We start from the raw sequence: 57671 nt of genomic DNA, 5'->3' as shown, positions 1-57671 counted from the left end.
GCAATGAATAACGGCTATAGCCATAGGACAGCTTGGAGACGAACAGATGATCGCCGATCAGCAGGGTCGGGATCATGGAACCGGACGGGATGCTGAACGGTTCATAGGCAAAGGTGCGGATCAACACGGCGATACCCAGCGCGTAGACCACGGTGCGAAAGGTCTCGCCCCAATCGCTGCCCGCCGCCTTGGCGGCTCCCGCCGCTTCACTGGCATTCCCGTCCGGAAGATCGTTCATCATATACGCCATCTGTTGGTTTGCGGGCTGATCAATACAGGCCTCAGGATTTCTGTCAAGCCATGGTCCCGGAGATGGCGGAAATCACCACCACCGCCTGGGCCAGGGGATACTCGTCACTGAGCGACAGATCAATGCGCGGCACCATGCCCGCCGGGACCATCTCTGCCAGATGCGCCGCCGCGCCACCGGTCAGGGTCAGCGTCGGCTGCCCCGACGGCAGATTGCCGGTCGCCAGATCGCGCCAGAAGACTCCCTGCCGGAACCCGGTCCCCAGGGCTTTGGCACAGGCTTCCTTGGCGGCGAAGGCCTTGGCGAAGGCCGCAGCGGGATGTACCCGGCGAAAGCATTTCTGTTTTTCCATTTCGGTGAAAACCCGATCAACAAAGCGATCTCCGAAGCGCGCCAAAGACTTCTCGATACGGGTGATATCCGTCAAATCCGTGCCGACCCCCAGAATCATCCGCGACCCCGCCCGGCATCCATGCGCCGCCGCATTTCCAGCAATGACGCCTCGAAGCCGACGAAAATTGCCTCGCCGACCAGAAAATGCCCGATGTTGAGTTCGACAATCGTCGGAATGGCCGCCACCGGTTCCACCGTGTCATAGGTCAGACCGTGCCCGGCATGACATTCCAGGCCCAGGTCCTCGGCGATGGCAGCAGCTTCGACAATGCGCTGCAATTGTGCCGCCCGCTGTTCCGAGTCCTCGGCATCGCAATAGGCCCCGGTATGCAACTCGACCACCGGGGCGGCCAATTTCCGCGCCGCTTCGATCTGTGCCCGCTCCGGCTCGATGAACAGCGACACCCGCACACCGGCCTCGGCCAGACGGGCGACGATGGGCTGCAAATGGGCGAATCCCCCCTCCGCGTCCAGGCCGCCCTCGGTGGTCCGCTCCTCGCGCTTTTCGGGCACGATGCAGGCGGCATGCGGCTTGTGGCGCAGGGCAATGGTCAGCATTTCCTCGGTCGCCGCCATTTCCAGATTCAGCGGCAGGTCGATGTCGCAGACCAGGCGCGTGATATCGACGTCGGAAATATGGCGGCGATCCTCACGCAGGTGCGCCGTGATGCCGTCGGCGCCGGCCCGCGCCGCCAGTTCCGCCGCCCGCACCGGGTCCGGATGGCGTCCGCCGCGGGCGTTGCGAATGGTCGCCACGTGGTCGATATTCACGCCAAGGCGCAAGGGTCGGCTCATGGTCCTTCTCCATCGGCCTCGGGCTAGCCCCGGGCCCGATCCACGGAATTGATCACGGGCGAGGCACGCAGGGCCGCGATGATGTTGATCAGGTGTTTGACGTCCTGGACTTCTATATCCACCAACATATCAAAAAAATCCAAAGATCTTTTGGTGATTTTGAGATTGGAGATGTTGCCATGGTTCTTGGCGATCAGGGTGGAGACGGCCCCCAGGCTGCCCACTTCGTTGGCCAGGGTGATGCGAATCCGCCCCACATGATCTTCCTTGGTCTCGTCCCGATCCCAGGACACATCCAGCCAGCGTTCCGGCTCGTCGGAGTAGGAGGCCAGATTTTCGCAGTCGATGGTGTGGATGGTCACACCCTTACCGGTGGTGATGATGCCGACGATGCGGTCACCGGGCAGGGGATGACAACAGCCCGCGTAATGCACCGCCATGCCGGGGATCATGCCCTTGATCGGCACGCCCTGGTCTTTGTCCTTGTCCTTGTCGCGGCTCAGGCGCTGGCGGACCCGGGCCAGGGGCAGTGCCCGACGCAGACGATGCTTGAAGTCGTCGCGGGTGCCCGGATAGACCGCGTGCAGGACGTCGCGGGCCGGCACGATCCCGGCCCCCACCTCGGCGCACAGATCCTCGACGCTTTGCACCTTGAACCGCTTGAGAGTCTGCTCCAGGCCCTTCTCCGACATCTCATAGCCTTCGTCGCGGAAAGAATTTTTCAGCATCGAATGGCCGAGGCTGGCATATTGCTGCCGCTGCTGCACCCGGGTCAGACGGCGAATGCGCGCCCGGGCCTTGCCGGAGACCACGAACTGTTCCCATTCGGGAGACGGCGTCTGGGCGCGGGAGGTGACGATTTCCACCTGATCGCCATTTTTCAATGCCGTGCGCAGCGGCACCATGCGTCCGTTGACCTTCGCCCCGACGCAGGTATCGCCGATTTCCGAGTGCACCGCGTAGGCGAAATCCACCGGGGTGGCGGAACTGGGCAGATTGATGATGTCGCCCTTGGGGGTGAAGCAGAACACCTGATCCTCGAACATCTCCAGCTTGGTATGTTCGAGAAACTCCTCCGGCCCGGCGGCATGTTCCAGAATATCCAGCAACTCGCGAAGCCAGCGATAGCGGCGCCCCTCGGTGCTGCCCAGCCCCTGTTTGTAGTCCCAATGGGCGGCGACGCCGTTTTCCGCCACGTCATGCATGTCGAGGGTGCGCACCTGCACCTCGATGCGATGCTTCAACGGTCCGATGACCGAGGTGTGCAGGGATTTGTAGCCGTTGGGTTTCGGCGTGCTGATGTAGTCCTTGAAGCGCCCCGGCACCACCGGATATTTGCGGTGAATGGTGCCCAGGGCCCGATAGCATTCCTCCACATCGGCAACCAGCACCCGAAAAGCCATGATGTCAGACAACTGCTCGAAGCCCACATCCTTGCGCTGCATCTTGCGCCAGATGGAATAGGGCGATTTCTCGCGCCCCGAAACGGTCACCTTCAGCCCGCCGTCGGCACAGACCTTTTCCAGCTCCGCCAGCACCCGCGGCACCAGATCCTCGTCATGCTCGCGCAGGAAATGCAATCGGGCCAGAATGGATTCCCGGGCCTCCGGATTGAGTTCGGCGAAGGACAGGTCCTCCAGCTCGTTCTTCAATTCCTGCATGCCCAGCCGTTCCGCCAACGGGGCGTAAATCTCCATGGTTTCCAGGGCGATGCGACGGCGCTTTTCGGGTTTGCCCACAAAGCCCAGGGTGCGCATGTTGTGCAGTCGGTCGGCCAGTTTGACCAGCAGCACCCGGATGTCGTCGGACATGGCCAGCACCAGTTTGCGGAAATTCTCCGCCTGGGTATTGGCCTGATCGGTGCCCTGGGGCAATTCGATGCGGGTCAACTTGGTCACCCCATCGACCAGCCGTCCGATATCCTCGCCGAAATGCGCGATGACGTCATCCAGCGAGGCCTCGGTATCCTCGATGGTGTCATGCAGCAAGGCGGTGATGATCGAGGCCGTGTCCAGCCGGTAGCCGGTCAGGATGCCCGCCACCTCAAGGGGATGGGAAAAATAGGGGTCGCCCGAGGCCCGTTTCTGCGCCCCGTGGGCTTTCATGGCAAAGACGTAGGCGCGGTTGAGGGCGTCCTCGTCGGCATTTTGGTCGTAGGCTTTGACCCGTTCCACCAGTTCGAACTGACGGATCATGGTGTTGTCCCGAATTCAGGGCAAGCCCCCCCGACAGGGGTCGAACGATCAGAGGTCCGTGTCACCCTCATCCGACTCCTCGGCCATGGCATCGTCCTGAATGGACAGAACATCCTCGGCAATTTCTTCGCTGGCGGTCGGCGTAATCTCGTCCACAAGATCCTGGGAGACGGCCAACAGGTCCATCTCTTCCTCGTTCGGCTCGTCGTTTTCCACATGCCGTTGCAGGCCCTGAACCAGGCTGCTTTCCAGAGCCCCCAGGTCGAGCGTCTCGTCGGCGATCTCGCGCAGCGCCACCACCGGGTTCTTGTCGTTGTCCCGGTCAATGGTCAGCGGTGCCCCGGCGGAAATGTTGCGCGCCCGCTGGGCGGCCATCATGACCAGCTCGAAACGGTTGGGGACCTGGAGAATGCAGTCTTCGACGGTAACGCGTGCCATGGCTTGATCGGGCTCCTTGAACGTCGGGATTGGGCGGCTGAATCGGGCTGGGCACTATATACGTCCCCAGCCCCGCAAGGCAAGAGCGGGAAAAGTGGAAAGAACCTATCCGTTTTCTTCCACTTTCAACAGATGGGAGCGCATGCCGATTTCGTCAAGCTGCGCCTGCTCCCGGCGGTTTTCTTCTTGGCGCAGGCGGGCGTCCCGCAGACGCTGGCTTTCCTCGTAGCTTTTGAGGTCCAGATAGGCATCACCGAGATGGGCCTGCGCCTCCTCCACCAGCGCTTCCGCCTCGGCCGTGGCCTTGATCAGTTCCTCGCGACGCAGAATCACGCCCTCGGCAAAGGGGCCGTAGGTCAGGGCATATTCGGGCATTCGGGCGGCGAGCTTCTGCTCCCTGAGCACCGACTCTTCCAGTTGTCGGCGTTCCTCTTCCAGCCGATACAGCATCTCCAGACGCTCCCCGAGCACCCGCCGCCGTTCATCGACCGTGAACTGGGCCAGACGAATCAGCGTATGGAGATCCTTTTCGGCCATGCCTTATTTGGCCTCGGGCTTCGGATTCGACGGGGCAATGACCGGCTGGTCGCCATAAGCCTCACCGAGGATCAAGGCCAGCATCTTATAGCCGTCCTCCAACGAAACTTTCTGCCGCATGTCCTGGGCCAGGAAAGCTTCCAGGGCCTCATAATAAACAATGGCTTCATCCACCGCCGCGTCGGTACCCCGGCGATAGGCCCCCAAACGGATCAGTTCGGCCATGTCCTCATAAGTGGCGAGCAGCTTGCGGGCGCGCGCCACCAGACGATTCTGTGGCTCGGTGTTGCAGTCGGGCAGAGTTCGCGACACGCTGCGCAACACATTGATCGCTGGATAACGGCCCCGCTCGGCAATGGCCCGATCCAACACCACATGACCATCGAGAATGCCGCGCACCGCATCGGAGATCGGTTCGTTGTGATCGTCCCCCTCGACCAGGACAGTGAACAGGCCGCTGATCGAGCCCTGCCCCTCGCCCCCTGGCCCGGCCCGTTCCAGCAGTTGCGGCAATTCGGCGAACACGGTCGGGGTGTAGCCCTTGCTGGCCGGAGGCTCCCCGGCGGACAGGGAGATTTCCCGCTGCGCCATGGCGAACCGGGTGACGCTGTCCATCAGACAGAGCACGTCATGCCCCTGATCGCGAAAGTATTCGGCCACGGCCATGGTCATATAGGCAGCCTGACGGCGCACCAGGGCCGGTTCGTCGGAGGTGGCGACCACCAACACGCTGCGCTTCAGCCCCTCCTCGCCCAGGTCGTCCTCGATGAATTCGCGGGCCTCGCGTCCCCGTTCGCCAATCAGACCAATCACACTAATATCGGCTTCCGTATGTTTGGCCATCATCGAGAGCAGACTCGACTTACCCACACCGGAGCCGGAAAAGATGCCCATGCGCTGACCCCGACAGCAGGTCAAGAACGTGTTCATCGCCCGCACGCCCAGATCAATCTTGTCGCCCACCCGCTGGCGGCTGTGGGCCGGGGGCGGCCGGTTGCGCACCGGATAGGCGCGCTGTCCCGACGACATGGGCCCCTTGCCATCCACCGCCTCACCGAAGGCATTGACCACCCGTCCGAGCCATTGGCCGTCGGGATAGATGACCGGCTCGGTCACCCCCAATTCGGCGCGACAGCCCAGGGCCACGCCGTCCAGGTGCCCGAAGGGCAATAGCAATGCCTTGCCGTGGCGGAATCCGACCACTTCACAGATAATGCGCCGTTCGTTGCGCCCCACCACCCGGCAATGGTCGCCGATGGACAAGGCCCCCTTCATGCCGCCCAGTTCCACCAGCATGCCCTGGACCCCCGACACACGCCCATAGACCTGATGATCCGGCAGGCGTTCGATCTCGCGAATCAGGCTTTTCACATGCAGCGTCATGGCAGGCCTCCAGGTATCCCGGTTATTTTCCAGGAAAAATCCAATCCTGGAAAGTAATGGATGACGATTCCCCAACATATGGTTACCATGAGCCAGATTCATGCAGGAATAGTCGATGCGCGCACTCCTCGTTGAAGATGACCCCAATATGGCCAAGAGCATCGAATTGATGCTCCGGTCCGCTGGTATGGTCGTGGATTCCACCGATTTGGGCGAGGATGGCCTGGAGATCGGCAAGCTCTACGACTACGACATCATCGTGCTCGATCTGATGCTGCCCGACATCGACGGCTACGAGGTCCTGCAACGGCTGCGCGACGCCCGGGTGGAAACCCCGGTGCTCATCCTGTCCGGCCTGACCGAGCCGGATAACAAGGTCAAGGGTCTGGGCTTCGGGGCCGACGACTACCTGACCAAGCCGTTTGACAAAGCCGAACTGATCGCCCGCATTCAGGCCATCGTGCGCCGCTCCAAGGGGCACGCCCAACCGATCATCAAGACCGGCCGTCTTTCGGTCAACCTGGAGGCCCGTACCGTCGAGGTGGAAGGCACCCCGGTTCATCTGACCGGCAAGGAATACGGCATTCTGGAACTGCTCTCCCTGCGCAAGGGCACCACCCTGACCAAGGAAATGTTCCTCAATCACCTGTACGGCGGTATGGACGAGCCGGAACTGAAAATCATCGACGTGTTCGTTTGCAAGCTGCGCAAAAAGCTGACCACCGCCACCGGCGGCGACAACTACATCGAAACCGTCTGGGGCCGCGGCTACATGCTGCGCGACCCACAGGATGACCGGGCGAAAGCCGAAACCCCCGCTGCGATAGAGTGATCCTACGGCAAACGACTACGCCGCCTGCCCGCAGGCATGGCCGGACGCCCAGGCCCATTGGAAATTGAAGCCTCCCAAATGGCCGGTCACATCCACCGTCTCGCCGATGAAATAGAGACCGGGGACCTTCAGCGCCTGCATGGTTTTTGAAGACAAACCTCGGGTATCGACGCCGCCGACCATGACCTCGGCGGTGCGCAGGCCTTCCGACCCACGGGGCGTGACGGACCAGCCGTTGATGCGCTCGGCCAGACCACGCAGAGCCTTGTCGGGCGTGTCCGCCAAGCGTCCCGCGCAGCCCGCCTGCTCGGCCCAGCGCTGGGCCAATCTGTTGGGTAATAGCTGCGTTAACACGGTTCGCAGGTCTTTTTTGGGCTGATCCTGCCTGGCGGCCTTGAGGTATTGAAACACATCCGTTCCGGGCAGCAAATTGATGCAGATCGTATCGCCGGGCTGCCAATAGGACGAGATTTGCAGGATCACCGGACCACTCAGCCCCCGATGGGTGAACAGCAGCGCTTCCCTGAAACGCACCTTGCCCAGCGTCACCTCGGCATCCAGGGATATCCCGGACAGCCCCTGTAACTGATCCATGATCGCGCCATCAAAGGTCAGCGGCACCAATCCCGGACGAGGTTCGATCACGTTGAGGCCGAATTTCTGGGCGATGGCATAGCCAAAGCCGGTCGCGCCCATTTTCGGAATGGAAGGCCCACCGGTTGCGACAACAACGGCAGATGCCCGAATATCGCCTTGGTTGGTGACCACTTGAAACCCCGATGCCTCTTTGGACAGATGGCGGACAGTCGTGCCGGTCTGGATGCGGCACCCCTCGGCTTCGGCGAGCAGCATGTCGATGATTTGCTGCGCCGAGCCATCGCAAAACAACTGTCCATGCTCCCGTTCATGGTAGGCAATGCCATGCTTCTCGACCAAGCCGATGAAATCCTGCGGGCTGTAGCGTTTGAGGGCCGATACACAAAAGCGCGGATTATCGGACAGGTAATTCGCCGCTGAGACGTTCAAATTGGTGAAATTGCACCGCCCGCCGCCGGAGATGCGGATCTTTTGCCCCACTGCCCGGGCATGGTCGATCACCCATACCCGGCGGCCACGTCCCAGGGCCTGCCCGGCGCACATGAGGCCCGCTGCACCGGCACCTATGATCAGGACATCGCATTCTTGCATGGGCGGAGATATAGACGATCCCCCCGCCCGCGCCAAGCGGTGTCGGGGAGCACCTTCAGGCAGTGGCGGCAACGACGCAGTTTCTGCCTTTTGCCTTGGCTTCGTAGACCGCCTGATCGGCGCGCTTGAACGCCTGTTCCAGCGCGCCATCCCCAGGTTCTGGGAACCCTACGCCCACCGAGATTGTGACGCGCTCTTGCGAACATGGGGGGCGATCTAAAACCGACTGACGAACGCGTTCGGCCAGGGACAGCGCGTCATCGGGGGTTATATCGGTCGATATAATGACGAACTCCTCGCCGCCGAAGCGAAAAACTCGATCCGTGTCCCGCAGGCATCCGGCGATACACTTGGCAACCGCCGTCAGAACCTTGTCCCCCTCATCGTGACCATGGCTGTCGTTGATCCTTTTAAAGTGATCAAGATCGAGAACCATAACCGCCACTCGGTCCGTCTTCCGTTGGCCCATCTGGTACTTGCAGAGAGTCATGTCTAGGGCGCGCCGATTGTCGATCTGGGTCAGAGGATCGACGAGAGCATCGTGACACAGGCTGCCAATGCGCTCGGCCAGGGAAGAAGCATCCCGCACCACCGCCGTTGAATATATCTGACCCTCAAAGGATTTCTTGCTGACCGTGATGGTGACTGGAATTTCGAACCCCTCCCGGTGCAGAGCAATCATGTTGAGAGGGTTATCTTGCGTGGAAGACATTTTGGGGGCGCGCTTGAACGAGCCCACCAAACGCTCATGCCTGTCGCGAAATCGCGCCGGGATGAGGTCGGGAAGAGACAGTGTTTTCAATTCCGCCGCCGACCGGCCAAACAACTCTTCGGCCCCTTTGTTGGCATGTAAGACTTCATTGTTCGGCCCGAAGAACAGCAAAGCGTCCCCGGACAGATCAAGAATCGCCAACAACCGATGTTCCAAATTGAGGCGCTGTTTGGCTTCGCCTTCCAATGCGGCCTGCGCATTTTCGTGATGCATGGCTCCAAAGGTCCACAGCATCATCATGATGATCAGAAAGCTGGAAACACCCATGGCAATGGCAAAGGGGGCGGCGATGATCCCGGCCAAAATGAGTTTATGAACCAGCCACCCCAGGGTGAGGGGCAGTAAAATCAAGCCGATGCCCCGCCAACACGAGGATTGACCGCACAGATGATCGAGAGAGGCAAACCGCAAGGTACTTCGCCCCTCGGTCAACAAGGCGAACCCGGAAAGAAAAAGCATAAATCCCAACGCCGTATGGAGGGCAACAGTAGAGAATGGTCCAATCTCAAACAAGGAGTCAGGGCTGTAGGTATAAGCCATCAAAGCTGTGAGTGGGGCAAACAGGGCAAAATAGAACAGGCTATCGAAGAACAAGGGAAAACGCTCAGGACCCATTCTGAAAGCCCCCAACAAAACCCCACAAAAGAGGAAGGTTGTCGCCGTCGCTTCGGACATCCGGCCGGGTGCCGCTGGACTCCAGGGATCACGCGCCAGTGCCTGATCAATGCCGAAATCGACGTCCCATATGGACTGGACCAGGGTGGTGCCACCCAACAAGATGACACTCGACGCCACCACCCAGCGCCCAACTTCGGCCCCCTGCCAAGCCATCCAGACCAGGGCGCCTCCCAGCAGGATCATGCCTAATGCGGTATTTGCCTTCATGGACGGAAAGTCGGATGACAAGGAGATGACCCAGGGCCATCCTCCCCACCAACTCAGCAGGACGATCATCCCCATGCCCGACATAAAAGCACCGGCGAGAGTCGCCCATCCTTTCTCGTCCTGGATGCCCCTGCGCAAAGTCCCGTCTCCATATGTTGAGAACAGATATCGCAAACATGATACTTCGACAGTACGCTTTAAAGGAGCAGGCCTGAAAAAATGCCTGTTTGTTCAGCTTGCTCCGTACTAACGGTGGGAAGCTGGGGGCGCGTCGGTCAGCTTGTAGATGCCCCGGTGTCCCGGCATCGGCTTGAACCTGTCGGTCAGACCGAGCACCGTTTCCGCGCCGCCCAAAAACAACGATCCGTCTTCGGAGATCATCTTGGCCATATCGTCCAAGATCTTGCTTTTGGTCGGTTGGTCGAAATAGATCAACACGTTGCGGCAAAAGATCACGTCGAAGGTGCCCAGCGGACGCATATCATCAAGCAGATTGAACTCCCGGAATTTGACCATGCTGCGCAGACTGGGGTCGATAACCCAGGATTCATCCTGTTTCTTGAAGTATTTGACCAGATTCTGGATGGGCAGGCCCCGCTGCACCTCGAACTGGGAGTATTTCCCCGCCTTGGCCTTCTCCAACATGGAGACGGAAATATCGGAGGCCAGAATTTCTACCCGCCAGCCAGCCATTTTCGCCGCCGCTTCCTTGAGAATCATCGCCAGGGAATAGGGTTCCTGTCCACTGGAGGCGGCGGCGCACCAAATACGCAGGGACTTGCGGGCGGCACGGTCTTCCATCAACTGTGGCAGGGTGACGTCCCGGAACATGTCGAATGGCTTGATGTCGCGGAAAAAGAACGATTCATTGGTGGTCATGGCATCGACGACTTCGCTGACCAGAGCCCTATCCTGTTGCCGCAACAACGACACCAGTTCTTCGAGATCCTTCAGTCCCCGCTTGCGGGCCACCGGCAGAAGTCTGCTCTCCACCAGATACACCTTGTCAGGTCCGAGCACCTGACCGGATTTCTTCTTCAACAGGTCGGCTATGAACTGGAAATTTTCCGGCTTCATCGTCCCCCCCTGGTGGTCAGACGAATCACCTGATTGGCCAGTTCATCCAACGGCAGGACCGCGCTACAGATCCCGGCCTTGGCCACTGCGCCCGGCATCCCCCAGACGACACAGCTCGCCTCATCCTGGGCCAACAGGGTGCCGCCGCTGGAAACCAGATCCATACAGCCCTTCAGGCCATCCGTGCCCATGCCGGTCAAAATAACGCCGAGGGCATGACGACCGTAGACCCGGGCGATACTGCGCATCATCGGGTCCACCGAGGGACGGCAGTAATTCTCCTCCGGGCCGTCATTGAGACGCACGACGACTTGCGAGTCTTGCTGCTCCACCAGCATGTGGTATCCGCCCGGGGCCACCAGCACCTGACCGGGTGACACGGGCAGGCCATCGGTGGCTTCCCGGCATTCCCAGCCGCTCATCCGTTGGATATGTTGCGCCAGAATCGGCGTAAAGGTGGCGGGCATATGCTGGGTTACCAGCACCGGCAGGCGGCATCCGCCCCGTAGTCCGCGCAAAAAGGCAAACAGGGCCTGCGGGCCACCGGTGGAACTGCCAATGGCCAGGACCTCCGCCTTGGCCTGTCCCGGCTGCCGCAGCAAAATGGGCGTGGCCGACAAAGGACTCAGAGTCTGTACCTTCGGCGAAGCCTCGGGCAGCGCCGTTCGGATGCCGGGACGATCCCGATAAACCGAGGCCGGTCGCGGGACAGTACGCTCACGCGCATCGTCATTCCCCAGTTCCCGCTTCAGCCGGAAAGCCAGTCCCAGGCTTTTGACCTTGCCCAGAAATTCCCTGCGAAACGGACCATTCTCGCCAATATCCCGAATGCTCGTCGGCTTTGGCAGGATATCTGCCGCACCGGCCTCCAGGGCCTTCAGGGAGACTTCGGCATGAAGCTGCGTCAGGCTGGAGGCGACCAGGACCGGCAACCCCGGACGGATGGCCAGCAGCTTCGGCAGGGCTTCCAGCCCGCCCATCACCGGCATCTCGATATCCAGAACCACCACATCAACAGAGTCATGCCCCAGATGTTTCACCGCCATCAGCCCGTTGGCCACCGAGGACACGATCTTGATTTCCGGATCTTCGTCGAGCAGGCGAAAATACAGCCCCCGCACCACGGCGGAATCATCAACGAGCATGACCCGAATCGGGCCTGCCTCTTGGCCGCCAGGAGGGCTGAACTGTTCCGTCTTTAAGGACACATGCACCTGATTCAACCGATCAATATCGGCAATTACATCAATCCAACCTGCGCGAACTTCGCTTGAATAATCTCACTGTCGAAGGGCTTCATGATATATTCGTTGGCCCCGGCTTCGATCGCTTCCTGAATGTGTTCAATGTCGTTTTCGGTGGTGCAGAAAACCACAATCGGTTTCTCGCCTCCGGGAATTTTACGCATTTCACGCAAAAACTCGATGCCGCTCATCACCGGCATGTTCCAATCCAGCAGCACCGCATCGGGCATCGCCTTGCCACAGGCATCCAGCGCTTCCTTGCCGTCCGCCGCCTCGACGGGCTCGAACCCCAGTTCCTCGACGATCTTGCGGGCCACCATGCGGATCACCCGCGAATCATCCACGATCAAACAAGATTTCATCATTCTCCACCCAAGCTACCGCTTTACGGCTTTTTGTTCCCAGTTGGTTATCTCAATTTTATCCCCGGACGCCAAGAGCCTAACAAAGCCGTCCCACCCTGTACAGCCGGATAGTAGGAGATTCAGGGAGAAGCCTTTTTCCCGCCACCGTCCCGCGCTCCAAGGGTCTCGTTCAATGTTCGCACCAGCGCCTCACGGTCGAATTTCGCCACGCAGTCGGTAAATCCCGCCTGTCGTCCCTGTTCCAAATTACGGTCGCTGGCATGGGACGACAGGGCGATGACCGGCACCTCGGCCCACCGTGCATCGGCGCGCAGGGCCTCGGTGAATTCAAAACCGTTCATGCCGGGCATATCGATATCGCTGAGAATGGCGTCGAATTCGCCATCCTCGCCCAACAACTCCAAAGCCCCCTGGGCATCCTCCAGGCAGACCACCCGGTAGCCGGCCACCAACAGCATCGGCGTCAGCAGATTGCGGAAAAACGGGCTGTCATCCACCAATAAAACCCGCCGCCCCTCGCCCTTCGGTCGATTCCCGTGAACCGCCTGCTCCTTCGGACCGTACCAGTCGCTGAACGCCTTGTTGAGGAAATAGCCCGCATCAATCACATCGGTGGCCCGACCGGCGAGCACCGCCGTGCCGAGCAAATCCGGGGTCGCCGAGGGCAATTCCACATCCAGCACATCCTCGACGATATCGACGATTTCATCGACCACCAGGCCCATGGAGCGGTCCCGATCGGTAAACACCAGAATCGGCTGCAAGCCATCCGTCACCAACTGCTGAGACTCCGAGAACGGAATCAACGGCATCAATTGGCCGCGGTATTGGACCATGGGCTGACCGTGCGACCGTTCCACCGTGGTCATGTCGATTTCCTCCAGCCGCGCCACGATCGCCAGGGGCACCGCCTTGAACTCCGCCGAACCAGCCTTGAATACCAAAAGGCTGGTGACGCGGGCCTCGGCCTCCGCAGCGGCGCTTTCTTCGGCCCGCATCTCATCGGGAACCGCCAGTTCCACATGGCCGGAAGCCGCCGCGATCCCGTTGGGATCGAGGATCATGATCACATTGCCATCGCCGAGAATGGTATTGCCCGAATAGAAGGGAATATCGCGCAGGATCGGGGCCAGCGGCTTGACGACAATTTCCTCGGTATCGAACACCTTGTCGACGATGATCCCGAAGGTATAGGCCCCCACCTGGGTCACGACCACAAAGGAGTCTTTGAGCTGATCCCCCGTCCCATCGCCCAGGTGCAGCATGTGGTTGAGCGACACCAACGGCAGCAGCCGATTGCGCAGACGCAACACCGGCGCATCATTGAGCATTTCGATCACATGCTCCGACCGGGAGGAGATCCGCACCAGTTCCAGCACGCTGATTTGCGGAATGGCGAACCGCTCGCCGCCACTGGCGACGATCAGCGCCGAGACAATGGCCAGGGTCAACGGAATCTTGACCGTGAACAGGGAGCCCCGACCGCTGGCCGATTTCAGTTCGATGGTGCCGCCGATTTTCTCGATATTGGTCCGCACCACGTCCATGCCCACGCCGCGACCGGAGACCGATGTCACCTTTTCCGCAGTGGAGAACCCGGCGCGGAATATGAATTGATGAATCTGATGTTCGGTCATGGAGGCGATGTCGCTTTCGCTGGACAGATCGTTTTCGAGAATCTTCTGCTTCACCCGTTCGGTATTGATGCCCTTTCCGTCATCGCGGATTTCGATGATGATATGTCCGCCTTCATGGTAGGCATTGAGGGAAATCACCCCGGTTTCCGGCTTCCCGGCAGCCAGACGCTCGGCCGCAGATTCCAAGCCGTGATCGCCGGAGTTGCGCACCATGTGGGTGAGCGGGTCCTTGATCAATTCCAGCACCTGACGGTCCAGTTCGGTCCCCGCCCCCTGCATCCGCAGGTCGATCTTCTTGTCCAGTTCCAGGGACAGGTCACGAATAATCCGTGGCAGCTTGGCCCAGGCGTTGCCGATGGGCTGCATGCGGGTCCGCATCACCCCTTCCTGAAGATCGGTGGTGATATGGCTCAACCGTTGCAGCGGCGCCAGGAACTCCGAATCATCCCGCCCGCGCACCATTTGCAGCAACTGATTGCGGGTCAGCACCAGTTCGCTGACCAGGGTCATGAGATTTTCCAGCAGATTCACATTGACCCGGATGGTCTGTGCCGCCAGCGACATATCCTTGGCCGGATCGGCCTTGGACTGGGTGTTGGGCTTGGATGACACCGGGTCGGAGCGCGCCGGAACCGAGGCCTTGGCGACCACCGGCTGCGGCGCGGCTTGCGGCTCCCTGTCCGTTTCGTCCGCAACTTCGACCACCGGCTCCGCTGCCGTCGGTGCCGGTGTTTCCACGGCGACCGGTTTGGCTTCGGGCTCAGACGCGGGGGGCGGCGCGGACTTGGCCGCCTGGGCCTGTTTGGCCGCCTTGATCTCCGCCGCCTGCCCCTCGGCCATGGCATTGAGCCGGGCAATCAAATCCGCGTCATTGCCTTCGGGTTCCTTTTCGGTCCGTTCGAGCACGTCCAACAGGCCGCGAATGCTGTCGAGGCATTCCAGGATCAGAGTCACGGCCTCGGGGGAGACGCGCAGGGTGCCGTCACGGAACTTGCCGAGCACATTTTCCCCGGCGTGGGCGACCTTTTCCAGGCGCGGCAGACCGAGAAACCCACAGGTGCCCTTGATGGTATGGACCAGACGAAAGATATTGCCGAGAATTTCCGTGTCGTTCGGGTCCTGCTCGAACTTCACCAGTTCGACATCCACGACCGCCAGATTCTCGCTTGTCTCAGTCAGAAATTCACTGAGCAGATCGTCCATGACCAACCCTCGCCTGTGCAGATCGTTGCCGTCCGCTTTATCGTCGTCGCCGGAGAATAACACCGCAACAGGCCCGAAGTCTCGCCCAAATCGTTGGGCTTCCGAAACTAGGGTGCCTGGGGCAATCATTTCCCCCTCGACATCCTAATATAGGCAAGGGATGATCAGGCTGTGCAAAGCATTGTCACATCAGGAGAAAGAGAATTGGTACCCCCTCTTACATTCTGTGACCGTCGGCTCCAAGGCCTGTCAAGGCTGATCGGCCTGTTGGCATTGCTTGTAGGCACGGGAGGATGCGGGGACGAGACACCCCACTCGGGTTTCCAAGGATATGGCGAGGGTGACTTCATCTACCTATCCGCCTATGAAGCGGGAAACATCGAAACCCTATCCGTGGTCAGGGGGGATCAAGTGGCGGCGGGGCAGTTGGTTTTCACCATGGAAAGTGTTGTTCAAGCCAACCTCCTGCGTCAAGCTGAAGGGCAGTTGGACATTGCCCGCCACCGACTGGCCGACTTATTGGTCGGCAAACGGGATCAGGAAATCGCGGTCCTGATCGCCGGACGCCAAAGAGCCGATGCGGCTCTGAAACTCGCCAAGGAGACTTGGCAGCGCAAAACAAAACTGTTCAAAGACGGCATCATCAGCCAAGCGGACCTGGATCAGGCGAAGACCGACGTCAATGTGAATCAGGCGAGCCTGGATGAATTGAATGCTCAGATTTCCACCGCGCGCTTGGCCGCGCGTGCCGAGGAAGTCGCCGCCGCCAAGGCCACCGTCAAGACCGCAACAGCGGCGCTGGAAACAGCCCAATGGAAATTTCAGAAACACCGCGTGACAGCCCCCAAGGCAGGACGCATTGAAGACGTTCTGTTTGAAGAAGGCGAATTCGTTCAACCGGGACAGCCTGTTCTGTCACTGCTTCCCGATGCCGCCCTCAAAGTCCGCTTTTTCATTCCTGAACGTCGTCTCGGTGAAGTGCAGATCGGACAGGCCGTGACATTTACTTGTGATGGCTGCCCACCCGGCCAATCCGGAACGATCCGGTTTATTTCGGAAGTCGCTGAGTTCACGCCGCCGGTGATTTTCAGCCAACCCTCGCAGCAAAAGCTCGTGTTCATGGCCGAAGCCTGGCCGACAGGACAAGTGTCCCTGCATCCCGGTCAACCCGTTGAAGTCCAGCTATCGAGCCCCGTTCCATGACGACGCCTTCGATTATCCGCACCGACCAGGCGGTGATCGACGTGGCCGGGCTCAACAAGAGTTTCGATGGCAAGACGGTTGTGCGCGACCTGAATATGCGAGTCAAAAAGGGCCAGATCTACGGTTTTCTCGGCCCCAATGGCAGCGGCAAGACCACCACCATCCGCCTGCTCTGCGGCTTACTCACTCCAGATTCCGGCAGCGGCACCTGCCTGGGTTTCGACATTCTCCATCAAAGTGACGAAATCAAACGTCAGGTTGGCTATATGGCGCAACGGTTCAGCCTCTATGACGACCTCTCGGTCCGCGAAAACCTGGATTTCGTGGCCCGCATTTATCAAATCAAGGATCGTCGTCGTACAGTTATGCAAACCATTGAGGGCCTCGGTTTGGCGGACCGAAGGAACCAATTGGCCGGTCAGTTGTCCGGCGGTTGGAAACAGCGGCTGGCTCTGGCGGCCTGCACCCTACATGCGCCGAAACTGTTGTTGCTGGATGAGCCGACCGCCGGGGTCGATCCCAAAGCCCGCCGGGAGTTCTGGGATAAAATCCACCAGTTGGCCGCCGAAGGTCTAACCGTTCTGGTCAGCACCCATTACATGGATGAAGCCGAACGCTGCACGGCCATTGCCTATCTTGCCTATGGATCGCTGATCGCCCAGGGCAGCGCGCCGGAAGTTGTGGCGCAATCGGGCCTGAGCATCTGGACCGTCGATGGCGATATGGAGTCCGTCCAACGCAGTGCCTTGGCCCGCGAACTCGCCACCCTGAAGGGGGTCGAAATGGTGGCTCCGTTCGGCACTACGCTCCATGTCAGTTCCACCGATCGACAGGCCCTGACAGCGGCCATCGCCCCCTATCGCGATGACGGAACTCTCCTGTGGAAGGAAAAGCAACCGACCCTCGAAGATGTCTTTATTCGTCTGATGAAAGATCACCCCGAGGCCCCTGTCCAATGAAGTGGCGTGGCTTCTCCTTTTCCCGGTTTATGGCCCTGCTGGTCAAAGAATTCATCCAAATGCGCCGCGACCGCCTGACCTTTGCCATGATGATCAGCATTCCCTTGATGCAACTGGTATTGTTCGGTTTCGCCATTAATACGGACCCCAAGAGTCTGCCCACCGCAGTTGTCAGCGGCGACAACGGCCCCTTTGTCCGCACCCTTATCACCGCTCTGGAAACTTCTGGATATTTCAAGATCACACAACCGTTCGTGTCGTCGGACGAGGCCGAACATCTGGTGCGGAACGGCAAGGTGCAGTTTGTGTTGCGCATTCCGGCACATTTTTCCCGCGATGTCCTGCGTGGCAGTCGCCCCAAAATTCTCATTGAAGCCGACGCCACCGATCCCGCCGCCACCAGCAATGCGGTCGGCGCCCTGAATCAGTTGGCCCTCACGGCCCTCAACCCGGACCTGAAAGGACCTCTGACCTACCTGACCGGCCAGCCGCCGCCATTCGGGTTGGTCATTCACAAACGCTATAATCCGGAAGGTATCAATCAGTACAATATCGTCCCGGGCCTGATGGGCGTGGTGTTGACCATGACCATGATCATCTTCACCGCCTTGGCGGTGACCCGGGAAACCGAACGCGGCACCATGGAAACCCTGCTAGCCATGCCGGTTCAACCGTTCGAAGTCATGCTGGGAAAAGTCATTCCCTATATTTTCGTCGGCTATGTCCAGGTCGCCCTCATTCTGGGGGCGGCGCATTTTCTATTCAAGGTTCCCATTGTGGGCAGCATTGGCCTGCTGACATTTGTGTTGATCTTGTTCATCGGGGCCAATCTTTGCGTCGGGTTCACCTTTTCGACCATTGCCCGCAATCAGTTGCAGGCCATGCAGATGTCGTTCTTTTTCTTTCTGCCCTCGCTGCTGCTATCGGGTTTCATGTTTCCGTTTCGGGGAATGCCCCTGTGGGCGCAATATATTGGCGAGCTTCTCCCCCTGACTCATTTTCTGCGTATTGTTCGGGGGATCTTGCTGAAAGGAAACGGCCTTCAGGAAATCACAAACGATACTCTGGCGATCACCGGGTTCCTGCTTTTCGTGACCATTCTGGCTCTCAAGCGATACCGGGTGACCATGGACTGACTCCGGAATGGCTCCGTTGAATTCCCTTGACTTCTAGAGTTCTGGCGCGCCTAGTGCTTTCAGCGACACTCCCATTTAGGTCGATTTCTGATCGATCGCTGGCTGGGCGGTTCATTCTGTGACCCGTGCCGACCACATCTCTTTCCGACATATCAGGGCGTTTCGTTAGACCGGCTTCCGCCATGTGGCGCGCCGTGTTGGTAACGCTTGCATCCTGCTGGCACGCTCATCGTTCCGTCTTCGGGGCGACGGGTGATGATAACTTGTTGTGAAAGACAATAATTTTATGACCGATTTTGCGGGCCTGAATCTGGCCCAACCCATCCTTCGCGCCGTTTTGGAAGAAGGCTATACCACCCCCACCCCCATTCAGGCCAAATCCGTGCCGCCGCTGCTATTAGGCAGCGACCTGCTGGGCGTCGCCCAGACCGGCACCGGCAAAACCGCCGCTTTCGCCTTGCCCCTGCTCAACCGTTTGGCCGCTCACGATGAACGCCCCGTACGCAACCATCCTCGGGCCTTGATCCTGGCGCCGACGCGGGAGTTGGCCGGACAGATCGCCGACTCCCTGCGCACCTATGGCCGCCATATCAATCTACGGACCACCGTGGTCTTCGGCGGCGTTTCCATCCGCCCGCAAATTCAGGCCATGGCCCAGGGCGTGCATATCCTGGTCGCCACCCCGGGACGGCTCATGGACCTGATGAACCAGGGCCATGTAAAGCTCGACCAGATCGAGGTGTTCATTCTCGACGAGGCCGACCGGATGCTCGATATGGGCTTCATTCGCGATGTCAAAAAGATCGCCGCCACCCTGCCCCATCGTCGTCAGACCGTGTTGTTTTCGGCCACCATGCCCGCCTCGGTTCAGGTTCTGGCCGACGGACTGCTGAAAAACCCGGTCAAGGTCGAGGTGGCCCCTGCCGCCACCACCGCCGAAAAAGTCGAGCAGCGTGTGCTGTTCGTCGCCAAGGACAAGAAGCGGGCCCTGCTCGAAGATCTGCTCAATGACGAAAGCATCAAGCGGGTGCTGATCTTCACCCGCACCAAGCACGGGGCCGACCGGGTCGCCAAGCACCTGCACATGGCGGGCGTGCGGTCCGACGCCATCCATGGCAACAAGGCACAGAATGCCCGCACGCGCGCCCTCAACGGCTTCCGTTCGGGACAGATCCGGGCCTTGGTGGCGACTGATATCGCGGCCCGAGGCATCGACGTGGACGGGGTCACCCATGTGATCAACTTCGAATTGCCCAACGACCCGGAAAGCTACGTCCACCGCATCGGCCGCACGGCCCGCGCCGGAGCCACTGGAATCGCCATCTCCTTTTGCGATCACGAGGAACATGCCTATCTGCGCGATATCGAGAAAGTCATCCGCCAGACCGTGCCGGTGTTCGCCGACCACCCCTATCATGCGGCGGATGTCGGACGACATGCCGTTTCGGCCAAGCGCGGCCCGCAGCCGCAAAAGCGCACCCCCGGCCCGGGCCGCCGCAACGCCCCCAGAGCCCCGCGCCGCAGCAGCGGCAAGGCCGCCTAACGAAACAAAACCCCCGGTGCCTTTGGCTTCCGGGGGTTTTTCTTACTTGCTGGTCGCTACGAATACACCATCCCAGTCGGCGGGCGGGGGGGCTTCCTCGAATTGCTCGATGCGCTCCTCCACCACATCGTAGAACCCGATGCAGTTGAAATTCTTTGCCTTTTCACGGCACACGGACAGCAGCTCCCGGGCCTCGGCCCAGCGCTGGCCGCGATAGGCCGCCAGCAGGGCATCGTGGGAGTCTTTCAGCGTCTGGAATTCCGGAGAGGTCAGAACCTCCTCGTGACCGACGCAGGTGAAAATGCGTACCGCCGCCTGCTTGCCCTTCACCTTGATCAGGTCCATTTCCAGCAGCGGCAGGTCGTTCACCTTGGCCGCCGTGTTCTCGCCGATGACGATGTCCACATGATAGGTCTTGGACTGGCCTTCCAAGCGTGACCCGAGGTTCACGTTATCGCCCAGGCAGGAATAGTCGAAGCGCAGGTCGGACCCCATGTTGCCGACCACGATGTCGCCGGAGTTGATGCCGATACCCATTTTCAGGTCGTCGTGGGTCTTGCCCTCCGCTTCGAACTCCTTGCGCAATTTATCGTTGATCTGATCCATTGAGGCGTTCATCACCATGCCCGCCTTGATGCAGTTCTTGGCATGGTCCGGATCGTCCAGCGGCGCGTTCCAGAACGCCATGATGCAATCGCCCATGTACTTGTCCACCGTGCCTTTGTATTCGAGCACCACATTGGTCAATGGGGTCAGCAGCTTATTAATCAGCACGGTGAGGCCCTGCGCATCGAATTTTTCCGAAAGGGTGGTGAAGCCCCGAATATCGGAGAACATCACCGTCAGATCGCGCAGTTCGCCGCCGAGCTGCAACTGTTCCGGATCTTCGGCCAGCTTGGCCACCATGTCCGGGGACAGGTAATGGGAGAATGCCTCGCGCACCTGCCGCCGCTGCCCTTCTTCGCGCGCATAGCCGAGATAGGTCAGGGTGGTGTAGAGAATCAGGGTCGACATCATGCCGTACGTGGCGTCGAACAAGATGAGTCGATCGGTGAACAGGTACCAGGAAATACCAGCGGACCCACTGAGCAACACCACGAACATGAACAAGGTCCATTTGGCACCCAGATAGGGAACCAGGACGATCATGAGCAGGCCGCCGAACAGCAGAAATGTCATTTCGACCACCGAGATGTAGTTGGGCCGCTTCAAGAACTGCTTGAGAAGCGCCGCCTCGATCACCTGGGCGTGGACCTCGACTCCCGGCACCTGCCGCTCGGTGGGAATTTCACGAATATCCTTCAGGCCCACCGCCGAGGTGCCGACGATGCACAGCTTGCCCTGGATCTTCGCCGGATCAGCGACCCCGGCCAGCACGTCGCGGGCCGATACGTACTTGTCCGGGTCGCTCTTCGAGTAATAGGGCCAGACCATGCCCCTCTCGTCCGTGGGCAGGAGGATGCTCTTGGTCACCGCCACCTCGTAGATGCCGCCCTCGTTGGTCTTAAGCAGCACCGTCGGGCGCCCGGTGGCCACCCGCATCATTTCCAGGCTCAGAGAATTCATCATACTGTCGCCAAAGCGGTAAATGGTCGGCACGCGCCGCACCACATTGTCCCGCTCGTCGGTTAACGAGAAAACCCCATGTCCGGTCGCCGCATCGGAGAGCACAGGAATGTTACGGATCAGCGACTCGTATTCGGGCAGAAAATCGATCTTATCCTGCGGCCCCAGGATGGCCACCGACTTCTTGATCGGCTTCCGGTTGGCGTCCTCTTCTTTCTCTTTGTCGTAGCCCGCATAGCCGACGATCACTTTTGTCTGCTTCATTACTCCGGCCATGAGCTCGTCGTTGCTCGGCTGTTCGGCAATCTTTTTCTTGGTTTCCTCGTCCAGAGTCACCAGGGTCTTGGCCACCGATTCCGGGTTCATGCGATCCGGTTCGGCGAACACGATATCGAAGGCGGTCAGCACGGCACCCATATTGGCCAAATTGGCGATCAACTGGCCGATGGTGACGCGGTCCCAGGGCCATTGCCCGACTTCGCTCAAGCTGGCTTCGTCCAAGTCTATGATGGTGACCAGTTTTTCCTCGGGCTTGGGAATGGCCCGTGGCTTGATCTTCTGGTACACGTCGAACATCTTCATGCGAAAGATTTCGACCGGGTAAGGGTCCCACACCCGCAAGGCCACGAAACCGGCGAGAATGACGAGTCCGATAAGGCGGTCCCAGCCGATTCGGAACCGTCGCTTGCCGGGCTTCTTTTTATTCCCTGGATTCTCGGAATCAGGCGCCTTTGAAGAGCCCTTGTCCGTCGCCATGTCCATGCTACTGCCCCTTCAGACTTAACGCACCCACGGGGGCGAGTTTAGCATATAAAAACGCCACCGGGAGAACTTGATCATGTCTTGGAGCTTGAAATAGTCTATAACTCGCTCAGAACGCAAAGGACACACGCCGACCATGACCAACCCGTTCGAAGCCTCGACCAAGGCCGAAGGCCCCAGGGCCTGGATTCGGCATATCCTGAGCCCGCTCAAGAAGACCTTTTCCGAGGTCCTTCTGATGTCGTTCTTCATCAATATGCTGGCCCTGGCTGTGCCGGTCTATGTGATGCAGATCTACGACCGGGTGGTGTTTCATCATGGCTTGACGACCTTGCAAGGGTTGAGCATCGGCATGGCTCTGGTGCTGCTGTTCGATTACCTGATGCGCAATTCACGCGCCCGAATCATGCAAACGGTGGCGCTGCGGGTCGATGTGCAGGTCGGCCGACACCTGTTCGACAAAATCACCGCCCTGCCGCTGCAACATTTGGAAACCCAGCCCGGATCGTTCTGGCAATCCCTGTTCCGGGATGTGGACGTGGTCCGCAACACCTTGTCCGGGGCCTCGGCGGTACTGCTCACCGACTTGCCGTTCGTGGTCCTGTTCCTCGGGCTGATCTGCGTCATCGCCTGGCCCATCGCCTGGGTGTTGCTGGTCATTCTGCCGATTTTCCTGCTCATGGCCTGGCGCTCCGGAGCGGTACTCAACGCGGTCAACACCGAAGAGCGCAAGACCAGCCTGAACCGCGATGGACTGATCGCCGAGATCATCGCCGGACGAACGACAGTTAAGGCCCTGGCGCTGGAGCGGGCCATGAAGCCGGTCTGGGAAGGGGCCCACGCGGACAATATCGAGCGGGCCATTGAGCGCGGCCACAAGACCGATTCCTACACCTCCCTGGCCACCACCTTGACCATGGCCACTACGGTGCTGATGACCACCGTCGGTGCCATTGCCATCATCGACCAGGAATTGACCATGGGGTCGCTGATTGCCACCAACATGCTGTCCAGCCGCATCATCGGTCCGTTGAACCAACTGGTGAACACGTGGCGCGGCTACGCCACCTTCAAGCAATCGGTGGAACGCCTGGGCAAGGTGTTCGCCAGCGAGAGCGACCGTCAGGTCAGCGAAGTCTCTCTGGGCCGTCCGCAAGGCAAAGTCACGTTCGAAACCGTCAGCTTCCGTTACGGCAACGATGGCCCCATGGTGCTCGACAAGGTCAACCTGACCATCACCCCCAACGGCATGCATGCCCTGGTCGGGCGCAACGGCTCGGGCAAGACCACCCTGATCAAAATGGCCCAGGGCCTGTACAAGCCGGTTGAAGGCCGGGTGCTGCTTGACGATGCGGATATTTCTCAGTTCAGCCGCACCGAAATCGCCTCCTGGGTCGGTTACGTGCCGCAGGAACTGGTGCTGTTTGCCGGTACGGTGCGCGATAACATCACCTTCCGTCACCCCGATGCCTCCGACGAACAGATCGTTGCCGCCGCCCAGGCCGCCGGGGTCCATGATGTCATCGTCGACCTGCCCGACGGCTATGCCAGCCAGATCGGCGAGGCCGGACGACGCCTGTCCGGCGGCATGCGCCAGCGATTGGCCATCGCCCGGGCGCTGATCGGCGATCCGGCGGTGCTGCTGTTCGACGAACCCTCGGGCAGTCTCGACCGGCAGGCGGAAGAGGAACTGAAAACCACCCTGAAGGGACTGGCCAAGGACCATACCATCATCCTCATTACCCACAGCCCGGTGCTGCTGTCGGCCTGCGATAATCTGGTCGCCCTCGACAAGGGCCGGGTTGCCATTGCCGGTCCGGCCAAGGAAATCCTGCCGCGTCTGTTTGGCGGCGCAGCCCGTCCGTCGGCGGCACCCGCCGCACCCACCGGTCCCGCTCCGGCGACCCTGCAAACGGCCCCGGCCCGCAAGCCGACCCTGCCGCCCGCTCCAGGCATGGAAAGACCGCCTGCGCAGCGCCCCGTCGCGACCAGACCCGCTTCCCCCGCCCCGCCCAGCACGCCAACCCCGGACAAGGGGAAGCCGTCATGAGCCGCCTGGATCAACTGGCCGAGTCCCGCCCCATTCCCACCTGGCGTTCGTTCGCCTGGATCGTGATGTTTTTTCTCGGAGGCGGTCTGGTGTGGTCCAACTTTGCCGCCCTGGACGAGGTGGCGGTGGCGACTGGCGACGTGGTGCCGCTGGGCAAAGTCAAGGTCATCCAGCATCTGGAAGGCGGCATCGTGCAGGCGATCCATGTCAGCGAGGGGAGCCACGTCAAGACGGGCGATACCCTGGTGCAGTTGGATCTCGCCACCTCCGGTGTCAATCGGGAGGAATTGCAGGTGCGCCTCGACGGTTACCTGTTGACCCGAGCCCGTCTGGTCGCCGAAGTCAATCAACAGCCGCCGGAATTCCCCGAGGACGTGGCGCAGCGGCGCCCGATCCTGCTCGATGCGGAAAAGCGCGCCTACGCGGCCCGGCAGTTGGAACTGCAAACCTCCATGCGGGTCCTCGACGAACAGAAAACCCAGCGTGAACTGGAAGTGGTCGAGCTGGAAGCCAAGCAGCGGGCCACCGATCAGAATCTGAAACTGGCCAAGCGACGTTTCGAAATGTCGAAAACCCTGCTGGCCAAGCAGCTCACCGCCAAGATGGATCACCTGGAACTGGAAGCCGAGGTGGAAAGTCTGGAAGGCGAAATGATGGGTCTCAAGCCCGCCATTCCGCGCGCCCGGGCCGCCGTCCGCGAGGCCGCCCAGCGGGAGGAGGAAGTCAAAAACAGCTTCCTGCGTGAATCGGAGGAAGCCCTGGGCGAAGTGGAGCAAAACATCGCCCGGGTCCGCGAAGTGCTGGCCCAGGCCACCGATCAGAATATGCGGGCCGAAATCAAGAGTCCCATCGACGGCATCGTCAAGAACATGCGCTATCACACCATCGGCGGAGTGGTGAAACCGGGCGAGGCGATCATGGAAATCGTCCCCTCGGACAACAACCTGCTGATTGATGCCCGCTTGCAGCCCACCGACGTGGGCTATGTGCAGGTGGGTCAGAAGGCCGTGGTCAAGATATCCACCTACGACTTCGTGCGCTACGGCGGGCTTGATGGCGAAGTCATCCAGGTAGCCCCGGATTCCTCGACCGATCAGCAGACCGGCGATACCTATTTCCAGGTGGTGGTAAAAACGGAGAAAACCTGGCTCGGTGCCCAGGAAGGCCAATTCACCATCACCCCGGGCATGGAAGCGACGGTGGATATCCACACCGGCAAAAAAACCGTCCTGGACTTCCTGATCAAACCGGTCTTGAAGCTGCGCCACGAGGCCTTCAGGGAACGCTGAATTGATTCCCCCAAGCCCCTTTAACTGAAAATAAATTACTGTAGACTATAGCTTACTTTGGATTGGGAGCGTCGCCGGAACGGGCGGCGGCACTGGACAGCGGGACCTCTTTATGTCGATCGGAACGATCCTCGGTGTGCTTTTCGGCTTCGGTCTGTTTGTCGGAGCCATCGCCGTCAGCACCAATGACCCGTCGGTCTTCATTGATCTGGCCAGCTTTGTCATGGTGGTCGGCCTGACCTTCGCCGCCACCTTCATCTCCTTCGAGGCGCGCTACGTCATTCTGTCCCTGAAACTGATCTACCGGATCGTGTTTGCGCCGCGCATTGGCCGCAATATCCTGAAATCCGAGGTCGGCCGGGTGATCAAGTGGGGCTACGAGGTCCAGAAAAACGGCCTTGGCGCGGTGGAAAAGGAAATCCCCAAGCTCAAGCGCAGCGACAAGATGCTGGCCTATGGGGTGGAAATGGTCATCAGCGGCTACACCGGCCAGGAAGTCCGCGAGGTGATGACCAACGCCATTGAATCCACCTTCATCCGTAACACGGTTCCGGCGGATATTCTCAAAAGCATGGGCGGCACCGCCCCGGCCTGCGGCATGATCGGTACTCTGGTCGGTCTGATCATCATGCTGGGCAAGATGGGCGAGGACCCGTCGGCCCTCGGCCCGGGCCTGTCCGTCGCCTTGATCACCACCCTGTACGGGGTGCTGTTCGCGCGGCTGATCTTCATCCCGGCCGGGATCAAGGTCAAACAGCGCGAGGAAATCGTCCGCTTCCGCAATTATCTGGTGACCGAGGGGCTGGTCATGCTGGCCGACCGCAAGAGTCCGCGCGCCATTCAGGATCGCATGAACAGCTTCCTCGACCCGTCCCTGCACTTCAACATCGACAAGATGAAGCGCTGATATGTCGGCTTTCACGCCCAAGCCCGAAGAACCGGAAGACGAAGCCTGGTTGGCCACCTACGCCGATGCCATCACCCTGCTGATGGCCTTTTTCGTCATGCTGGTGTCGTTCTCCAAGATCGACATCCCGACCTTCGAAAAGGTCGCCGCCGGGATCAAGAACGAAATCGGCATGGGCAAGGCCGATGCGCAAAGTTCGACCAGCATCCTGAAAATGGACATGAGCGACATCATCTATCAGCAAAGCGCCGAAGAGGCGGTGCAGGTGGGCGAGGATGACCGGGGGATCGTGCTCGAATTCGCCAGTTCCGCCTTCTACAAACCCGGTTCCGCAGACATCCGCGACCAGGCCGTTCCGCTCCTCGGCGAAGTGGCGAAGAAATTGAAGGAGCCACGCTATCAGACTTTCATGGTCGAGATTGAGGGGCATACGGATGACGACCCCATCAGCACGGCTCAATTCCCCTCCAACTGGGAACTCTCCACCGACCGCGCCGCCGGTGTGGTCCGCCTGTTCATCAAGCTGGGTCTGGACCCGCAACGCATGAAGGTGGCGGGCTACGGCGAGACCCGTCCGAAGGTCCCCAACCGCACCGCTGACGGGGCTCCCATTCCGGCCAACATGGCCCAGAACCGCCGGGTGCTGGCCCGCATTTTCCCGGCCTCCCTGGAGGAGCGCAAGAACCTCCAGCAGCGCATGGAAACCCGCGACTTCATTGATCCCAGCGGCGAACGCCTGGATCTGAAGACCACGCCCGAATAGGGCAAGAGGTCACAGCACGATTTCCAGGAAATCGCGGCACACCACCACATGATCCGGCCAAGCGGCGTTGGCCTCCGCCGACAACTTGTCCATGAAATCGTCTTCGTGACCGGGATCGTGGTGAAAAATTCCCAGCTTTCTTGCCCCGGCCAGCTTGCACAAAGCCATGCCTTCGTTCCAGGTGGAATGGCCCCAGCCGACCTTGGTGGGAAATTCCGCTTCGGTGTAGGTGCTGTCATAGACCACCAGGTCGGCCCCCTCGATCAGGTCCAGGATATGCTGGTCATGCACCCCCGGCACATGTTCGGTATCGGTGATGTAGCACAGGGATTTGCCGGCGTGGTCGATGCGGTAGGCAGTCGCCCCGTTAGGGTGATTCAGCGGACAGGTGCGCACGGCCACCCCGGGCACCAGTTCAAAACGGTCGCCCGCCTTGAAATCCTCGAATTTGGGATTGGACTGCATGGCGGCCAGGGGCACCGGAAAGGTCGGGTCGGCCATCTGGCGATCGAACACATGCTCAATGCCGCCCTGCCCGGTCAGATGCCCGGCCAGCACATGGAATTTTCCACTCGGCACATAGGCCGGAGCGAAAAAAGGAAAGCCGTTGATATGGTCCCAATGGGTGTGGGTGAGCAGGATATGGGCCGCACCAACCCCGCGTTTCAAGAGTTCCGTGCCGAGCGGACGGATGCCGGTCCCGGCGTCCAGGATCACCAGATGATCCCCGGTCTCCACCTCCAGGCAACTGGTATTGCCCCCATAGCGCATGTGATTGGGCGACGGACAGGCGATACTGCCCCGGGTTCCCCAGAACTTGATCCGCATCTTTGGGTCCTTATCGTTTCATGACTGCGCCACAATCCGAACCGGCGCGCCCCGCGAAATCCCCAGGATCTCATCGGCCCGTTGCCGATTGACGGCGATCTCCACCAATCCATTAGAATTTACATACCAGAATGCACCGCCCGGCGGAAGAACGGAGAATGTCTCCGCCGCCATGATTTCATGCCCCCCCACCTCCAGCCGGGCCTGGGGGCTCACCCGAGTACCCCGCAGCCCGGTCAAGGCATTGCCATAGACATCCACATAGACCACTTCCGCAAGGTCGTCCGGCCAGTCGTTTTGGCGCAGGCCGACCGTCGAGGTCAGATCGCCCTCTCCCAGCCGGTTGGTGGCCAGGGTGGCGGCCACCGGCGCAAACATATCCCGGCCATGAAAGGTGCGGGAGAGCTTTTCCGGACGCCATTGGATTTCAAACCAGGCGACCGGTTGCGCGGCGCGGCGGGCCACGATCTCGAACAAGCCATTCTCCGGACCGACGTACCAGCGGCCGTCGGCCTGCATAACCAGCGCTCGCCGAGGTCCCCCGACGCCCGGATCGACCACGCAGAGAAACACCGTGTCTTTGGTAAAATGCGTACCATAGGCCGCCAGCAGATAAGCCGAAGCCTTGGGATCGCAGGCGGGCGCATCGGCGAACAGATCAATCACCGGCACCCCGGGAGCCCGCTGCGCCAGCACCGCCTTGACCTGTCCGGTATAGGGTCCGGTCAGGCCAAAGTCGGTGAACAGAATGATCATCGAAAATCCGCGCCGATCAGGCCGGGGCCGCTTCCAGCATCGCCTTTTGCAGTTTGTCGAAGGCCCGGTTTTCCAACTGGCGCACCCGCTCACGGCTGATCCCAAAGCGCTGCCCCAGTTCCTCAAGGGTCACCGGCTCATCGCTCAGGCGACGCTCGGTCAGGATCTGGCGCTCCCGCTCCGGCAGCACCCCCAGAGTCCGTTGCAACAGGGCCTGACGGGACGTGCTTTCCTGACGCTCGGCCATCAGCATTTCCGGGTTGGGAGTCTCGTCGGGCAACAGATCCTGAAACTCCGCGTCACCGTCTTCGCCGACCCGCAGATTGAGCGAACTGTCGCGCGCCGACAGGCGGCGGTTCATGTGCACCACGTCCCGCTCGGAGACCGACAGGGCCTCCGACAATTGGCTGGCGTCTTCCGGGGTCAGTTCCCCATTGTCGATGATGCCCAACTGGTTCTTGACCCGGCGCAGGCTGAAAAACAGCTTCTTCTGCGCCGCCAGGGTGCCGGTGCGCACCAGCGACCAGGAATGCAGCACATATTCGGTCACCGAGGCCCGGATCCACCACATGGCATAGGTAGCCAGACGGAAGCCGCGCTCCGGATCGAACTTGCGGACTGCCTTCATCAGGCCGACCGAGCCTTCGGACACCAGGTCCGCAATGGGCAGGCCATAGCCCTTGTATTCCATGGCAATCTTCGCCACCAGACGGAGATGACTGGTGACCAGCCGATGGGCCGCATCCACGTCGCCATGGTCGAGCCAACGCCGGGACAGCATGTACTCTTCATCGGCCGTCAGCATCGGAAACTTCCACGCCTCGCGGAGGTAGCGGTTGAAACCGCCCTCGGGCGTCACGGCGGGTAAGGTTTGACGGGTCATGATTGGGATCTCCCACTCTTGGATCTTACTGGATCACGTTTCGCAACATCAGGCCGACAGGAACACTCCTGAAGTCCTACGACCGAAATCCGGCGGCATTGTGGCGGGCATGAAGATCAAAAGTCCGTTCACGGACAAGTGATCGCGCGTCCTGCTGCGCCGGAACGGGTTGTCGCTAGGGGAGAGGGGCAAGGTGCAGGCGCATGGGTCAGTTCCTCCTTGGAAGCAAAATGACACAGAATCAAGCTCGCCTTTCGGCCGAGCGCGCTTTCCGGCCCCGACAGGGCACCGAAATTCGTTGTGATAATGACTCAATACCCGACTAATGTCAAGGGTCGGATCGCAACCGGAGCGACGCCCGCCGAGACGATCTACAGCCGGAATGGGCGCGGACGACGGCCTCAGCCGTCGTTACCGACCCGGCTCTGCGATCCCACCGGAGGAGTCCCTGCCACCGGGGCCTCGCCCCCGTCATAGGAGGAGAAATCGGGGATCGTCGGCAGGGTTTCCGCCTCGCCGTTGGTCACTTCGGCCCGCCGTTTCTGGGTATACATGGAGCGAATGGCCGCATAATAGTCGAGGGAGGTCTTACGGACCTTTTCAAGTTCCGGCATCACTTCGGCATAGGCCTGAAGATTGCCGGTCATCCAGGTGGCGTTGTTGAAGTCGTCGGGGGCCACATAGCGCCAGGGCGACATGTAGCCGTCGGCAACCCGCCCGACGCCGTCGCGGGGATAGAGCGGACCGAGGCCCGGCAGCACCAGATAGAAGGTCTCGGGAACACCCCAAACGGCCAGAGTCTGACCGAAATCTTCCTTGCGGCCTTCGTAACCCATGTCCGTCGCCTGATCAAACAGACCGGCGACCCCGATGGTCGAATTGATGATGAACCGCATCACGGCCACCCAAGCCTGATCCAAATCCCCTTGCAGCAGGTTATTGGCCAGATTGACCGGCTCGCGCAGATTAGAAACGAAATTGCCGACCGCTTCCTGCATTTCCTTCGGCGCCGTGCCCCGATAGGGCGCGGCGAACGGGGTCACCACCAGCAGCATCAGATATTCGTTAATGCCGAACATGACGCGATTGAAGGGCTCCAGGGGGTCCCAGGGCTCGCCACTGTCCAGAGCCTGAGCGACCTGTGTCGGCTCGCTGGCCCGCGCCGGAAGCATGCTCTGCCCCAGCAGGGTCAAAGTCATCACGCCCACCACCGCGACTTTCCCGATTCGTCCGAGCAACTTCATGGAAACCCCAATTGTCTTTTATATTAAAGGCACTTGATAACCGGCATGGAATTTCCCCATTCCACACCTACATAATCTTAGTATGTGAATCTCAGAATATCCGCAAGGGTCATCAGCTTGACGCGCGCATTCCCATGATGTGCGTTGCATCTATGACACGCTTGCTGTTGTATTATAAACACTCGATGTGGGCGATCCGGGAGAGCCTGTCGGAAACCACTCAATTTTTGCCCAGCAATCCTGTAGGATGGGCTGTTGCCGTATTACCAGAAGGATGAATTCTCCATGATCTGGCTTAAAGGACTGACTCGCGGATTTTTGATCGTGGTGCTGCTCGGCGGCGCGGCTTCGGTCCAGGCCGAGGAACCGAAGGAGGCCCAACAGGTGGTGGCCGACTTCCAGGCCACCTTGCTGTCGGTCATGAAACAATCCTCCAGCATGGGCGTTCAGGGACGTTATGACCTGCTCGCCCCGGCCCTGAGTCAGGCCTTTCACCTGCCCTTGATGGTGCAGGTGGCCACCGCTGAATCCTGGGACCAGGCCACCCCGGATCAGCAGAAACGGTTGATTGCCGCTTTTCATCGCATGAGCGCCGCCACCGTCGCCACTTTGTTCGATGGCTATTCCAATGAGAATTTCCGCATTACCGGGGAGCGGCCCGGCCCCGGCGGCACCCTTCTCGTGGACACGGTCCTGGAGTCGCCGAGCGGTGACGGCCATCAGATTTCCTATGTGTCGAAAAAAGTCGGCCCGGAATGGCGCCTGGTGGACGTGGTCGTCGATCACGGCATCAGCGAGCTTTCCGTACGCCGTTCCGAATATCGCCGCACCCTGGAACGGGACGGAATCGAAGGCCTGATTTCGGCGCTGGACAGCAAGGCAACGGACCTTCTCAACCGCTGAAGCCCTTCCCCACACCGTATCGGAATCCCCAGATGTTCAGAATTGCCGTCCTTGCGCTCGCCCTTTTATGGCCGAACCTCGCCGCCCGCGCCGAGATTGCCGGGCCGGAACAGATCATCGAAAAATTCCACGGGATTTTGTTGGAAGCCATGCAGAACGCCTTTGCCGAGGACGTGACCGCCCGCTACGCCCGGCTGGCCCCGGCGGTCGAGGCGGCCTTCGATTTTCCGTTCATGGTGCAAATCGCGGTCGGCGAGTCGTGGAGTTCGGCGACCGACCAACAGCGCCAGGCGCTCACCGTCGCTTTCGGACGCATGAGTACCGCCACCTATGCCAGCCACTTCAACGGCTACAGCGGCGAGACCTTCGAGACCCTTGATACCCGCGACGGCCCCAAAGGCACCCGCCTGGTCGAGACCCGCATCGTCAGCCCCGATGGCGGCCATACGGATCTCACCTACGTGATGCATCCGGCAGACGACCACTGGCGCATCGCCAATGTGATCCTGGAAAAAGGCATCTCCCAGTTGGCGGTCCACCAATCGGAATACGCGGCCATCCTGCGCCAGGGCGGCGTGGACAAACTGATCCATGCCTTGACCGCCAAGGCCGAGACTCTGCTTACCCCTCAGTAACCTCAAACAGCGCCGGAATCACCGTCATGGTGCAGGCCAGGGTCAGGGCGATGGCCAGGGTCAGCAGCAGCCCCATGCTGGCCGTTCCGGGATGGCTGGACAGGGCAATACTGCCGAAGGAGCCGATGGTGGTCAGGGCGCTGAAGGTCACCGCGCGGGGGGTGCTGCCGCCGTCGCCCGGCTCCCGGGCCCGGGTCACCAGATGAATGCCGCTGGCCACCCCCAGCCCGGCCAGCAACGGCAGCACGATCACATTGGCGAAATTGAACGGCAGATTGAACAGCACCGACCCCGCCGCCGTCAGTTCCGCCGCCAACAGCAGCGGCAACAGCACCCACAGCACGTCGCGGCCCCGCTTCAGCACCCCCAACAGCAACAGCACCACGCCAGCGAAGGTCAGTCCTCCGGCGATCTGAAAGGACTCGATGACCGCATTGCCTGCTTCGATAATGGTCACCGGCGTGCCGGTCGCCTCGGGAGCCACGGTGCGCACCCGGGCCACGAAATCCAGCAATGCCGCCCGACCACTGTCCCCCTCGGGCAGGGCGACTTGCACCCGCACCCGTCCGTCGATGGCCTGTTCCCGTTGGCGCAGAACCTTGGGCAGATCGGCCAGGGTCACCGGGGCCGCCTCCAGGGAAAGTTTGAGGCTTTGCAACCGCCCTTCCAACCCGGACAGCAACCGTTTTTCCAAGTCCGCCCCATCCGCGTCCCCTAAAGCGGCCAACGCCCGGTACAATCGAGCGGCAGACTCATCCGAGGCCGTTTTCAATTGCGCCAATAACCGTTCCCGCGCCTTTTTCAGAGCGGCGGGATCGGTCGTCGGTTGACGAGGGCCGGTCAGCGCCAGGCCGACGGTCCAGGTCAATCCGTCGATGATCGCCAGCTTCTGCGGTTGATCCTTTGGCAGATAATCCGCCAGCGTTCGCACATTGCCCAACCCCGGGGTGGCCCGCAACCGTTTCGCCAACGCCTCGGCGGCGGCCAAGTCCGGGTGCAGAATTGTCAGGGTATAGGGATGGATCTCCCCCTCCCCCATCAGTCTTTCGAGGGTGGCCACGGAATCGGTAGTCGGATCTTTCAGGTGCAACGGATCGAAATCGAACTGCACCCGCAGGGCCAACGGGGCGGCTACCACGGCAACCAACAGCGCCCCTCCCAGGACCAGGCGTGCGGCGGGTCGACCGATGCGCGCTACACTCTTCCGGGGTGAACCACGCACCGGCATCAAAGTCATCAGGGCAGGCAGCAGGGTGAGGTTGGCCCCCAGGGCGATGAACATGCCACTGCCTGCGATCAACCCCAGTTGCGCCAGACCGATATAATCGGTCGGCAGGAAAGCGAAAAAGGCCATCGCCGCCGCCACCGCACAAAGGGTCAGCGGGCCGCCGGTGGCTACCGCCGCCGCAAGCAAGGCAGCACGATGATCTTCGGTGGTTTGCCGTTCTTCCAGATAGCGCAGACTGAAATGAATGCCGAAATCCACCGACAGGCCGATAAACAGCACCGCGAAGGCCACCGATATCAAGTTCAGTTGCCCGACCACCAGGAAGGCGAACGAGGCCGTCCAGATCAACCCGGCGATCAGGGTCAGCAGCAACGCCAACACCAGCCGCGCCGACTTCAGGCACCAGCCCAACAGCCCCAGTACCAGTACCAGCGACACCACCCCGGCCCAGCCCATACCTTCCTCGACCGAACCCAGTTCCTCATGATCCAGGGCGACACTGCCGGTCAGATGGACCGTCACCCCCGACCCCAGATCCTGCGCCCGCACAAAGCGCAGAGCCGGTCCGGCGGGGGCCAGGGACCCGTAATCGAGCGCCGGTTGGGCCAGGATCAGCCGACGGCGGTCCGCCGCGCCGCGTCCGCTGCCCATCAAATCGGTCCAGGACAAGGTCGCTGTGCGATCCTCGGCCACGGCGGCGATGGCGTTGAGCACCGGGTCCAATTCAATCGGTGTATCCCCCTTTTCCGCTTCGGTCAGTGCCTGATTGAGCAGCGTCCACAGGGCGGCCAGGGAGGGGTCGCGCCACAGGGTACCGAGAAAGGGCTGCGCGGCGACCAGCCGTTGCGACAACTCCCGCAACCGGTCGGTTTCCAGATACAGCATCCCGTTGCGTTGGAAAAATGGGTCGCTGCCCGGCTCGAAAACCGAGCGGAACAGATCCGGGCGGGCACTCATCCGGGCCACCAGATCCGCCGTCCCGTCGGCTACCCGGTCGGCGCTTTGGCCTTCCACCACCACCAACAGATCGTCGCCGGAGGTGGGGAATAGGCGCTTCATGTCGATCATGCGCTGTCGGAACGGCAACTCCGGCGACAGCATATCGGTGTTATCGGTGCTGATATCGAAGGCCGCGACCACATGCCAGGCGGCACCGAGGGTCGCCAACAGACAAAGCAGCGCCACCGCCAGGGCATGGCGGCTGACGACGGCGACCCAACGCCCCCAGAGAACACCGGCCCGACTTGTCATTTTCGCTGACCGGCCAGAAAGATCGCCAGATCCCGATAGACCTTGGCCGGAGGGGTGGCATCAATACGCGGGTGGGGAAACGGCACCCATTGATAGCGGGCATACCACAAGGTCCCCGGATGGGGCGGCTGGGCATAATCGTAGGCGGCCAGCGGTCGGCGGCTCTCGCGGGCCAATCGCACATAGCCCAGGTTACCCTCCTCCGAGGCATAGAGGCTCAGAAGTTGCTGTTTCACCGCCCGTTCCGCGTCGCTCAGAAGAAGCACTTCCTCGCCGCCGCGCGGGTCGGGGAACTCCTGACTGTGGGCCTGACCGCCGACGAAATTATAGGCCGCGAATTCCAGCACCGACACCTGCTGGGTGAAGGTGGCGGCCAGACAGTTGGCGGCGTCGTGATCTTGATGCCCGCCCTCGAAGGCCGGCACCCAGAGTTGGGTGACCTGCTGTTCGTCGATCAGCCGGGCCAGCCGGACCCGGGCCTGCATCAGATTGTGGCGTAGCCCCCGGGTCGGCACGGCGCTTTCTCCGGCGATGAACAGGCCAAGCATCTTGGCGGCCCGGCGTGCCTCGTCCCGACGCCGGGTCACCCGGTCGGCATGGTGACGGCGCTCCCAGGGCCAGAGCTGCTGGCGCGCCGGAACGCCGGTGGTCAGATAGAACACCGACAGGGTGGCTCCGGTCTCACGGGCCCGCCCGATGGCCGTGGCGCACATCACCACCTCGTCGTCGGGATGCGGGGCCAGGATCAGGATATGCTCAAGCGCCATGACGTCGGCCTCCCGCTTCGTCGCGGGCCAAACGCCAGATCGGCAACAGGTCCTCGGCCAGCACGTCGTCCCAGGTCGGGAAATCATTCAGCGCATGAGCGCGGGCGGCGACTCCCATGGTCGTGCGCAAATCCACATCCAGGGCCAGTTCATGCAGCGCCTCGGCCCAGATCACCGTACTGCCCGGCAGCACTCGCCCGGTCACCCCGTCGAGCACCGCCCGCGCCGCCGCGCCGCGCTCGGCGACCAGCGTCGCCACCCCGGAAGCCTGAGCTTCCATGGGCACATTGGCATTGACCTCGATCTCCGAGGGAAAGGCGAAGATATCCGCCGCCGCCATCAGCCGCGCCACGCTGTCCGCCTCCAGCGCTCCGGGACAACTCGCCCGGCTCCCCAACAAATCAGCCACCGCCTGCCGGTCCTCGCCCTCTCCAGCACAGAGCAGATGCAGGTCGTCCCCGGCATCGACCCGGGTGCGCAGCGCTTCGGCCAGTCCCATGATGCTCTTGCCCCTGTTCATGCGTCCCGCATACATCACCAGCACCCGATTTTGTGGCACCCCGTACAGGCGTTCCAGTGCATCCCGGTCGCGCCGCGCCGGATCGAACACGTCCGTCTCTATGCCGCGCCGCAGAATGCCGATCCGATCATCGGACAGCACCGCCCGCGCCCGTTGGAATTCCTCGTCCCGCGACACCAGTGCATAGCGACAGCCTGCCTGATGTCGGGCCAGATTGCGAGAGGCCTTGTGACGCGCGCGTTGCGGGATCTTCAGTCCGTCGATCAGCCAGCGGCTCAGTCCTCCCGTCCCGAACAGACGCTCAAGGGTGCGGGCGGTGAACACCTCCGTATAGGCCGGCGTATCCGTATGGATGGAATTGGTCAACGGAATACCGCTGCGGCGGCTGACCTGTAGGGCGGTCTTGGCGAAATTGAAAAAGCCGTCTGTGGTATGGATTACCTCCGCCCCATGCAGCAGTCCGGCCAGCCCCCAATGATAGGGTGCCAGATCCGTATGGTCCGGCACATGGGACAGGAACGGCAACCGGGCGGTACTGAACACCGGCTTATGAATCACATAACGCACATGGGGGGCCAATTCATGAACCCGCTCCTCGGCCCCGGAGAAATGCACGGTCAGATCCAGATCCTCCCGGCGCATTGCCGCACGGGCCAGCCGCTCCCAGCATTTCACATGGCCGCCCGCCGTCGGTCGCCATTCCAGATCGACCAGCACCGCCACCCGGATCATGAGCGTTTGCCCCTCAACAAATGTCCCAGCCCCTGGCGCTCCCCATGCGCCCAGGCGGCCAGGGCGGGCAGGCTGACCAGCAATTCCCTGCCCCGCTTCATCAGCGCCAGGGCGAGCGCCGTTTCCGGACTCAGGCCATAAACCAGACCGACCGCCAAGATTCCCCCCTCCTGTGCCCCGATAGCTCCTGGAATCAGGAAAGCGGCGGAGCGCACCGCATTGCTCAGGGCCTCGATGACCAGGGCTTCCATGAGCCCCACCGGCACCCCGAGAAACCACAGGGCAAGCCAGGTTTCCCCCAGATGGGCCACCCAGCCGATGAACCTCCAGACGCCGCAGGCCCACAAGCCACGCCGGTCGGCATAAACCTTCCGCAGCGCCTGGTCCAGCGCCGCCATCCCCCCGGCCATTCCGGCCCAGCGGTCGCCCTGGGCGAGCCGTTGCAACAGGCCGAACAGCCCGCTTTTCTGCATCCCCAACAGGGCCAGCGCCCCGAATCCGACGACTCCCAACCCGACGGCCACCGGCAGGGCCAGACTCTCCGGCAGTCCTTGGACCGCCAGCAGCGCCACCGCCAGCAGGGTGAACAGGGCCTGAGTCACCACGCCGATGGTGAAATCCGCCACAACCGACGCCCCGGCCACCGCCCCGGGCACGCCGCGCAGGGCCAGCAGACGCCCACGCACCAGTTCGCCCCCCACCTGGGCCACCGGCAACAGGGTATTGACCCCCTCGCCGATCCATCGCACCCAGAGCATGACCCGACGCGAGGGTTTCACTTCGCCCCCGACCACCGCCCGCCAGCCCAGGGCGTCCAGGCCCAGGGTGACCATCTTGAACAGGGAAATTGCCGCAACACCCCAGCCCCCGGCAGCCAGGGCGGCGGTCAACGCGCCGAGGTCGGTCCGCGTCAGCAGCCAAGCCAGCAGCGCCAACCCGATCAACAGGCCCACAAGGGTCAGGATACGCAAACCGTCACCTCAAATATCCGTTGTCGCGGAACCAGGCCACCCCATCGCGCAGACCTTCCCTGGCCGGACGCGGGTGATAGCCCAGGTGATCTTCGGCCTTGGCGATGGAAAAGAACATCTTTTTGCGCGCCATGCGGATGCCGTCCACGGTGGCGAAGGGTTCCTTGTCGGAGCGGGTCAGCCGGGCCACCGCCTCGGCCAGCCAGGCAATGGGCATCACCAACCCGTGCGGCAGGGCAACAGTGGGTGGTTTACGGTCAGTCAGCCGGGCAATCTCGGCCAGGATGTCGCGCAGGCTCCAGTTCTCGCCGCCGAGGATATAGCGCTCGCCGATCTCGCCCCGCTCGAAGGCCAGCAGATGCCCCTCGGCCACATCGTCCACATGCACCAGATTGAGCCCCGTATCGACGAAGGCCGGGACCTTGCCCCGCGCCGCCTCGACGATCAGCCGCCCAGTCGGGGTCGGCTTGATGTCGCGCGGCCCGACCGGGGTCGAAGGATTGACGATGACCGCCGGCAGTCCCTGTTCGACGACCATGGTCCGCACGATCTCTTCGGCCAGAAACTTGGATTGCTTGTAGGCCCCGATCATCTGGTCATAGGTGACCGGCGTGTCCTCGGTGGCCGACCGGCCGTCGCTGGCGGTGCTCAACACGGCGACGGAACTGGTATAGACAATGCGCCCCACTCCGGCCTTCAGGGCGGCGGTCATGATATTGCGGGTGCCGGTGGGATTGGCGGAGCGAATAGTCTCCGGGTCACGCGCCCACAGCCGGTAATCGGCTGCCACATGGAACAGGGCGTCGCAGCCCTTCAGCGCCTGCGCCAGCGAGTCCGCATCGTTCAGGTCACCCTCGACCACCTCCAGGTCCAGGCCGTCCAGATTGCGCCGGTCGCTGCCCAGGCGGGCCAACGCCCGCACCTCGTGCCCCGCCGCTTGCAGGCGACGCACCACGGCGGCCCCGACAAAACCTGTTCCTCCGGTGACGAGCGTGGTCATGAGCGGTCTGTTCCTCGGTTGATCCGCCCCCTGCATAGCGCACCTGCCCGCAGGAGATTAATGGTTTTTTTCGGGACCAATTTGGGTCAGACTGCGCCGCTGTCCGAAATGGAGTGCCCTTTTTCATGTCCGACGTCCAACCTGTCCAGGTCATCCTCGCCAAACCGCGCGGTTTTTGCGCCGGGGTGGAGCGCGCCATCGAGATCGTGCAACGGGCGCTCGACAAATACGGGCCACCGGTCTACGTGCGCCACGAAATCGTTCATAATCGCCAGGTCGTGGATTGTCTGCGCAAGCGCGGGGTGATCTTCGTCGATGAACTGGATGAGATTCCCGACGGCGCCGTGACCGTGTTCAGTGCCCACGGGGTGGCCCAGTCGGTCATTGATCAGGCCGAACAGCGGAACCTGCCGGTGCTCGATGCCACCTGCCCGCTGGTCTCCAAGGTCCACAAGGAAGGCCGCTACCACGAATCCAAGGGCCGTCAGGTGGTGTTGATCGGCCATGCGGGCCACCCGGAAGTGGAAGGCACCTCGGGGCAGATGCCGGGCGGCGTGCTGCTGGTCTCATCGCCCGAGGACGTGGCCCAATTGCAGGTCGCCGATCCTGAAAAGCTGGCCTACGTCACCCAGACCACCCTGTCGGTGGACGATACCCGCGATGTGATCAAGGCCTTGCAGGCCCGCTTTCCGGCCATTCAGGGACCCGATGTCAAGGATATCTGTTACGCCACCCAGAACCGCCAGAGTTCCGTGCGCGATCTGGCCAAACTGGCCGACATGGTGTTGGTGGTCGGGTCCAGGAACAGTTCCAATTCCAACCGGCTGCGCGAACTGGCTACCGAAGAGGGGGTCACCTCCCATCTGCTCGACCATCCGGACGACCTGAAAGAGTCCTGGTTCGCCGGGGTGCGATGCATCGGACTGACCGCCGGAGCCTCGGCCCCGGAAGAACTGATCAACGATATCCTGCAACGTCTGGGCGAGATGATCGCCATCGACGTGACGGAGATGGACGGCATCGACGAAGACATGCATTTCCGGCTGCCTGAACAGCTGCGCGACGCGGCGGAGTAATCACACATGGGCATTCCCCTGATCCAGGGCCTGCGGGTCGGTGGCTATATTCTCCGGCAGAAACTGCGGGGCCGCAAACGCTATCCGTTGGTGCTGATGCTCGAACCGTTGTTCCAGTGCAATTTGGAATGCGCCGGTTGCGGCAAGATCGCCTATCCCAAGGAGATTCTGGAACAGCGCCTCAGCGCCGCCGACTGCTTGGCTGCGGCCGATGAATGCGGTGCCCCCATCGTCTCCATTCCGGGAGGAGAACCGCTTATTCACGAGGAGATCCAGCAAATCGTCGAGGGCTTGGTGGCGCGCAAGAAGTTCGTCTACCTGTGCACCAACGCCTTGTTGCTGCGGCGCAAGATCGACCTGTTCACCCCCAGCCCCTATCTAACCTTCTCGGTCCATCTGGACGGCGACCGATGCCACCACGACAAGGCGGTCTGCCGCGAGGGGGTGTTCGACAAGGCGGTGGAGGCGATCCGCGAGGCCCAGAGCCGGGGGTTTCGGGTCACCATCAACAGCACCTTGTTCGATGACGCGGACCCGGAGAGTTGTGCCACGTTTTTTGATTTCGCCTGTCACGAACTGGGGGTGGAGGGAGTCACCGTGGCCCCCGGCTATGCCTATGAAAAAGCGCCGGTACAGGCCCAGTTCCTGCGCCGCGAGCGGACCAAGAAGCTGTTCCGCGAGATCCTCCGCCTGGGCCGCGGGCGCAAGTGGCGGTTCAATCAGTCCTCCCTCTATCTGGACTTCCTGGCCGGCAACCAGTCCTACCGCTGCACCCCCTGGGGCAACCCAACGCGCAACGTGTTCGGCTGGCAGCGTCCCTGCTACCTGATCGACGAAGGACACGCCGCCTCGTTCAAAGAACTGATGGAGCAAACAGACTGGGACGCCTATGGCCCGGGGGCCCATGAGAAATGCGCCAATTGCATGGTCCATTGCGGTTATGAGCCGACGGCTGTGGACGATACGGTGAGCCACCCCTGGAAGGCCCTGCGGGTGGCCCTGTTCGGCCCGCGCACCGATGGCCCCCTGTCCGAGGACGCCCTAAGCCAGCCCCAGCCCGTGGGGTCCGGCGATCGTCGCGACGCGGCTTAGACTGTCCAACGCCTTTTTGCTGTCCAGGGCCAGCCGGATCAAGCCGGTCAGATCCCTGGGCCGTCGCAGCAGCCCCAAGACCACCCGCCAGGGCCGCCTGTGCCCCTCGGGCGTCACCCCGACCAGGGCCGATTTGGGAATCTGCACATCCGCCGGATCGGAGACGACGCGCAGAATCAGCAACGGCACCCCGGCCTCGGCGGCAACCCGCGCCACCCCATGGCTTTCCATATCCACCGCCACATGCCCCAGGGCGGCCTGTTCGGCCTTGTGCTCGCGCCGCCGCAGCACCCGGTCACTGCCCAGCAGGACCCCGGTGGCCAATGGGATGTCCTCCCACAGCAGATCGGCCAGGGCCAGCCGCCAGCGCAGGTCGGTCAGGGTCTTTTCCCCATTGGGATGGCGCACCGCCTCGGCCAGCACCAATGAACCCGGCGGCAGGGAGCGCGCCAGGCCACCGCAGATCCCGGCGCTGACCAGTGCTTCGCAACCCTCCGCCAGCAAGGCCCGGGCCGCCGCTGCCGACCGCTCCGCCCCGATGCCGCCCTGCCGAACCTCGAACCCGTCGCGGTTCCACAGACCGGCCAGGGCGATGGTCTCTTCGTCCAGGGCGGTGATGATGCCGATCCGCATCTTTACATTCCATACAAGGGACGTGTCGCATTGCCGCTCGACAGATTGCGGTAGCGGGCCAGCGCCCACAAGGGGAAATAAGCCGAATAGCCGTGATAGTGCAGATAGAACACGCGCGGGAAGCCGGGGGCGTTATACAGCTCCTCGGCCCATTTGCCGCCCTCCCGGGGGGCCTTGAGCAGCCAGTCGATGCCCCGCCGCACGGCGTCGCTGTCGGTCTCTCCCGCCGCCATCAAGCCCAGCAAGGCCCAGGAGGTATGGGACGGGGTGCTCACCGTGTCCTCCGCCTCGCGGCCCGGATAATAGCTCGAACAGCTCTCCCCCCAGCCGCCATCGGCCTGTTGTCGGGATTTCAGCCAATGCACGGCCTTTTGCACCGGTTCCGCCGTCATATCCTCGCCCACAACGTTCAGCGCATTGAGCACCGACCAGGTACCGTAAATGTAATTGGCCCCCCAGCGCCCGAACCAGGAGCCGTCCTCCAATTGCGACCGGATGAGAAAATCACAGGCGGCCTTGACGTTGGGATGGTCGCGGCGATGACCGAGTTGGGCCAGGAAGCCGAGACAGCGCGCCGTCACATCCTCGGTCGGCGGGTCGAGCAGCGCCCCGTGGTCGGCGAACGGTATATGGTTGAGGAAATAATGTTCGTTCTCCGCATCGAAGGCCCCCCAGCCGCCGTTGCTGCTCTGCATGCCGAGAATCCATTCCTCGGCCCGGGCGATGTTTTCCCGGTACTTGGGATCGCCGTCGCGGTCCAGGGCCATGCCGACCACCGCCGTGTCGTCCACATCCGGGTAGTAGTCGTTCCAATATTGGAAAGCCCAGCCGCCGGGCCGCAGGTCGGGCCGACGCGCCACCCAGTCGCCGTTCACATGCAAAATCTGCCGGCCTTGCAGCCACTCCAGGCCGCGCTTGGCAGACTCATGTCGTCCCGCCTCCATCAGCGCATGGGCGGCCAGGGCGGTATCCCAGACCGGCGAGACGCAGGGCTGGCAATAGGTCTCGTCGGCCCGCCGCACCAGCAGGTTGTCGATGGATTTGCGGGCCACGACGTAGTCCGGATGGTCGCGCGGATAGCCCAGGGCATCCATCGCCATCACCGAATTGGCCATGGCCGGGAAGATGGCCCCCAGGCCGTTCTCGCCGTTGATGCGTTCGCGGATGAAGGTCATCGCCCGATCAATGGCCTTGCGCTTCCAGGATTTGGGAATCAGGAAGCTCATGCGGCGGGCGTATTTGTCGGCCACCAGCAAAACCTCGCCGACCCAATGACCGGTCGGGTTGACGTTGTAGTTCTTTTCCTTCTCCGGCGGCACCACGAACAGTTCCCGGATATGGACCTTGCGCGGGTGGCGGGCCTTGGCGTGCAGGGCGTAGAGGATCAGCAAAGGCATCATCACCGTGCGCGACCAATAGGACACCTTGTTCATGTGGAACGGGAAGCTCTCGGGGAGCAGGATCACCTCGATGGGAATGAACGGAATGCCGCGCCACGGAATTTGCTCGAACTGGGCCAGCATGATGCGGGTAAACACATTGGCCCGCGCCGCGCCGCCCAGGCTGAGGATCAACTCGCGGGCCCGACGCATATGCGGGGCGTCCGGATCATCGCCGACGATCTTCAGCGCGAAATAGGCCTTGATGGAGGCACTGATGTCCGTGTCGCCTTCATGGAACAGCGGCCAGCCGCCCTCGGCGTTCTGGATACGGCGCAGATAAACCGCAATCTTTTCCTCAAGCTCTGGATTGGGTTCGCCGAGAAAGTGGTTGAGAAATATATATTCTGCCGGGATGGTCGCATCGGCTTCCAGCTCGAAGACCAGATGACCGTCGGTCTCCTGGAGGGCTTCCAGCCAAGCAGCGGCCTCGTCGATCACCTGATTGACGGTCGCCGCTTTACCCGGTGATTTAACCTTGTGCTCCAAGGACTTTCCGCTCCCATCGCGCGCAACGCAAGGCAGGCTTTCTGTCCGTCCCGGCGGAAAAAGTCAAGAATGATGAAAGAATCGTTGCACCGCCTCGGCGGCCAGACGCCCCGAACGGATTGCCCCCTCGATGGTCGCGGGCAGTCCCGTATCGGTCCAATCCCCGGCCAGGAACAGATTGCGCCAGGCGGTGGCGGTGGCCGGGCGGCGGGTCATGTTATCCACCGTCTGGGCAAAGGTGGCGCGCTTCTCCTTGACGATCCGATGGCGCGGCAGCGGGGACTCGGGCAGATCCAGCGCCCGGCAGACCTCGGGCCAGAGTCGCGCCGCCAGCACCTCGGCTTCGGTTTCCATCCAGGCATCGGCGGCGCTGACGGTCACCGAGGCCACATCCCCGCGCACGAACAGCCATTGGCTGAGACCGCCCAGCAGACCGATGATCCGGCTCTCGTCCAGGGCCTCCTCAAGCTTAAAGTGTGCATTTAGAATTGACCTGTAACCAATTGGCGCAATGATATCTTCCATCAACTCCGTCACCTGAGACGCCGGAACTGCCAGGACCACTGCGTCCTCCGGCCCCAGGTCCAGATGCAGGTGGCCCAGATCCAGGCTGGTCAACCGTTCGCCGTCGCGCCCGATGGCCTTGCAACGATGGCCGAACTCCACCTCGATGTCGCATTTGCGCAGAAAGGAAATGGCCGGATCAACGAAAGCCTGGCCCAGACCCTGGCGGGCCATGCGCGGTCGGCAGGCCGCCTCGCCACGCCCGAAAGTCTCGCGCAGTACCGGCCACAAAGGTTTTGCCGCCGCTTCCTCACCCGATGCATTAAGAGCCGCCACGGCCAACGGCTCCCACAACCGCCGATACAGGATCGTGCCCCGGCCCAGGCAGTCGGCCACGCTCACCGAAGGACCGGCGAAGGCCAGCCGCAGACCACGCAGGTAGGACCACGGACGGGTGCCCGGCACTCTTCGCGTCTTGTCCAGCAGCCACCAGGGAATGCGCCCCGGCCCCGGCTCCAGACACCAGCGTTCACCGGTCTCCAGATCGAGGAAGGGAAACGATGCCGTGGGCGGGCCATCCAACTGGTCCACCGCCCCCAGGGTCAGCAGGTATTCGTAAGCCTCGTCATTGCCACTGAGCAGCAGATGGTTGCCGTTGTCGATCTGTCGGTCGAGCAGCGCGTCCTGGTAGGACCGGCAGCGCCCCCCGGCCTGTCCGGCGCTTTCCCAGACCGCCACCCGGCGTCCGATGCGGGCCAGCCGCACGGCGCAGGACAGGCCGGCCAGCCCGGCACCGATGATATGGATGGTCACAGCAGACCGTGACGCAGGCCGATCCACATCTTTTCGGCCTTGCTCAGACGCACCCGCTCTCCCAGCCGCCGCCAGCCGCGCTTGTGCAGACGCTCCAGGATCTTGTGATAGACCTCCTTCATGACGATGGCCGGTTTCATGCGTCCGGCGTCGCAGTGCTTCAGGGCCGCCTCTGCCGCTTGATACGACCCTTCAGAAAGTGCCGCCAATTCCTTGCAAACACTTGGGAAGTTCTTATGGTCCAGCACCTCTGCCGGTTCGGTCGCGGCAATCCCGTGGCGGTCGAGCAGATCCCGGGGCAGATACAGACGATCCCGTCCGGCGTCCTCTTTCAGGTCGCGCAGGATGTTGGTCAATTGCAGGGCCAACCCCAAATGGGCCGCCACCACATCCCCCGGGGCGTCGTCGATGCCGAACACCCGATTGGACAGGCGTCCGACCGCCACCGCCACCCGCTGGCAATAGAGATGCAACTCGTCCATGGTTTGCAGGCGCAGGGGTTCCGCCGCATCCATTTCCATGCCGTCGATGATCGCCCGGAAATCTTCCTTCAGCAGGCCGTGTCGGGCCACATGGGGCTTCAGTACCCGCCCGACCGGGGTCTCCGGCGCGCCCGCATAGAGCGCCTCGATCTCGTCACGCCAAGCCGCAAGACGGCGGATCTTGTCATCCAGGGGGGCCGGTTCATCGGCCACGTCGTCCACCTCGCGGCAGAAGCCATAGATGGCGAACATGCCGTCCCGCTGCACTTCCGGCAATAGGCGCATAGCCCAATAGAACGAGGTCCCCGATTTTTCCACCAGGGACCGGACATAGGCGACATCGCGGGCATCAGAATCGGTCATGGTCCTATGGATAGCATTGCCTACCCCCCGCCGTCACCCCACGTCGCGCCCCTTCCAGGCACCGCCCCGGCCGATCCAGTGCCGACGGGCGGAATCGAGAGTCATCAGGCTGTACAAAAGGGCCGCCAGGGGCAGCAGCAAGGCCCGCAGCGGCGACAGGCCATAGAGGCGCAGTGTCGGACCATAGGCGAAGGTCATCAGCAGCCAGGCCGCTCCGGCGGGGGCGGCAACGAACATATCGCCGATCAAAAAGGCCAGCGGCGGCAACAGGTAAATCAACCCCATGCCGACCAAGGTGCCGAGCAACATCAAACCCGAATGTTCCAACTGCACGAAGGCGGTGCGGACGACCATCCGCCAGATCCCCGACAGACCGTCGTAGGGTCGCAGGCTTTCCACCGTCCGGGTAAGCCCCAGCCAGATGGGACCCTCGGCCTTCAGCCGCTGCCCCAGGGCCACATCGTCAATGACCCGATCGCGAATGGCGGTGATGCCGCCGCTGCGGGCCAGGGCCTCGGTCCGCACCAGCATGCAGCCGCCCGCCGCCGCCGCCTCGCCGCGTCGGGGGTTGTTGACCCAGGGAAACGGATAGAGCTTCTGGAAAAAGAACACGAAAGCCGGAATCAACAGCCGATCCCAAAAACTGTCGCAGCGCAGGCGAACCATCAGCGAGACCAGATCCAGCTTGCCGGTCTCGGCCTTGCTGACCAGCCCCCGCAGGCTGTCCGGCGGATGTCGGATATCCGCATCGGTGAGCAGCACATAGGGACTGGGTGCCAGGACGGCGGCGGCTTCCACCCCCTGACAAACGGCCCACATCTTGCCCACCCAGCCTTGCGGCAGCGGCTGACCGTTGACCAGATGCAGGCGCGGATCGTCCCGGGCCAGTTGGCGCACCTGCTCGGCGGTGCCGTCGGTGCTGCTGTCATCGACCACCACCAGCCGCAAATCGCCGGGATAATCCTGGTCGAGCAGCGCCCGCAGAACCGGGCCGATGCACGCCGCCTCATCGCGCGCCGGAAGGACGGCGGTGACCGCGGGCCAATGTTGCAGAGGCGCGATGCGGCGCGGCAGGAACTGGTCACAGGCCCAAAACCGCCCACGAAAGCCGACCAGATAGATCCACAGGGTCAGCGAGATCAACACCAGCACCAGCAGGATCATGCAAACAGCCCCCCTAATGCCCCACGCAGGCCACTACCGAGCGCGGCCCACTTGCCCAGGGCGACCCGTCCGGCCAGCGGGTCACGACGAGCCAGAAGGTCGTTCAGCACCCGGGCGAGGCGCAAAATAGCCCCCGATTCCATAGCCAGCCGACGGCTGTACAGGCCCGACGGCAGGGACTGGGCCTCCCGCAACAACGCCCCGGTGCCCTCCACGCAGCGGTCGAGCACCCGGCGCAGGGCCGGGGTGGCGGCGGCGCGATCCAGGTCGGACACCGCCGCCCCCGCCGCATCCAGCCAGTCCAGCGGCAGATAGACCCGGTCCATCAGCCGGTAATCCTCCTGGCAATCCTGAAGATGGTTAATGACCTGCAAGGCCTTGCACAGGGCGTCGGACGGCCCGTAGCCGTCCCGCGAGCCGCCATGCAGGTCGAGCAAATAGCGCCCCACCGGGGCTGCCGACAGACGACAATAGCCCATCAGGTCGTCCCAGGTCCGATAGCGGCTCTGCACCGCGTCCTGTTTGAAGGCGGCGATCAGATCCCGGCAATGGTCGGCGGTGACGGCGGTCTCGGCCAGACTGCGCGCCATCGCCCCGCCGGTCTCGTAGCCGGTCGCCGGTGCGCCGTCCAGGGCCGCCGCGAACCCATCCAGGCGACGGATCTTCTCATCGGGCGGCAGGGCCGGATTGTCGGCAATATCGTCGATGGCGCGGGCGAAACGGTAGAACACCGCCACATGGGGGCGCAGACGGGCCGGAAGCAGGAAGGAGCCAACGGGGAAATTCTCACCCGCCGCCCCCTTGCCCGACGGGGTTTCGATCCCCGACCCCTCGGTCACGCCACCGCCTCCATTCCGGCCCGCACTTCGGCCAGCGTTTGTGGTCGGTCTTCCGGGCGCGGCGCCATGCAGGCCATCAGCCAGTCGCCGACGGTCCGGCTGATGGTCGGATCAATCTCCGACGGCGACAACGGGTTGCCGTCGGCCAAACGCCCGCAGGCCAGCCGATAGCCGATGCAGCCAAAGGCATAGATATCGGAGCGGGCGTCCGCCTGGGTGGCATCGGCCAACTGTTCAGGGCTGGCGAAGCCCTGCGGACCGCCGCCGGTCCCCGGTGGAAACACATCCCACGCGGCCGTCTTGGCCAAGCCAAACCCGTCGAGCACCAGCCGCCCATCCGCCGCCAGCCACATGGCCCCGGGGGCCAGTTGACGATGCACCACGCCGCGCCCGTGCACCTCTTCCAGGGCATCGAGAACCTGACGCAGAAAGTCGAAGGTGCTGTCCAGGGGCAGGCGGCTTGGCTCGCGCCCCCGCCCCTCCCGGGTCGGGGCCCAGATCAGATCGCGCAGGGTCAAGGGCAGCAAGGGCAGCAACATGAAAGGTGAATCGCCGTCTTCGTTGGCCCCCAGGAGGGGGATGATGTGGGGATGCTCGAAGCGGCGCAGCAGAAGAATCTCCTCGACGAATGCCCGCCGCATGTGGGCCACCCGTTCGGCGGTGGGGGGCGGCGGTCCCTTGTCGCCGTCCGTCGGCCCGACCTCGAACCGCTTGACCACCACCAGCGGCCGACCGTGCTCTCCGGCGGCCAGATAGCGGGTCTGAAACGGCTGCCGCGAGAGGGCGACCAGCGGGCGGTAGGCGGTGGTGCTGTCCATCACTCAGCGCCCCAGGATGGTGTCGCGGGCCGGAACCGAGGTGTCGGTCTCGGGATAATCGAGGGAATAATGGAGCCCCCGGCTTTCCTTGCGGGCCATGGCGCTGCGGATGATCAGATCGGCGACCCGCGCCAGATCGCGCAATTCCAGAAGATCCCGGGTGACCCGGAAATGCCCATAGTATTCGGCGATTTCCGCCAGCAGCATATCGACCCGCCGCTTGGCCCGCTCCAGACGCTTGTTGGTGCGCACGATACCCACGTAATCCCACATGAAACGGCGCAATTCCTCCCAGTTGTGGGCGATCACCACTTCCTCGTCGGAATCGGTGACCCGGCTTTCGTCCCAGCGCGGCACGTCGGGCACCTCGGGCACGGTCGGCAACCGATCGAGAATGTCCCGCGCCGCCGCATCGGCGAACACCAGGCATTCCAGCAACGAATTGCTGGCCATGCGGTTGGCCCCGTGCAAACCGGTGCTGGAGACTTCGCCGATGGCATACAGGCCGTCCAGGTCGGCCCGTCCGTGCAGATCCACCTTGACCCCGCCACAGGTGTAGTGGGCCGCCGGCACCACCGGAATCGGTTCCTTGGTGATGTCGATGCCGAATTGCAGGCAGCGCCGATAGATGGTCGGAAAATGACCGATGACGAAATCTTCCGGCTGGTGGGAAATGTCCAGATGCAGGCAATCCACGCCGAGCCGCTTCATCTCGAAGTCGATGGCCCGGGCGACCACATCGCGCGGCGCCAGTTCGGCCATCGGATGGAAGCGCTCCATGAACCGACTGCCGTCGGGCAACAGCAGATGTCCGCCTTCGCCGCGCACCGCCTCGGTGATCAGAAAGGACTTGGCCTGCGGGTGAAACAGGCAGGTGGGATGGAATTGCAGGAACTCCATGTTCTCCACCCGGCATCCGGCCCGCCAGGCCATGGCGATGCCGTCGCCGGTGGTGCCGTCGGGGTTGCTGGTATAGAGATACACCTTGCTCGCCCCGCCGGTGGCCAGCACCACGAAGCGCGCGCGGAACAGCCGCACATGGCCCGCCTCGTTATCCAGGGCATAGGCCCCGACGCAGCGCGGCGCGCCCCCGGCCTGATCGACAATCAGATCCACCGCCGTGTGCTGGGTGAACACCGAGACATTGGGCGCGGCCAGGATCTGTTCTTCCAGGGAGCTTTCGATGGCCATGCCGGTGGCGTCGGACACATGCAACACCCGCCGATGGCTATGGCCGCCTTCGCGGGTCAGGTGATATTCCAAGGTGCCGTCGGAGCGCTGCCGCTGGCTGAAATCAACCCCGTAGTCGATCAGCTTCTGCACCGCCGCCTTGGCGTTCTCCACCACGTGACGGACCACTTCCGGGCGACACAGCCCGGCCCCCGCTTCGATGGTATCCAGGAAATGGCTCTCGGTGGAATCCTTGTCGTCGAGCACCGCCGCCACGCCGCCTTGGGCGTAATAGGTGCTGGTTTCCTTCAGTTCGCCCTTGCACAGCACGGCGATCCGCGCCTTTCCGGCCAGATGCAGGGCCAGACTGAGGCCCGCGGCCCCACTGCCGATGACCAACACGTCATAGATGGAGTCGTCGGGAGCCATCCTCAGTATCCTCTGTCGATCCCCTTGTTTTACAGGGCGTTCCAGTCCAGGCCGATATCCACCGCCGGGGCCGATTGGGTGATCTGGCCGACCGAGATGAAATCGACGCCAGTTTCGGCGATGGCGCGGATGGAGTCCAGCGTGACGCCCCCGGAGGCTTCCGTGCGCACCCGTCCGGCGATGATCTCCAAAGCCTGGCGCAGCATCGGCGGTTCCATGTTATCGAGCAGGATCATGTCGGCCCCGGCTTCCACCGCCTCGCGCACTTGATCCAGGGTGTCGCATTCCACCTCAACAGTGAGGCCGCTGCCCGCCGCCTTGGCGCGACGCACCGTCTCGGTCACACTGCCCGCCACCGCGATATGGTTGTCCTTGATCAGGATGCCGTCGTCCAGACGCATGCGGTGATTGGTCGCGCCGCCCATGCGGCTGGCGTATTTGGACAGGTCGCGCAGCCCGGGCACCGTCTTGCGGGTATCGAGCAGGGTCGCCCCGGTGCCCTCGATGCGGTCCACGAAGGCCCGCGTGCGGGTGGCGATCCCGGACATGAATTGCAGCAGGTTCAAGGCCGTCCGCTCGGCCGCCAGCAGTTCGTGCGCCGGACCCTCCAGGCGCGCCAGGACCTGCCCCGCCGCCACCTTTTGACCGTCCGTCACCATGCTCTCGAAGCGGGCGTCCGGCGACAGTCGATGAATCACCCGGGCCGCCACGTCGAGACCGGCCACCACCATTTCATGGCGCGCCGTCATGGTTCCGGCGAACCGGGCCCCGGAGGGGATCACCGCCACCGAGGTCATGTCGCCGCAGCCCACATCCTCGTTCAACGCAAGGTCGATCAATTGATCAAGGGTCTTGAGGTCGAGGGTCATGCCGCCGCGGAAGCCTTTTTGGCGGCGACCGGGCCGGACATGTCCAGCATCCGCTCCAGTGGCCGCAAGGCCTTCAGTCGCAGGTCCTCGGGAATGGTCACGGCGGGCGCGTCATTGAGCATGGCGAGATAGACCTTCTCCAGCGTGTTCTTGGCCATATAGGGACAGTTGGCGCAATCGCACTGGCCGTCGGCGCCGGGGGCTGGGATGAAGGTCTTGCCCGGCGCATCAAGCTGCATCTGATGGATGATATGGGGCTCGGTGGCGATGATGAATTCCGTTGCCGGGTCGTGGGTCACATAGTCCAGGATCATGCGGGTCGAGCCCACATGGTCGGCCTGACGCAGAATCTGTTCCGGACACTCCGGGTGCGCCGCCACGCGGGCACGGGGATGGCGCACCTTCAGCTTGACCAGCTCGCGCTCGGAGAATTGCTCGTGGATGATGCAGCTTCCCGGCCACAACTCCATGTTCTCGCGCCCGGTCTTGCGCTTGATATAGGCCCCCAAATGACGGTCCGGGGCGAACAGAATCGGCTGATCCTTGGGCAACTGATTGACGATGGCCTCGGCATTGGAGGAGGTCACGATAATATCGGACAACGCCTTCACCGCCGCCGAGCAGTTGATGTAGGTCAGCGCCATGTGATCCGGGAAACGCTCCCGGTAGGCCTTGAACTGGTCCGGCGGGCAGGAATCTTCAAGCGAACAGCCCGCGTCGGCGTCGGGGATTAAGACGGTCTTTTGCGGACTGAGAATTTTCGCCACTTCGCCCATGAAGCGAACGCCGCAAAAAACGATGACATCCGCATCGGTGGCCGCGGCCTTGCGCGACAAATCAAGGGAATCGCCGACGAAATCGGCCAAGTCCTGAATCTCGTCGTCTTGATAATAGTGGGCCAGGATGATGGCGTTGCGTTGCTTGCGCAACCGGTCGATCTCCGCCCGGAAATCCAGAGTCGGGTCCAGGTCGGCCTCGGTCAGGGCCGTTGCGGCGGGAAGAACGATGGTCTCGGTCATCAATTACCTCTCCTCGGTGCGGCTCCTGTTCCGGAACAAGCGCCCGCACGTTACCGCAATATTAAGCATTATATGTGCGATGTTATGTCGGGTTCAACGCTTGAAATGGCGTCTTCCCACGGATTGATTCGCATACCGGAGGATCGAAGATCATGTCGGAAAGGCTGGCCCGCAAAAGGGACACCGAGCCCGCCCAGATGCGTCTGCTGGAAGCCATGCTCGACACCAGTCCCGTCGCCATTGCCGTCACCGCGCCGGAGGACCTGCGCGTCCTGTTCGCCAATGCGGCGCTGGGCAATCTGCTCGGCCTGGAACCGGCGCTGCTGGCCGGGGAGCGACTGCTGGACCGGGTACTGCCGGAAGACGACGCGACCAAGATCCGCGAACGCATCGGACGCGGCTATGGCGTCGGGCCGCTGTCCTCACGCCTGCAAGCCGCCGAACATCGCCAGAAATGGGCCACCCTGACCCTTGAACCGCTGGCCACCACCGAAGGCATGGTGGTGGTCTGGTGGATTCAGGACGAAGAGGAAATGCGGCGGCTGGAACAACGGCTGGGGGCCAGCCTGATCAAGGAACACAAACTGCTGCAACGGCTCGAATCCCTGGACATGGACCTGGGCCGCATGACCGCCGAGGACCCGTTGACCGGAGCCCTGGTCCGCGAACGGTTCATTGAACTGGGCGAACTGGAACTGATCGGCGCCCGGCGCTATCGGGAACAGGTGGCAGTGGTCACCCTGACCCTGCTGGATTTCGACGACATCTGTGAACATCAGGGACTGGCGGCCAGCGAGGATGCCATCAAGACCGTCGCCGCAGCCTGTCAGAAATCCCTGCGACAGGTGGATTATTTCGGCCGTCTCAATGACCATCGATTCGGCATTGTGCTGCCCGGCATCACCGAAAAACAGGCCGACAGCCTGCGCAACAGCTTGTTAAGACTGCTCTCGGCCCGGGACATGCGCGGGCTGCATGGCACGTTCAGATTGCGGGTGGCGGTCGGCACGACCCAGGCCAGTGTCGGCGACACCTCGCTGCTCGAAGCCCTGGCCCGGGCCACCGGCAACGAAATCCAGCAGGTCCCCGGCCCGCCGGAAACGGTGAAAAAATAATGCGATTGGGTCCAAACCGTCATATTAGAGTCATCCGAGTGACGTAAAGAGGACGCCAACAGGAGCAACGGGAGGGACCGTGTCGCCCACGGGGTCACGCGGTCAGATGCTATCAAAGACATGGCCAAAAAGGGCGTTCGGCGCATTGATGCCGCCATCATGCAGAGTTTGTCTGTTCCGGTTTTTCTGCTCGACCGGGAACGGCAGGTCATTGATTTCAATGAGGCGGCGGAACCACTGCTCAAGGGCTCACCGATCAATCAGGATCTCGCCCTGTCCCTGCGCCACCCCCGGTTGCTCGACGCGGTGGACGCGGTGCTCGGCGGCACCCAGCAGCGGGACGGGGAATTCGTCATTCCGTCGCCGTTTTCCCAGACCTTCCAGTTTACCGTCACTTCATTGAAGGAAAAGAAATCCACCGGCTTTGCCCGCGCCATGGTGATGCTCAACGACATCACCTCTATCCGCGCCACCGAACAGATGCATGTGGATTTCGTCGCCAATGTCTCTCACGAGCTGCGCTCTCCCCTCTCCACCTTGATCGGTTTCATCGAGACCCTGCGCGGCGTCGGTTGGGACGACGACGAGGCGCGCGGGCGCTTTCTCGCCATCATGGATACCGAAGCCCACCGCATGAAGCGGTTGATCGACGACCTGCTGTCCCTGTCCAAGGTCGAGGTGCGGGAACATGTGGCACCGCGAGGCGCGGTCAATCTGTCCCTGCTGGTCGGAGAAATTGCCGAGACCTTTGCCCTGCGGGCGGAAAAGCGGGGCTCGTCCCTGAACATCGAAGGACCGCCATCGACTCCCCGGGTCAACGGCGAGCACGACGAACTGACCGAGGTCTTCACCAATCTGCTGGACAATGCCCTGAAATACGGGACACCCGGGACCCCAGTCACCATCGCCCTCTCCCAGGTGGATCGGGTACCGTTTCATACCGGTTGCGGCGTCGCCGTCGCCATCAGCAACCACGGCGACCAGATTCCCGCGGATCAGATTCCGCGTCTGACCGAACGATTCTACCGAGTCGACAAGGGGCGCTCGCGTAACCTGGGCGGCACCGGACTGGGACTGGCCATTGTTAAACATATCGTTAATCGTCACCGGGGGCGGCTGACCATCCGCAGCACTCCCGAAGGTCGGACCACGGTCACGGTCACCCTGCCCTGCCGCCAGGAAGACGCGGTTTGCCCGCCGAACGGAGAGGGCACCGGGCGCCCCACTGTCACAAATTTGTAGTCTCTGAGTCATAATACTGCCGCTGAAGAAAAATATAGTCGCCCCGCCGATCCCGAGAGGGTCAAGGCATCCGATCCTTTTCAGCTAGCAGAGAGATTGTCCATGTTCAAAAAGAGCCTCGCCCTGGTGGCAGCCCTGACCGCCGTTTCGGCTGGTCTGGCCAGCCCCGCCAGCGCCCGCGACCAGATCCATATCGTCGGCTCCTCGACGGTTTATCCCTTCGCCACCACCGTGGCCGAGCAGTTCGGCAAGTCCACCAGCTTCAAGACCCCGGTCATCGAGTCCACGGGTTCCGGCGGCGGCTTGAAGCTGTTCTGCGCTGGTGTCGGCGTCGAGCATCCGGATATCACCAACTCCTCCAGCGGCATCAAGAAGTCGCAGGTCGAAGACTGCAAAAAGAATGGCGTGACCGACATCACCGCCGTCAAAATCGGTTATGACGGCATCGTGGTGGCCAACTCCAAGTCGGCCCCGCAGATGAGCATCACCCGTCAGCAGATCTTCCTGGCCACCGCCGGCATGGTGCCGAATCCCGATGGCTCCGAAACCCTGGTCGCCAATCCCTACATGAAATGGTCCGACATCGACAAAAGTCTGCCGGACGTGAAGATCGAAATCCTCGGCCCGCCCCCGACCTCCGGCACCCGTGACGCCTTCGCCGAACTGGCCATGGAAGGCGGCTGCAAGAAGTTCAAGTTTATCGCCGACATGAAAAAGTCGGACGGCAAGAAGTACAAGGCCGTTTGCCATGGTGTCCGCGAAGACGGGGCCTATGTGGAAGCCGGCGAGAACGACAACCTGATCGTTCAGAAGCTGGAAGCCAATCCGAAGGCCTTCGGTGTGTTCGGCTTCTCCTTCCTCGACCAGAACGCCGACAAGATCCAGGGCTCCAAGATCGACGGTGTTGACCCGACCTTCGACAACATCGCCGCCTCCTCCTATCCGGTGTCCCGTCCGCTGTGGTTCTACGTCAAGAAGGCCCACGTCGGCACCATCCCGGGGATCAAGGAATACCTGGCCGAGTTCACCTCCGAAAAGGCCTGGGGCCCCGAAGGCTACCTGTCGGACAAGGGTCTGATCCCGATGCCCGAAGCCGAGCGTGAGAAATTTCGCAGCTCGACCATGAACCTGCTGAACAATGTCGAAGAAGACATGAAGTAAGCGACCATTTCTTCGGCGGCCAGGGTCACCTGGTCGCCGAAATTTCTTTGATAAATAACGACTGTCATTTGTTTTTAAATATTCGACGACCTCTCCAAAATCGACCATGATGAAATAACGGGCGGCACGGACATGCAAACTTTTCTCCTATTACTCGCCGTTGTGTCGCTGGTGATCATTGGCTACAAGCTGGGTCACCGACGCTCCATCGCCATGGCCGGCGGCAAAGCCAGCCGACTGCATTCCCTGCCCGGCTATCACGGCCTTTATGTGGCCCTGTGGTGTTTCGGCCCGGCCATTCTGGTGATGATGGCCTGGCTGATTTTCGAGCCGATCATCGTCGATACCATGGTCATGGACTCGCTGCCCCAGAGTGCCGTTGCCGATAAAAGCCCGGCCGAAATGCGCCTGATGCTCAACGACATTCGCAATATTGCCGCCGGTAACATTGCCAGCCAGCGCAGTGAAGCCAAGATCATCGCCGCCGCCCAGTACTCGGATTTGAAGCAGACCAGCCTGATCGCGCGAATCATTGTGGTGATGGCCCTCGCCTTCATTGGCCTGTGGTTCGGCTGGCGGGCGATTTCGGTGGAACACCGGGCGCGCAATCTGGTTGAAAGAACGATCAAGGCGTTGATGATCGTGTGCTCGACCATCGCCATTTTCACCACCGTCGGCATCATCCTGTCGCTGCTGTTCGAATCGGCCCGGTTTTTCGAGCATGTGCCCATTATGGACTTTCTGTTCGGCCTGGAATGGAGCCCGCAAATGGCCATTCGCGCCGATCAGGTGGGCAGTTCCGGAGCCTTCGGGGCTGTGCCTCTGTTGGCCGGGACGTTTCTGATTTCGATCATAGCCTTGCTGGTGGCGGTGCCCATCGGCCTTCTGACGGCGATCTATATGGCGGAATACGCCTCCATGGGGTTGCGCAACTGGGTCAAGCCGATCGTCGAAATCCTGGCCGGCATCCCGACCGTGGTTTACGGCTTCTTCGCCGCCCTGACCGTGGCTCCGTTCTTCCGCAACTCCGGCGAACTGTTCGGGCTGACCATTTCCTCCGAAAGCGCCCTCGCCGCCGGTGGGGTGATGGGCATCATGCTGATCCCGTTCGTCTCCTCCCTGTCGGACGATGTGATCAACGCGGTGCCGCAATCCCTGCGCGACGGCTCCTACGGTCTGGGGGCCACCAAGTCGGAAACCATCCGCCGGGTGATCCTGCCCGCCGCCCTGCCGGGCATCGTCGGTTCGATCCTGTTGGCCGCCTCGCGGGCCATCGGTGAAACCATGATCGTGGTCATGGCCGCCGGTCTCGCCGCCAATCTGACCGCCAACCCGTTCCAGGCGGTCACCACGGTGACCGTGCAGATCGTCACCCTGCTGGTCGGCGACCAGGAATTCGACAGCCCCAAGACCCTGGCCGCTTTCGCCCTCGGTCTGGTGCTGTTCTGCATCACCCTGATCTTGAACATCATCGCCCTGCAAGTGGTACGCAAGTATCGCGAAGCCTACGATTGAGCGAGGTTCCCATGGCCATCGAATTTTCATCGCAACGGACGGCCGAAAAGGTCGCCAGCGGCATCAAGTCGCGCTACGCCGCCGAACGCCGCTTCAGAGCCTATGGCCTGGGGGCGATCGTCATCGCCCTGAGCATGGTGGCGGTGCTGTTCATCACCATCTTCGGCAATGGCTATTCGGCCATGTGGCAGACCATGATCAATCTGGAGATCACCCTGTTTCCTCAGGACATTGATCCCCAGGACACCAAACATCAATCGGAGCAGGCCATCGCCCGCTTCGAGTCCCAGGGCATTCATTTCGACCGGGACGCCCACGCCCTCAGCCCGACCCTTGCCAGACGGGCCTT

51 protein-coding genes (2 of these 51 running past the window's edge) are annotated in these 57671 nt (G+C 62.0%); 18 read left to right on the top strand and 33 right to left on the bottom strand.

Annotation, left to right across the window (positions count from 1 at the left end; all coding sequences use genetic code 11):
* From lepB to fliI, 7 genes are all read right to left on the bottom strand, one after another.
* Positions 1-241 carry the 5' portion of a signal peptidase I gene (gene lepB / locus ACYQ1P_RS10665; RefSeq protein WP_460020341.1) on the bottom strand. The gene continues 545 nt to the left of window position 1, outside the view, so only the first 241 of its 786 coding nucleotides appear in the window; the start codon lies at positions 239-241; its stop codon lies off the left edge, out of view.
* Positions 242-293: 52 nt separating this feature from the next.
* Positions 294-701: a holo-ACP synthase gene (gene acpS, locus ACYQ1P_RS10660; RefSeq protein WP_460020340.1), complete on the bottom strand. Its 408-nt coding sequence runs from the start codon at positions 699-701 to the stop codon at positions 294-296.
* Positions 698-1438 carry a pyridoxine 5'-phosphate synthase gene (locus ACYQ1P_RS10655; RefSeq protein WP_460020339.1) on the bottom strand — a complete coding sequence of 247 codons (741 nt, stop codon included), beginning with the start codon at positions 1436-1438 and terminating at the stop codon, positions 698-700. Before ACYQ1P_RS10655 ends, acpS begins: the two co-directional genes overlap by 4 nt.
* Before the next feature lie 23 nt (positions 1439-1461).
* Complete coding sequence (locus tag ACYQ1P_RS10650; RefSeq protein WP_460020338.1) at positions 1462-3633, bottom strand: RelA/SpoT family protein; 2172 nt, start codon at positions 3631-3633, stop codon at positions 1462-1464.
* Between the two features lie 48 nt (positions 3634-3681).
* Positions 3682-4071 (bottom strand): DNA-directed RNA polymerase subunit omega, encoded by a 390-nt coding sequence (gene rpoZ / locus ACYQ1P_RS10645; RefSeq protein ID WP_460020337.1) that lies wholly within the window; start codon positions 4069-4071, stop codon positions 3682-3684.
* A gap of 105 nt (positions 4072-4176) precedes the next feature.
* Positions 4177-4608 (bottom strand): hypothetical protein, encoded by a 432-nt coding sequence (locus tag ACYQ1P_RS10640; RefSeq protein WP_460020336.1) that lies wholly within the window; start codon positions 4606-4608, stop codon positions 4177-4179.
* Positions 4609-4611: 3 nt separating this feature from the next.
* On the bottom strand, positions 4612-5991 hold the full coding sequence (gene fliI, locus ACYQ1P_RS10635) for a flagellar protein export ATPase FliI (protein WP_460020335.1): 1380 nt from the start codon (positions 5989-5991) through the stop codon (positions 4612-4614).
* A 115-nt stretch (positions 5992-6106) separates the two neighbouring features.
* Here fliI and ctrA point away from each other — a divergent pair, with 115 nt between their 5' ends.
* Positions 6107-6823, top strand: a complete 717-nt coding sequence (gene ctrA, locus ACYQ1P_RS10630) for a response regulator transcription factor CtrA (RefSeq protein ID WP_460020334.1) — start codon at positions 6107-6109, stop codon at positions 6821-6823.
* Positions 6824-6838: 15 nt separating this feature from the next.
* Here ctrA and ACYQ1P_RS10625 read toward each other — a convergent pair whose 3' ends face one another.
* The 6 genes from ACYQ1P_RS10625 to ACYQ1P_RS10600 all read right to left on the bottom strand — a co-directional run bounded on the left by ACYQ1P_RS10625 (position 6839) and on the right by ACYQ1P_RS10600 (position 15194).
* Positions 6839-8011 (bottom strand): BaiN/RdsA family NAD(P)/FAD-dependent oxidoreductase, encoded by a 1173-nt coding sequence (locus ACYQ1P_RS10625; protein ID WP_460020333.1) that lies wholly within the window; start codon positions 8009-8011, stop codon positions 6839-6841.
* A gap of 55 nt (positions 8012-8066) precedes the next feature.
* Positions 8067-9737 carry a GGDEF domain-containing protein gene (locus tag ACYQ1P_RS10620; protein WP_460020332.1) on the bottom strand — a complete coding sequence of 557 codons (1671 nt, stop codon included), beginning with the start codon at positions 9735-9737 and terminating at the stop codon, positions 8067-8069.
* 177 nt (positions 9738-9914) lie between these two features.
* On the bottom strand, positions 9915-10745 hold the full coding sequence (locus ACYQ1P_RS10615; RefSeq protein WP_460020331.1) for a CheR family methyltransferase: 831 nt from the start codon (positions 10743-10745) through the stop codon (positions 9915-9917).
* The gene (locus tag ACYQ1P_RS10610; RefSeq protein WP_460020330.1) at positions 10742-11890 is read right to left on the bottom strand and encodes a protein-glutamate methylesterase/protein-glutamine glutaminase; all 1149 of its coding nucleotides are present in this window, start codon (positions 11888-11890) and stop codon (positions 10742-10744) included. The genes ACYQ1P_RS10615 and ACYQ1P_RS10610 overlap by 4 nt, the downstream gene beginning before the upstream one ends.
* 95 nt (positions 11891-11985) lie before the next feature.
* Positions 11986-12351 (bottom strand): response regulator, encoded by a 366-nt coding sequence (locus tag ACYQ1P_RS10605; RefSeq protein WP_460021637.1) that lies wholly within the window; start codon positions 12349-12351, stop codon positions 11986-11988.
* Positions 12352-12473: 122 nt separating this feature from the next.
* Positions 12474-15194: a hybrid sensor histidine kinase/response regulator gene (locus ACYQ1P_RS10600; RefSeq protein WP_460020329.1), complete on the bottom strand. Its 2721-nt coding sequence runs from the start codon at positions 15192-15194 to the stop codon at positions 12474-12476.
* Positions 15195-15461: 267 nt separating this feature from the next.
* Between ACYQ1P_RS10600 and ACYQ1P_RS10595 the strand changes: the two genes are divergently transcribed.
* The 4 genes from ACYQ1P_RS10595 (at position 15462) to ACYQ1P_RS10580 (ending at position 20035) form a co-directional block, all read left to right on the top strand.
* Positions 15462-16397 carry an HlyD family secretion protein gene (locus ACYQ1P_RS10595; RefSeq protein WP_460020328.1) on the top strand — a complete coding sequence of 312 codons (936 nt, stop codon included), beginning with the start codon at positions 15462-15464 and terminating at the stop codon, positions 16395-16397.
* Complete coding sequence (locus ACYQ1P_RS10590; protein WP_460020327.1) at positions 16394-17356, top strand: ABC transporter ATP-binding protein; 963 nt, start codon at positions 16394-16396, stop codon at positions 17354-17356. Before ACYQ1P_RS10595 ends, ACYQ1P_RS10590 begins: the two co-directional genes overlap by 4 nt.
* Positions 17353-18492 (top strand): ABC transporter permease, encoded by a 1140-nt coding sequence (locus ACYQ1P_RS10585; RefSeq protein ID WP_460020326.1) that lies wholly within the window; start codon positions 17353-17355, stop codon positions 18490-18492. Before ACYQ1P_RS10590 ends, ACYQ1P_RS10585 begins: the two co-directional genes overlap by 4 nt.
* Positions 18493-18778: 286 nt before the next feature.
* A complete protein-coding gene (locus ACYQ1P_RS10580; protein ID WP_460020325.1) occupies positions 18779-20035 on the top strand; it encodes a DEAD/DEAH box helicase in 1257 nt (418 codons plus the stop codon).
* A 42-nt stretch (positions 20036-20077) separates the two neighbouring features.
* On the opposite strand, the gene ACYQ1P_RS10575 is transcribed toward ACYQ1P_RS10580, so the two are convergent.
* Positions 20078-22363: a CHASE2 domain-containing protein gene (locus ACYQ1P_RS10575; RefSeq protein WP_460020324.1), complete on the bottom strand. Its 2286-nt coding sequence runs from the start codon at positions 22361-22363 to the stop codon at positions 20078-20080.
* A 136-nt stretch (positions 22364-22499) separates the two neighbouring features.
* On the opposite strand from ACYQ1P_RS10575, the gene ACYQ1P_RS10570 reads away from it, so the two are divergent.
* The 4 genes from ACYQ1P_RS10570 to ACYQ1P_RS10555 all read left to right on the top strand — a co-directional run bounded on the left by ACYQ1P_RS10570 (position 22500) and on the right by ACYQ1P_RS10555 (position 27372).
* Positions 22500-24413 (top strand): peptidase domain-containing ABC transporter, encoded by a 1914-nt coding sequence (locus ACYQ1P_RS10570; RefSeq protein WP_460020323.1) that lies wholly within the window; start codon positions 22500-22502, stop codon positions 24411-24413.
* Positions 24410-25702 carry an HlyD family type I secretion periplasmic adaptor subunit gene (locus ACYQ1P_RS10565; protein ID WP_460020322.1) on the top strand — a complete coding sequence of 431 codons (1293 nt, stop codon included), beginning with the start codon at positions 24410-24412 and terminating at the stop codon, positions 25700-25702. The genes ACYQ1P_RS10570 and ACYQ1P_RS10565 overlap by 4 nt, the downstream gene beginning before the upstream one ends.
* Positions 25703-25814: 112 nt before the next feature.
* Entirely contained in the window at positions 25815-26609 is a 795-nt protein-coding gene (locus ACYQ1P_RS10560; protein ID WP_460020321.1) for a motility protein A, read from the top strand.
* 1 nt (position 26610) lies between these two features.
* The gene (locus ACYQ1P_RS10555; RefSeq protein ID WP_460020320.1) at positions 26611-27372 is read left to right on the top strand and encodes an OmpA/MotB family protein; all 762 of its coding nucleotides are present in this window, start codon (positions 26611-26613) and stop codon (positions 27370-27372) included.
* A 9-nt stretch (positions 27373-27381) separates the two neighbouring features.
* Here the strand turns inward: ACYQ1P_RS10555 and ACYQ1P_RS10550 are convergent, their stop codons facing one another.
* The 4 genes from ACYQ1P_RS10550 to ACYQ1P_RS10535 all read right to left on the bottom strand — a co-directional run bounded on the left by ACYQ1P_RS10550 (position 27382) and on the right by ACYQ1P_RS10535 (position 31083).
* The gene (locus ACYQ1P_RS10550; protein ID WP_460020319.1) at positions 27382-28200 is read right to left on the bottom strand and encodes an MBL fold metallo-hydrolase; all 819 of its coding nucleotides are present in this window, start codon (positions 28198-28200) and stop codon (positions 27382-27384) included.
* An 18-nt stretch (positions 28201-28218) separates the two neighbouring features.
* Entirely contained in the window at positions 28219-28956 is a 738-nt protein-coding gene (locus ACYQ1P_RS10545; protein ID WP_460020318.1) for an SAM hydrolase/SAM-dependent halogenase family protein, read from the bottom strand.
* A 16-nt stretch (positions 28957-28972) separates the two neighbouring features.
* Complete coding sequence (gene rpoH, locus ACYQ1P_RS10540; protein WP_460020317.1) at positions 28973-29839, bottom strand: RNA polymerase sigma factor RpoH; 867 nt, start codon at positions 29837-29839, stop codon at positions 28973-28975.
* A 401-nt stretch (positions 29840-30240) separates the two neighbouring features.
* Positions 30241-31083 carry an MlaA family lipoprotein gene (locus tag ACYQ1P_RS10535; protein WP_460020316.1) on the bottom strand — a complete coding sequence of 281 codons (843 nt, stop codon included), beginning with the start codon at positions 31081-31083 and terminating at the stop codon, positions 30241-30243.
* 285 nt (positions 31084-31368) lie between these two features.
* Between ACYQ1P_RS10535 and ACYQ1P_RS10530 the strand changes: the two genes are divergently transcribed.
* Complete coding sequence (locus tag ACYQ1P_RS10530) at positions 31369-31986, top strand: ABC transporter substrate-binding protein (protein ID WP_460020315.1); 618 nt, start codon at positions 31369-31371, stop codon at positions 31984-31986.
* Positions 31987-32018: 32 nt separating this feature from the next.
* Complete coding sequence (locus tag ACYQ1P_RS10525) at positions 32019-32621, top strand: ABC transporter substrate-binding protein (RefSeq protein ID WP_460020314.1); 603 nt, start codon at positions 32019-32021, stop codon at positions 32619-32621.
* Here ACYQ1P_RS10525 and ACYQ1P_RS10520 read toward each other — a convergent pair.
* Genes ACYQ1P_RS10520 through hpnA form a run of 5 tightly spaced genes read right to left on the bottom strand, consistent with a single transcriptional unit; the run spans position 32608 to position 39090 of the window.
* Positions 32608-35100, bottom strand: coding sequence for an MMPL family transporter (locus ACYQ1P_RS10520; RefSeq protein WP_460020313.1), 2493 nt, complete (start codon positions 35098-35100; stop codon positions 32608-32610). The two genes, ACYQ1P_RS10525 and ACYQ1P_RS10520, sit on opposite strands and share 14 nt — an antisense overlap.
* Positions 35097-35867 carry a PIG-L deacetylase family protein gene (locus ACYQ1P_RS10515; RefSeq protein ID WP_460020312.1) on the bottom strand — a complete coding sequence of 257 codons (771 nt, stop codon included), beginning with the start codon at positions 35865-35867 and terminating at the stop codon, positions 35097-35099. Before ACYQ1P_RS10515 ends, ACYQ1P_RS10520 begins: the two co-directional genes overlap by 4 nt.
* A complete protein-coding gene (locus ACYQ1P_RS10510) occupies positions 35857-37119 on the bottom strand; it encodes a glycosyltransferase (RefSeq protein WP_460020311.1) in 1263 nt (420 codons plus the stop codon). Before ACYQ1P_RS10510 ends, ACYQ1P_RS10515 begins: the two co-directional genes overlap by 11 nt.
* Positions 37116-38090: a lysylphosphatidylglycerol synthase domain-containing protein gene (locus tag ACYQ1P_RS10505; RefSeq protein WP_460020310.1), complete on the bottom strand. Its 975-nt coding sequence runs from the start codon at positions 38088-38090 to the stop codon at positions 37116-37118. Before ACYQ1P_RS10505 ends, ACYQ1P_RS10510 begins: the two co-directional genes overlap by 4 nt.
* 4 nt (positions 38091-38094) lie before the next feature.
* Positions 38095-39090: a hopanoid-associated sugar epimerase gene (hpnA, locus tag ACYQ1P_RS10500; protein WP_460020309.1), complete on the bottom strand. Its 996-nt coding sequence runs from the start codon at positions 39088-39090 to the stop codon at positions 38095-38097.
* 125 nt (positions 39091-39215) lie between these two features.
* Here hpnA and ispH point away from each other — a divergent pair, with 125 nt between their 5' ends.
* Both ispH and hpnH read left to right on the top strand, forming a co-directional pair.
* Positions 39216-40166, top strand: coding sequence for a 4-hydroxy-3-methylbut-2-enyl diphosphate reductase (gene ispH, locus ACYQ1P_RS10495; protein WP_460020308.1), 951 nt, complete (start codon positions 39216-39218; stop codon positions 40164-40166).
* Between the two features lie 6 nt (positions 40167-40172).
* Positions 40173-41258, top strand: a complete 1086-nt coding sequence (hpnH, locus tag ACYQ1P_RS10490; RefSeq protein WP_460020307.1) for an adenosyl-hopene transferase HpnH — start codon at positions 40173-40175, stop codon at positions 41256-41258.
* Here the strand turns inward: hpnH and ACYQ1P_RS10485 are convergent.
* From ACYQ1P_RS10485 to nadA, 10 genes are all read right to left on the bottom strand, one after another.
* Positions 41208-41891, bottom strand: coding sequence for a phosphorylase family protein (locus ACYQ1P_RS10485; protein WP_460020306.1), 684 nt, complete (start codon positions 41889-41891; stop codon positions 41208-41210). The two genes, hpnH and ACYQ1P_RS10485, sit on opposite strands and share 51 nt — an antisense overlap.
* A 2-nt stretch (positions 41892-41893) precedes the next feature.
* Complete coding sequence (shc, locus tag ACYQ1P_RS10480; protein ID WP_460020305.1) at positions 41894-43819, bottom strand: squalene--hopene cyclase; 1926 nt, start codon at positions 43817-43819, stop codon at positions 41894-41896.
* A 63-nt stretch (positions 43820-43882) separates the two neighbouring features.
* A complete protein-coding gene (hpnE, locus tag ACYQ1P_RS10475) occupies positions 43883-45136 on the bottom strand; it encodes a hydroxysqualene dehydroxylase HpnE (protein ID WP_460020304.1) in 1254 nt (417 codons plus the stop codon).
* A complete protein-coding gene (gene hpnD / locus ACYQ1P_RS10470; RefSeq protein WP_460020303.1) occupies positions 45133-45981 on the bottom strand; it encodes a presqualene diphosphate synthase HpnD in 849 nt (282 codons plus the stop codon). Before hpnD ends, hpnE begins: the two co-directional genes overlap by 4 nt.
* Positions 45982-46014: 33 nt before the next feature.
* On the bottom strand, positions 46015-47145 hold the full coding sequence (locus ACYQ1P_RS10465) for a glycosyltransferase (RefSeq protein ID WP_460020302.1): 1131 nt from the start codon (positions 47143-47145) through the stop codon (positions 46015-46017).
* On the bottom strand, positions 47142-47984 hold the full coding sequence (hpnC, locus tag ACYQ1P_RS10460; RefSeq protein WP_460020301.1) for a squalene synthase HpnC: 843 nt from the start codon (positions 47982-47984) through the stop codon (positions 47142-47144). The genes ACYQ1P_RS10465 and hpnC overlap by 4 nt, the downstream gene beginning before the upstream one ends.
* Entirely contained in the window at positions 47981-48802 is an 822-nt protein-coding gene (locus ACYQ1P_RS10455) for a protein kinase domain-containing protein (protein ID WP_460020300.1), read from the bottom strand. The genes hpnC and ACYQ1P_RS10455 overlap by 4 nt, the downstream gene beginning before the upstream one ends.
* 3 nt (positions 48803-48805) lie before the next feature.
* Positions 48806-50401, bottom strand: coding sequence for an L-aspartate oxidase (nadB, locus tag ACYQ1P_RS10450; protein ID WP_460020299.1), 1596 nt, complete (start codon positions 50399-50401; stop codon positions 48806-48808).
* A 29-nt stretch (positions 50402-50430) separates the two neighbouring features.
* On the bottom strand, positions 50431-51270 hold the full coding sequence (gene nadC, locus ACYQ1P_RS10445) for a carboxylating nicotinate-nucleotide diphosphorylase (protein ID WP_460020298.1): 840 nt from the start codon (positions 51268-51270) through the stop codon (positions 50431-50433).
* On the bottom strand, positions 51267-52289 hold the full coding sequence (gene nadA / locus ACYQ1P_RS10440; protein WP_460020297.1) for a quinolinate synthase NadA: 1023 nt from the start codon (positions 52287-52289) through the stop codon (positions 51267-51269). Before nadA ends, nadC begins: the two co-directional genes overlap by 4 nt.
* A 152-nt stretch (positions 52290-52441) precedes the next feature.
* Between nadA and ACYQ1P_RS10435 the strand changes: the two genes are divergently transcribed.
* The 5 genes from ACYQ1P_RS10435 to pstA form a co-directional block, all read left to right on the top strand.
* Positions 52442-53404, top strand: coding sequence for a sensor domain-containing diguanylate cyclase (locus tag ACYQ1P_RS10435; protein ID WP_460020296.1), 963 nt, complete (start codon positions 52442-52444; stop codon positions 53402-53404).
* 120 nt (positions 53405-53524) lie between these two features.
* Positions 53525-54646, top strand: coding sequence for a sensor histidine kinase (locus tag ACYQ1P_RS10430; protein WP_460020295.1), 1122 nt, complete (start codon positions 53525-53527; stop codon positions 54644-54646).
* A 102-nt stretch (positions 54647-54748) separates the two neighbouring features.
* Positions 54749-55807: a substrate-binding domain-containing protein gene (locus tag ACYQ1P_RS10425; RefSeq protein ID WP_460020294.1), complete on the top strand. Its 1059-nt coding sequence runs from the start codon at positions 54749-54751 to the stop codon at positions 55805-55807.
* A 132-nt stretch (positions 55808-55939) separates the two neighbouring features.
* Complete coding sequence (gene pstC, locus ACYQ1P_RS10420; RefSeq protein ID WP_460020293.1) at positions 55940-57322, top strand: phosphate ABC transporter permease subunit PstC; 1383 nt, start codon at positions 55940-55942, stop codon at positions 57320-57322.
* Between the two features lie 11 nt (positions 57323-57333).
* Positions 57334-57671, top strand: the 5' portion of a protein-coding gene (pstA, locus tag ACYQ1P_RS10415; protein ID WP_460020292.1) for a phosphate ABC transporter permease PstA. The gene runs 1228 nt beyond the window's last position; the window shows 338 of its 1566 coding nt (coding positions 1-338); it begins with the start codon at positions 57334-57336; its stop codon lies beyond the right edge, outside the window.

The sequence above is a fragment of the Magnetospira thiophila genome (assembly GCF_054657015.1).
The sequence above is the reverse complement of the archived record's forward strand: the minus strand, read 5'-3'. Positions and strand labels throughout refer to the sequence as shown.

What these genes read in the sequence shown, in the direction of transcription:
- acpS (WP_460020340.1), bottom strand. Translation starts at nt 701, where the DNA reads ATGATTCTGGGGGTCGGCACGGATTTGACGGATATCACCCGTATCGAG.
- ACYQ1P_RS10655 (WP_460020339.1), bottom strand. Translation starts at nt 1,438, where the DNA reads ATGAGCCGACCCTTGCGCCTTGGCGTGAATATCGACCACGTGGCGACC.
- ACYQ1P_RS10650 (WP_460020338.1), bottom strand. Translation starts at nt 3,633, where the DNA reads ATGATCCGTCAGTTCGAACTGGTGGAACGGGTCAAAGCCTACGACCAA.
- rpoZ (WP_460020337.1), bottom strand. Translation starts at nt 4,071, where the DNA reads ATGGCACGCGTTACCGTCGAAGACTGCATTCTCCAGGTCCCCAACCGT.
- ACYQ1P_RS10640 (WP_460020336.1), bottom strand. Translation starts at nt 4,608, where the DNA reads ATGGCCGAAAAGGATCTCCATACGCTGATTCGTCTGGCCCAGTTCACG.
- fliI (WP_460020335.1), bottom strand. Translation starts at nt 5,991, where the DNA reads ATGACGCTGCATGTGAAAAGCCTGATTCGCGAGATCGAACGCCTGCCG.
- ctrA (WP_460020334.1), top strand. Translation starts at nt 6,107, where the DNA reads ATGCGCGCACTCCTCGTTGAAGATGACCCCAATATGGCCAAGAGCATC.
- ACYQ1P_RS10625 (WP_460020333.1), bottom strand. Translation starts at nt 8,011, where the DNA reads ATGCAAGAATGCGATGTCCTGATCATAGGTGCCGGTGCAGCGGGCCTC.
- ACYQ1P_RS10620 (WP_460020332.1), bottom strand. Translation starts at nt 9,737, where the DNA reads ATGATCGTCCTGCTGAGTTGGTGGGGAGGATGGCCCTGGGTCATCTCC.
- ACYQ1P_RS10615 (WP_460020331.1), bottom strand. Translation starts at nt 10,745, where the DNA reads ATGAAGCCGGAAAATTTCCAGTTCATAGCCGACCTGTTGAAGAAGAAA.
- ACYQ1P_RS10610 (WP_460020330.1), bottom strand. Translation starts at nt 11,890, where the DNA reads ATGCTCGTTGATGATTCCGCCGTGGTGCGGGGGCTGTATTTTCGCCTG.
- ACYQ1P_RS10605 (WP_460021637.1), bottom strand. Translation starts at nt 12,351, where the DNA reads ATGAAATCTTGTTTGATCGTGGATGATTCGCGGGTGATCCGCATGGTG.
- ACYQ1P_RS10600 (WP_460020329.1), bottom strand. Translation starts at nt 15,194, where the DNA reads ATGGACGATCTGCTCAGTGAATTTCTGACTGAGACAAGCGAGAATCTG.
- ACYQ1P_RS10590 (WP_460020327.1), top strand. Translation starts at nt 16,394, where the DNA reads ATGACGACGCCTTCGATTATCCGCACCGACCAGGCGGTGATCGACGTG.
- ACYQ1P_RS10585 (WP_460020326.1), top strand. Translation starts at nt 17,353, where the DNA reads ATGAAGTGGCGTGGCTTCTCCTTTTCCCGGTTTATGGCCCTGCTGGTC.
- ACYQ1P_RS10580 (WP_460020325.1), top strand. Translation starts at nt 18,779, where the DNA reads ATGACCGATTTTGCGGGCCTGAATCTGGCCCAACCCATCCTTCGCGCC.
- ACYQ1P_RS10575 (WP_460020324.1), bottom strand. Translation starts at nt 22,363, where the DNA reads ATGGACATGGCGACGGACAAGGGCTCTTCAAAGGCGCCTGATTCCGAG.
- ACYQ1P_RS10570 (WP_460020323.1), top strand. Translation starts at nt 22,500, where the DNA reads ATGACCAACCCGTTCGAAGCCTCGACCAAGGCCGAAGGCCCCAGGGCC.
- ACYQ1P_RS10565 (WP_460020322.1), top strand. Translation starts at nt 24,410, where the DNA reads ATGAGCCGCCTGGATCAACTGGCCGAGTCCCGCCCCATTCCCACCTGG.
- ACYQ1P_RS10560 (WP_460020321.1), top strand. Translation starts at nt 25,815, where the DNA reads ATGTCGATCGGAACGATCCTCGGTGTGCTTTTCGGCTTCGGTCTGTTT.
- ACYQ1P_RS10555 (WP_460020320.1), top strand. Translation starts at nt 26,611, where the DNA reads ATGTCGGCTTTCACGCCCAAGCCCGAAGAACCGGAAGACGAAGCCTGG.
- ACYQ1P_RS10550 (WP_460020319.1), bottom strand. Translation starts at nt 28,200, where the DNA reads ATGCGGATCAAGTTCTGGGGAACCCGGGGCAGTATCGCCTGTCCGTCG.
- ACYQ1P_RS10545 (WP_460020318.1), bottom strand. Translation starts at nt 28,956, where the DNA reads ATGATCATTCTGTTCACCGACTTTGGCCTGACCGGACCCTATACCGGA.
- rpoH (WP_460020317.1), bottom strand. Translation starts at nt 29,839, where the DNA reads ATGACCCGTCAAACCTTACCCGCCGTGACGCCCGAGGGCGGTTTCAAC.
- ACYQ1P_RS10535 (WP_460020316.1), bottom strand. Translation starts at nt 31,083, where the DNA reads ATGAAGTTGCTCGGACGAATCGGGAAAGTCGCGGTGGTGGGCGTGATG.
- ACYQ1P_RS10530 (WP_460020315.1), top strand. Translation starts at nt 31,369, where the DNA reads ATGATCTGGCTTAAAGGACTGACTCGCGGATTTTTGATCGTGGTGCTG.
- ACYQ1P_RS10525 (WP_460020314.1), top strand. Translation starts at nt 32,019, where the DNA reads ATGTTCAGAATTGCCGTCCTTGCGCTCGCCCTTTTATGGCCGAACCTC.
- ACYQ1P_RS10520 (WP_460020313.1), bottom strand. Translation starts at nt 35,100, where the DNA reads ATGACAAGTCGGGCCGGTGTTCTCTGGGGGCGTTGGGTCGCCGTCGTC.
- ACYQ1P_RS10515 (WP_460020312.1), bottom strand. Translation starts at nt 35,867, where the DNA reads ATGGCGCTTGAGCATATCCTGATCCTGGCCCCGCATCCCGACGACGAG.
- ACYQ1P_RS10510 (WP_460020311.1), bottom strand. Translation starts at nt 37,119, where the DNA reads ATGATCCGGGTGGCGGTGCTGGTCGATCTGGAATGGCGACCGACGGCG.
- hpnA (WP_460020309.1), bottom strand. Translation starts at nt 39,090, where the DNA reads ATGACCACGCTCGTCACCGGAGGAACAGGTTTTGTCGGGGCCGCCGTG.
- ispH (WP_460020308.1), top strand. Translation starts at nt 39,216, where the DNA reads ATGTCCGACGTCCAACCTGTCCAGGTCATCCTCGCCAAACCGCGCGGT.
- hpnH (WP_460020307.1), top strand. Translation starts at nt 40,173, where the DNA reads ATGGGCATTCCCCTGATCCAGGGCCTGCGGGTCGGTGGCTATATTCTC.
- ACYQ1P_RS10485 (WP_460020306.1), bottom strand. Translation starts at nt 41,891, where the DNA reads ATGCGGATCGGCATCATCACCGCCCTGGACGAAGAGACCATCGCCCTG.
- hpnD (WP_460020303.1), bottom strand. Translation starts at nt 45,981, where the DNA reads ATGACCGATTCTGATGCCCGCGATGTCGCCTATGTCCGGTCCCTGGTG.
- ACYQ1P_RS10465 (WP_460020302.1), bottom strand. Translation starts at nt 47,145, where the DNA reads ATGATCCTGCTGGTGCTGGTGTTGATCTCGCTGACCCTGTGGATCTAT.
- ACYQ1P_RS10455 (WP_460020300.1), bottom strand. Translation starts at nt 48,802, where the DNA reads ATGGACAGCACCACCGCCTACCGCCCGCTGGTCGCCCTCTCGCGGCAG.
- nadB (WP_460020299.1), bottom strand. Translation starts at nt 50,401, where the DNA reads ATGGCTCCCGACGACTCCATCTATGACGTGTTGGTCATCGGCAGTGGG.
- nadC (WP_460020298.1), bottom strand. Translation starts at nt 51,270, where the DNA reads ATGACCCTCGACCTCAAGACCCTTGATCAATTGATCGACCTTGCGTTG.
- nadA (WP_460020297.1), bottom strand. Translation starts at nt 52,289, where the DNA reads ATGACCGAGACCATCGTTCTTCCCGCCGCAACGGCCCTGACCGAGGCC.
- ACYQ1P_RS10435 (WP_460020296.1), top strand. Translation starts at nt 52,442, where the DNA reads ATGTCGGAAAGGCTGGCCCGCAAAAGGGACACCGAGCCCGCCCAGATG.
- ACYQ1P_RS10430 (WP_460020295.1), top strand. Translation starts at nt 53,525, where the DNA reads ATGGCCAAAAAGGGCGTTCGGCGCATTGATGCCGCCATCATGCAGAGT.
- ACYQ1P_RS10425 (WP_460020294.1), top strand. Translation starts at nt 54,749, where the DNA reads ATGTTCAAAAAGAGCCTCGCCCTGGTGGCAGCCCTGACCGCCGTTTCG.
- pstC (WP_460020293.1), top strand. Translation starts at nt 55,940, where the DNA reads ATGCAAACTTTTCTCCTATTACTCGCCGTTGTGTCGCTGGTGATCATT.